50 protein-coding genes (2 of these 50 cut by a window edge) are annotated in these 57270 nt (G+C 65.8%); 31 read left to right on the top strand and 19 right to left on the bottom strand.

Annotated features, from left to right (window positions below):
* The 5 genes from FYJ68_RS02325 to FYJ68_RS02345 form a co-directional block, all read left to right on the top strand.
* Window positions 1–285 carry the 3' portion of a EutP/PduV family microcompartment system protein gene (locus FYJ68_RS02325; RefSeq protein WP_154433679.1) on the top strand. Its footprint begins 225 nt before the window's first position, so 285 of the gene's 510 nt are visible here — the last part of the coding sequence; its start codon lies beyond the left edge, outside the window; the stop codon is at window positions 283–285.
* Window positions 286–1061: 776 nt separating this feature from the next.
* Window positions 1062–3284 carry an anaerobic ribonucleoside-triphosphate reductase gene (gene nrdD / locus FYJ68_RS02330; protein WP_154433680.1) on the top strand — a complete coding sequence of 741 codons (2223 nt, stop codon included), beginning with the start codon at window positions 1062–1064 and terminating at the stop codon, window positions 3282–3284.
* Window positions 3285–3575: 291 nt separating this feature from the next.
* Window positions 3576–4379: a Cof-type HAD-IIB family hydrolase gene (locus tag FYJ68_RS02335; protein ID WP_154433681.1), complete on the top strand. Its 804-nt coding sequence runs from the start codon at window positions 3576–3578 to the stop codon at window positions 4377–4379.
* Between the two features lie 217 nt (window positions 4380–4596).
* The gene (locus tag FYJ68_RS02340; RefSeq protein ID WP_195837682.1) at window positions 4597–5181 is read left to right on the top strand and encodes a nitroreductase family protein; all 585 of its coding nucleotides are present in this window, start codon (window positions 4597–4599) and stop codon (window positions 5179–5181) included.
* Window positions 5182–5348: 167 nt separating this feature from the next.
* Window positions 5349–6125, top strand: a complete 777-nt coding sequence (locus tag FYJ68_RS02345) for a hypothetical protein (protein ID WP_154433683.1) — start codon at window positions 5349–5351, stop codon at window positions 6123–6125.
* A 169-nt stretch (window positions 6126–6294) separates the two neighbouring features.
* Here the strand turns inward: FYJ68_RS02345 and FYJ68_RS02350 are convergent, their stop codons facing one another.
* The 4 genes from FYJ68_RS02350 to FYJ68_RS02365 are packed head-to-tail and all read right to left on the bottom strand — an operon-like array spanning window position 6295 to window position 13685.
* Window positions 6295–8103 carry an acyl-CoA dehydratase activase gene (locus FYJ68_RS02350; RefSeq protein ID WP_154433684.1) on the bottom strand — a complete coding sequence of 603 codons (1809 nt, stop codon included), beginning with the start codon at window positions 8101–8103 and terminating at the stop codon, window positions 6295–6297.
* On the bottom strand, window positions 8090–9412 hold the full coding sequence (locus FYJ68_RS02355) for a 2-hydroxyacyl-CoA dehydratase subunit D (RefSeq protein WP_229771974.1): 1323 nt from the start codon (window positions 9410–9412) through the stop codon (window positions 8090–8092). The genes FYJ68_RS02350 and FYJ68_RS02355 overlap by 14 nt, the downstream gene beginning before the upstream one ends.
* The gene (locus tag FYJ68_RS02360) at window positions 9412–10725 is read right to left on the bottom strand and encodes a 2-hydroxyacyl-CoA dehydratase subunit D (RefSeq protein WP_154433686.1); all 1314 of its coding nucleotides are present in this window, start codon (window positions 10723–10725) and stop codon (window positions 9412–9414) included. The genes FYJ68_RS02355 and FYJ68_RS02360 overlap by 1 nt, the downstream gene beginning before the upstream one ends.
* A complete protein-coding gene (locus FYJ68_RS02365; protein ID WP_154433687.1) occupies window positions 10725–13685 on the bottom strand; it encodes an insulinase family protein in 2961 nt (986 codons plus the stop codon). Before FYJ68_RS02365 ends, FYJ68_RS02360 begins: the two co-directional genes overlap by 1 nt.
* Before the next feature lie 143 nt (window positions 13686–13828).
* On the opposite strand from FYJ68_RS02365, the gene FYJ68_RS02370 reads away from it, so the two are divergent.
* Complete coding sequence (locus FYJ68_RS02370) at window positions 13829–14797, top strand: DMT family transporter (RefSeq protein WP_326832166.1); 969 nt, start codon at window positions 13829–13831, stop codon at window positions 14795–14797.
* A 114-nt stretch (window positions 14798–14911) separates the two neighbouring features.
* Here FYJ68_RS02370 and FYJ68_RS02375 read toward each other — a convergent pair whose 3' ends face one another.
* Complete coding sequence (locus FYJ68_RS02375; RefSeq protein ID WP_154433689.1) at window positions 14912–15367, bottom strand: universal stress protein; 456 nt, start codon at window positions 15365–15367, stop codon at window positions 14912–14914.
* A gap of 241 nt (window positions 15368–15608) precedes the next feature.
* Between FYJ68_RS02375 and FYJ68_RS02380 the strand changes: the two genes are divergently transcribed.
* The 4 genes from FYJ68_RS02380 to FYJ68_RS02395 all read left to right on the top strand — a co-directional run bounded on the left by FYJ68_RS02380 (window position 15609) and on the right by FYJ68_RS02395 (window position 18924).
* A complete protein-coding gene (locus tag FYJ68_RS02380; protein ID WP_154433690.1) occupies window positions 15609–16544 on the top strand; it encodes an undecaprenyl-diphosphate phosphatase in 936 nt (311 codons plus the stop codon).
* 95 nt (window positions 16545–16639) lie between these two features.
* Complete coding sequence (locus FYJ68_RS02385; RefSeq protein ID WP_154433691.1) at window positions 16640–17170, top strand: low molecular weight protein-tyrosine-phosphatase; 531 nt, start codon at window positions 16640–16642, stop codon at window positions 17168–17170.
* A gap of 93 nt (window positions 17171–17263) precedes the next feature.
* Window positions 17264–17746 carry a deoxycytidylate deaminase gene (locus tag FYJ68_RS02390; protein WP_154433692.1) on the top strand — a complete coding sequence of 161 codons (483 nt, stop codon included), beginning with the start codon at window positions 17264–17266 and terminating at the stop codon, window positions 17744–17746.
* A 2-nt stretch (window positions 17747–17748) separates the two neighbouring features.
* Complete coding sequence (locus FYJ68_RS02395) at window positions 17749–18924, top strand: U32 family peptidase (protein WP_154433693.1); 1176 nt, start codon at window positions 17749–17751, stop codon at window positions 18922–18924.
* Between the two features lie 733 nt (window positions 18925–19657).
* Here FYJ68_RS02395 and FYJ68_RS02400 read toward each other — a convergent pair.
* A complete protein-coding gene (locus FYJ68_RS02400) occupies window positions 19658–20839 on the bottom strand; it encodes a cation diffusion facilitator family transporter (protein ID WP_154433694.1) in 1182 nt (393 codons plus the stop codon).
* 81 nt (window positions 20840–20920) lie between these two features.
* Complete coding sequence (locus FYJ68_RS02405) at window positions 20921–21208, bottom strand: DUF1905 domain-containing protein (protein WP_326832167.1); 288 nt, start codon at window positions 21206–21208, stop codon at window positions 20921–20923.
* Window positions 21209–21378: 170 nt separating this feature from the next.
* Here FYJ68_RS02405 and FYJ68_RS02410 point away from each other — a divergent pair, with 170 nt between their 5' ends.
* The 4 genes from FYJ68_RS02410 to FYJ68_RS02425 all read left to right on the top strand — a co-directional run bounded on the left by FYJ68_RS02410 (window position 21379) and on the right by FYJ68_RS02425 (window position 25979).
* Complete coding sequence (locus FYJ68_RS02410; RefSeq protein WP_154433695.1) at window positions 21379–23859, top strand: ATP-dependent helicase; 2481 nt, start codon at window positions 21379–21381, stop codon at window positions 23857–23859.
* Between the two features lie 3 nt (window positions 23860–23862).
* Window positions 23863–24672, top strand: coding sequence for a mechanosensitive ion channel family protein (locus tag FYJ68_RS02415; RefSeq protein WP_154433696.1), 810 nt, complete (start codon window positions 23863–23865; stop codon window positions 24670–24672).
* Between the two features lie 55 nt (window positions 24673–24727).
* A complete protein-coding gene (locus FYJ68_RS02420) occupies window positions 24728–25222 on the top strand; it encodes an S-ribosylhomocysteine lyase (RefSeq protein ID WP_326832168.1) in 495 nt (164 codons plus the stop codon).
* A gap of 61 nt (window positions 25223–25283) precedes the next feature.
* Window positions 25284–25979 carry a 5'-methylthioadenosine/adenosylhomocysteine nucleosidase gene (locus FYJ68_RS02425; RefSeq protein WP_326832169.1) on the top strand — a complete coding sequence of 232 codons (696 nt, stop codon included), beginning with the start codon at window positions 25284–25286 and terminating at the stop codon, window positions 25977–25979.
* A 15-nt stretch (window positions 25980–25994) separates the two neighbouring features.
* Here the strand turns inward: FYJ68_RS02425 and FYJ68_RS02430 are convergent, their stop codons facing one another.
* From FYJ68_RS02430 to FYJ68_RS02455, 6 genes are all read right to left on the bottom strand, one after another.
* Window positions 25995–26978 carry a C-terminal binding protein gene (locus FYJ68_RS02430; protein ID WP_154433699.1) on the bottom strand — a complete coding sequence of 328 codons (984 nt, stop codon included), beginning with the start codon at window positions 26976–26978 and terminating at the stop codon, window positions 25995–25997.
* 111 nt (window positions 26979–27089) lie between these two features.
* Window positions 27090–28373 carry an aspartate aminotransferase family protein gene (locus FYJ68_RS02435; RefSeq protein ID WP_229771948.1) on the bottom strand — a complete coding sequence of 428 codons (1284 nt, stop codon included), beginning with the start codon at window positions 28371–28373 and terminating at the stop codon, window positions 27090–27092.
* 283 nt (window positions 28374–28656) lie between these two features.
* Window positions 28657–29379: a purine-nucleoside phosphorylase gene (gene deoD / locus FYJ68_RS02440; RefSeq protein ID WP_154433700.1), complete on the bottom strand. Its 723-nt coding sequence runs from the start codon at window positions 29377–29379 to the stop codon at window positions 28657–28659.
* Between the two features lie 20 nt (window positions 29380–29399).
* Window positions 29400–30506 carry an S-methyl-5-thioribose-1-phosphate isomerase gene (mtnA, locus tag FYJ68_RS02445; protein WP_154433701.1) on the bottom strand — a complete coding sequence of 369 codons (1107 nt, stop codon included), beginning with the start codon at window positions 30504–30506 and terminating at the stop codon, window positions 29400–29402.
* Between the two features lie 28 nt (window positions 30507–30534).
* Window positions 30535–31224: a class II aldolase/adducin family protein gene (locus FYJ68_RS02450; RefSeq protein ID WP_154433702.1), complete on the bottom strand. Its 690-nt coding sequence runs from the start codon at window positions 31222–31224 to the stop codon at window positions 30535–30537.
* A gap of 67 nt (window positions 31225–31291) precedes the next feature.
* The gene (locus tag FYJ68_RS02455) at window positions 31292–32161 is read right to left on the bottom strand and encodes a DegV family protein (protein ID WP_154433703.1); all 870 of its coding nucleotides are present in this window, start codon (window positions 32159–32161) and stop codon (window positions 31292–31294) included.
* A 192-nt stretch (window positions 32162–32353) separates the two neighbouring features.
* Between FYJ68_RS02455 and nhaA the strand changes: the two genes are divergently transcribed.
* The 13 genes from nhaA (at window position 32354) to FYJ68_RS02520 (ending at window position 45756) form a co-directional block, all read left to right on the top strand.
* A complete protein-coding gene (gene nhaA / locus FYJ68_RS02460; protein ID WP_229771949.1) occupies window positions 32354–33817 on the top strand; it encodes a Na+/H+ antiporter NhaA in 1464 nt (487 codons plus the stop codon).
* Window positions 33818–33902: 85 nt separating this feature from the next.
* On the top strand, window positions 33903–34223 hold the full coding sequence (locus tag FYJ68_RS02465) for a 3-demethylubiquinone-9 3-methyltransferase (RefSeq protein ID WP_229771950.1): 321 nt from the start codon (window positions 33903–33905) through the stop codon (window positions 34221–34223).
* Window positions 34224–34356: 133 nt separating this feature from the next.
* The gene (locus tag FYJ68_RS02470) at window positions 34357–35643 is read left to right on the top strand and encodes a PLP-dependent aminotransferase family protein (RefSeq protein ID WP_154433704.1); all 1287 of its coding nucleotides are present in this window, start codon (window positions 34357–34359) and stop codon (window positions 35641–35643) included.
* A gap of 275 nt (window positions 35644–35918) precedes the next feature.
* Window positions 35919–36827, top strand: a complete 909-nt coding sequence (locus tag FYJ68_RS02475) for a tetratricopeptide repeat protein (RefSeq protein ID WP_195837684.1) — start codon at window positions 35919–35921, stop codon at window positions 36825–36827.
* 26 nt (window positions 36828–36853) lie between these two features.
* Window positions 36854–37165: an STAS domain-containing protein gene (locus tag FYJ68_RS02480; RefSeq protein ID WP_154433706.1), complete on the top strand. Its 312-nt coding sequence runs from the start codon at window positions 36854–36856 to the stop codon at window positions 37163–37165.
* A 30-nt stretch (window positions 37166–37195) separates the two neighbouring features.
* Window positions 37196–37831 (top strand): Sec-independent protein translocase subunit TatA/TatB, encoded by a 636-nt coding sequence (locus tag FYJ68_RS02485; RefSeq protein ID WP_326832170.1) that lies wholly within the window; start codon window positions 37196–37198, stop codon window positions 37829–37831.
* Window positions 37831–38634 carry a twin-arginine translocase subunit TatC gene (tatC, locus tag FYJ68_RS02490; protein WP_154433707.1) on the top strand — a complete coding sequence of 268 codons (804 nt, stop codon included), beginning with the start codon at window positions 37831–37833 and terminating at the stop codon, window positions 38632–38634. Before FYJ68_RS02485 ends, tatC begins: the two co-directional genes overlap by 1 nt.
* Window positions 38635–41247 (top strand): DNA topoisomerase I, encoded by a 2613-nt coding sequence (locus tag FYJ68_RS02495; protein ID WP_154433708.1) that lies wholly within the window; start codon window positions 38635–38637, stop codon window positions 41245–41247.
* A gap of 152 nt (window positions 41248–41399) precedes the next feature.
* Entirely contained in the window at window positions 41400–42083 is a 684-nt protein-coding gene (tmk, locus tag FYJ68_RS02500; RefSeq protein WP_154433709.1) for a dTMP kinase, read from the top strand.
* On the top strand, window positions 42076–43227 hold the full coding sequence (locus tag FYJ68_RS02505; protein WP_154433710.1) for a DNA polymerase III subunit: 1152 nt from the start codon (window positions 42076–42078) through the stop codon (window positions 43225–43227). Before tmk ends, FYJ68_RS02505 begins: the two co-directional genes overlap by 8 nt.
* On the top strand, window positions 43206–44780 hold the full coding sequence (locus FYJ68_RS02510) for a PSP1 domain-containing protein (RefSeq protein WP_154433711.1): 1575 nt from the start codon (window positions 43206–43208) through the stop codon (window positions 44778–44780). The genes FYJ68_RS02505 and FYJ68_RS02510 overlap by 22 nt, the downstream gene beginning before the upstream one ends.
* A 212-nt stretch (window positions 44781–44992) precedes the next feature.
* Window positions 44993–45259, top strand: coding sequence for a hypothetical protein (locus FYJ68_RS02515; protein WP_195837685.1), 267 nt, complete (start codon window positions 44993–44995; stop codon window positions 45257–45259).
* Between the two features lie 68 nt (window positions 45260–45327).
* The gene (locus tag FYJ68_RS02520; protein WP_154433712.1) at window positions 45328–45756 is read left to right on the top strand and encodes a 6-pyruvoyl trahydropterin synthase family protein; all 429 of its coding nucleotides are present in this window, start codon (window positions 45328–45330) and stop codon (window positions 45754–45756) included.
* 79 nt (window positions 45757–45835) lie between these two features.
* On the opposite strand, the gene FYJ68_RS02525 is transcribed toward FYJ68_RS02520, so the two are convergent.
* From FYJ68_RS02525 to FYJ68_RS02535, 3 genes are all read right to left on the bottom strand, one after another.
* Window positions 45836–46990, bottom strand: a complete 1155-nt coding sequence (locus FYJ68_RS02525; protein ID WP_154433713.1) for an NAD(P)-dependent malic enzyme — start codon at window positions 46988–46990, stop codon at window positions 45836–45838.
* 3 nt (window positions 46991–46993) lie between these two features.
* On the bottom strand, window positions 46994–48400 hold the full coding sequence (gene fumC, locus FYJ68_RS02530) for a class II fumarate hydratase (protein WP_229771951.1): 1407 nt from the start codon (window positions 48398–48400) through the stop codon (window positions 46994–46996).
* 67 nt (window positions 48401–48467) lie between these two features.
* A complete protein-coding gene (locus FYJ68_RS02535) occupies window positions 48468–49475 on the bottom strand; it encodes an alpha/beta hydrolase fold domain-containing protein (RefSeq protein ID WP_195837686.1) in 1008 nt (335 codons plus the stop codon).
* Between the two features lie 439 nt (window positions 49476–49914).
* Here FYJ68_RS02535 and FYJ68_RS02540 point away from each other — a divergent pair, with 439 nt between their 5' ends.
* The 3 genes from FYJ68_RS02540 to asnS all read left to right on the top strand — a co-directional run bounded on the left by FYJ68_RS02540 (window position 49915) and on the right by asnS (window position 52637).
* Window positions 49915–50640 carry a B3/B4 domain-containing protein gene (locus tag FYJ68_RS02540; protein ID WP_154433715.1) on the top strand — a complete coding sequence of 242 codons (726 nt, stop codon included), beginning with the start codon at window positions 49915–49917 and terminating at the stop codon, window positions 50638–50640.
* A gap of 2 nt (window positions 50641–50642) precedes the next feature.
* Window positions 50643–51131, top strand: coding sequence for a pyridoxamine 5'-phosphate oxidase family protein (locus FYJ68_RS02545; RefSeq protein ID WP_154433716.1), 489 nt, complete (start codon window positions 50643–50645; stop codon window positions 51129–51131).
* Window positions 51132–51227: 96 nt separating this feature from the next.
* The gene (asnS, locus tag FYJ68_RS02550; protein ID WP_326832171.1) at window positions 51228–52637 is read left to right on the top strand and encodes an asparagine--tRNA ligase; all 1410 of its coding nucleotides are present in this window, start codon (window positions 51228–51230) and stop codon (window positions 52635–52637) included.
* Window positions 52638–52720: 83 nt separating this feature from the next.
* Here the strand turns inward: asnS and FYJ68_RS02555 are convergent, their stop codons facing one another.
* The 3 genes from FYJ68_RS02555 to FYJ68_RS02565 form a co-directional block, all read right to left on the bottom strand.
* Complete coding sequence (locus tag FYJ68_RS02555) at window positions 52721–53032, bottom strand: PTS fructose transporter subunit IIB (protein ID WP_154433718.1); 312 nt, start codon at window positions 53030–53032, stop codon at window positions 52721–52723.
* Between the two features lie 34 nt (window positions 53033–53066).
* Window positions 53067–54185 (bottom strand): PTS fructose transporter subunit IIC, encoded by a 1119-nt coding sequence (locus tag FYJ68_RS02560; protein ID WP_154433719.1) that lies wholly within the window; start codon window positions 54183–54185, stop codon window positions 53067–53069.
* 449 nt (window positions 54186–54634) lie between these two features.
* On the bottom strand, window positions 54635–55396 hold the full coding sequence (locus FYJ68_RS02565; RefSeq protein WP_154433720.1) for a DeoR/GlpR family DNA-binding transcription regulator: 762 nt from the start codon (window positions 55394–55396) through the stop codon (window positions 54635–54637).
* A 220-nt stretch (window positions 55397–55616) separates the two neighbouring features.
* Between FYJ68_RS02565 and FYJ68_RS02570 the strand changes: the two genes are divergently transcribed.
* On the top strand, window positions 55617–57270 hold the 5' portion of the coding sequence (locus tag FYJ68_RS02570; protein ID WP_154433721.1) for a formate C-acetyltransferase/glycerol dehydratase family glycyl radical enzyme. The gene runs 647 nt beyond the window's last position; 1654 of the gene's 2301 nt are visible here — the first part of the coding sequence; it begins with the start codon at window positions 55617–55619; its stop codon lies beyond the right edge, outside the window.

The raw sequence follows: 57270 nt of genomic DNA on the forward strand, positions 1-57270 counted from the left end.
CCGTTCACGGTGTTCGCCCAAGGCTGCAACAACTTTCTCAACCGTCCCTTCATCGGCATCATCACCAAGATCAACGAACCCAACGCCAACATCCCCATGGTTCGCCAGTGGCTCGAGCTCAGCGGGTGCCAGCGCATCTTCCTCGTGGACAACGCCACGGGGGAGGGTATCCCCGAGCTCCGCGCCTACCTCGCGGAGGACATCCCACCCATCACCCTGGAGCAGGCCATGGAGCGTCAGAGGCTGGGCCTGACCGACTGGGAGACCACGCCTGCCGGCGCGTAGGGTCGGGCCCATGGCCGAGGCTTTTCTCGCCCGGTCTCGCCCATCGCCACCTGCAGATTGGGTCGCACCGCAAGGTGGGCTGCACCGCTGGCTGGGTCGCTCCACCTGCCGGGACGGGCGGTCCGCCGGGGCGTCTCGTAAGATTTTGCGCGCTTAGGCACCGGCCGGGTGGCCAGCCCTACAGCGCGTGCCTCCTGCGCTCGAGCGCGGCGTGTACCATGGCGTGCTCGGTGCGGTACGTGAGCAGCATGTAGCCCCCGTACACGACCACGAAGATCCTTGCCATCTGCCCTCCCCTCGGGAACGCCGCCCGCATGGCGGCCCTGGCCACTCATGGTAGTACGTAACCGGGCGCCCTCCTGGCGCTCCCATGGTCGCGACATGCCCCCGCCGACACTTCGCCGCTGCCATCCTCTGGCATAACCAGTTATAAATTTTCTTATCTCATCCAGTCCCTAGCACAAAACTCGTTTTGGGGGAGTCTGGTTCTTGTGGAGCTTTGGCGTTTGCCGAATTGTCGATAAGTGGGGAATAAGGTGAAATGTTGTTCTGGGTGGCAATTTGCCACCTGCGGCGATGTCGGTTATCGACAAGGTTTCAACGCTTTCGACCAGCAATCAACAATATCTTGTGCCGACTCGCGGGAAAAAACACTACGGATTGTGTCATAGTGAGGCACGTCAGATAGAGCCGACCTGTTGTCGCGAGCTGGGGGAATACCCCGGAAAGCGGCGAGTGGGCGGCGTGGGAGACCAGAACAGCGGGGGATGCACGAGATGAAGATCATCAAGCGCAACGGCTCGGAGGTCCAGTTCGACCTCTCCAAGATTAGGAACGCCATCAAGGCGGCCAATGCCGAGGTGCCCGAGGACGATCGCCTCACCGACCGCGAGGTCGAGTTTGCCACCCTCAACGTGCAGGACCTTTGCGCCGACGCCGGCCATACCGTCACGGTTGAGGAGGTCCAGGACATGGTGGAGGACCAGCTCATGGCCCTCGACCGCTTCGTCGTGGCCCGCCACTACATCATCTACCGCTACGTGCAGAACCAGAAGCGCCGCAAGAACACCACCGACGACCAGATCCTCTCGCTCATCGAGTGCAACAACGAGGAGGTCAAGCAGGAGAACTCCAACAAGAACCCAACGGTCGTCTCCGTCCAGCGCGACTACATGGCAGGTGAGGTGAGCAAGGACCTCGCCATGCGCACGCTGCTTCCCGCCGACGTGGTTGAGGCCCACCGCGAGGGCATCATCCACTTTCACGATGCGGACTACTACGCGCAGCACATGCACAACTGCGACCTCATCAACCTCGATGACATGCTGCAGAACGGCACGGTCATCTCGGGCACGCTCATCGAGAAGCCCCACAGCTTCAGCACCGCGTGCAACATTGCCACGCAGATCATCGCCCAGGTTGCCTCGTGCCAGTACGGCGGCCAGTCCATCTCGCTCACCCACCTGGCCAAGTTCGTGGACGTGAGCCGCAAGAAGATTCGCCGCCAGGTCTATGCCGAGATGGAGGTCATCGACGCCCATCCCAGCACCGACAAGATCGAGGCCATGGTGGAGAAGCGCCTGCGCGAGGAGGTCGCCCGCGGCGTCCAGACCATCCAGTACCAGGTCGTCACGCTCATGACCACCAACGGCCAGGCACCCTTCATCACCGTGTTCATGTACCTCAACGAGGCGGAGAGCGAGCAGGAGAAGCACGACCTCGCCCTCTGCATCGAGGAGATGCTCAAGCAGCGCTACCAGGGCGTCAAGAACGAGAAGGGCGTCTGGATCACCCCGGCGTTCCCCAAGCTCATCTACGTGCTCGAGCCCGACAACATCACGCCCGACGGCGAGTACTTCTACCTCACCAAGCTTGCGGCCAAGTGCACCGCCAAGCGCATGGTGCCCGACTACATCTCAGAGAAGAAGATGAAGGAGTACAAGCTCAGCAAGGGCGAGACCGAGGGCAACGGCGACTGCTACACCTGCATGGGCTGCCGCAGCTTCCTCACGCCCGACCGCTCGGGCAACGGCTATGGCAACGTGGCCAACGCCAAGAACTACGACCCGAACAAGCCCAAGTACTACGGCCGCTTTAACCAGGGGGTCGTCACCATCAACCTCCCGGACGTGGCCCTCTCCTCGGGCGGCGACATGGACAAGTTCTGGCAGATCTTCGACGAGCGCCTGGAGCTGTGCCACAAGGCCCTGCGCTGCCGCCACGACCGCCTCTGCGGCACGCTGTCGGATGCAGCTCCCATCCTGTGGCAGTACGGCGCCCTCGCACGCCTCAAGAAGGGCGAGACCATCGACAAGCTGCTCTACGGCGGCTACTCCACCATCAGCTTGGGCTATGCCGGCCTCTACGAGTGCGTCAAGTACATGACCGGTCACAGCCACACCGATGCCGAGGCCACGCCGTTCGCGCTTGCCGTGATGCAGCACATGAACGACAAGTGCTCCGAGTGGAAGGCCGCGGAGGACATCGACTACTCCATCTATGGCACCCCGCTGGAGTCCACCACGTACAAGTTCGCAAAGTGCCTGCAGAAGCGCTTTGGCATCGTGAAGGGCATCACCGACCACGGCTACATCACCAACTCGTACCACGTCAACGTGCGCGAGAAGATCGACGCCTTCACCAAGCTCAAGTTCGAGAGCCAGTTCCAGCGTCTCTCGCCCGGCGGCGCCATCAGCTACGTCGAGGTCCCCAACATGCAGGACAACCTCGAGGCGGTCGTGCGCGTGATGCAGTTCATCTACGACAACATCATGTACGCCGAGCTCAACACCAAGAGCGACTACTGCCAGGTGTGCGGCTACGACGGCGAGATTCGCATCGTGGAGGACGACGGCAAGCTGGTGTGGGAGTGCCCCAACTGCGGCAACCGCGACCAGAGCAAGATGAACGTCGCTCGTAGGACCTGCGGCTACATTGGCACCCAGTTCTGGAACCAGGGTCGCACGCAGGAGATCAAGGACCGCGTGCTGCACCTGTAGGGCACGGGGGAGAAGCGACAGACCGGAGGGGCTCGGTGCGATGGCGTCGGGCCCCTCCTCCTGCGTGAGGGCAAACCCCTGCCTGGCCAGTCCAGTGGTGCAGGAGGTGTGCACGAGTTGCCTTCACGTAGCCCCAAGATGTGTGGGTGGTGTGTCCCCCGCGTGTGCAACTCGTCCCGTTTGCGTCAGGTGGTTGCGATGTGAGAACGTTCACCCAAGCCCCTCTCCTATAATGCCCCCGCTCAACGAGCGAGGTATTGAATACGCACCCAACCCAATGGGAGAGGAAATATGCCACTCTGGAACACTCCGGGCGAGGTCAAGGCCGCGTTCTTTGACGCGGATGGAACACTCATCTCGCCCAGCACCAACCATCGGATTCCCGAATCCACGCAGGTCGCCATCTCGGAGCTGCGCAAGGAGGGCGTCAAGTGCTTCCTGGCAACGGGCCGCCCCCCGTACCAGTGCGACGAGATCCCCATCGACAACTTTGAGGGCTTCATCCTCTTCAACGGCCAGCTTGTGCTGACGCGCGACGAGATTCTGTTCAGCGAGTGCCTTGATCCCGACGATGTTGCCACGGTGGTGCAGCAGGTACATGAGGGCAAGTACCACTGCCTGTTCATGGAGCGTGGCCGCTGCTACATCGACAGCCACGACGGCCTGGTGCGCTCGGCCGAGGAGTTCGCCGGTCTCACCTACGAGGAGGGCAACATCGATCAGGCGCTCCACAACGACATCTACCAGCTCAACGTCTTTTTGGGGCCGGGCGAGACGGGCGTCCTCACCGAGGCCACCAACAGCTTCAAGGTGACCAGGTGGAGCCCCAACTTTGTGGACGTGTTCCCGCGCCACGGCGGCAAGGCCCGAGCGGTCCGTCGCGTGCTCGAGCTGTATGGCATCTCGCCCGAGGATGCCATTGCGTTTGGCGATGGCGGCAACGACCTCGAGATGTTTGGCACCGTGGGCACCTCCATCGCCATGGGCAACGGCAACCCTGAGGTCAAGGAACAGGCGGACTACGTCACGGACGACATCGCCCAGGACGGCATCTACAACGCCTGCTTCAAGCTTGGCCTGATCAAGGGCGCATAGAGTCTTGCGGGACATGGGCCCTCGTCCCTGCGAAGGCCTCGGACGTGGCTGCCGCGTGGCGACCGCATGAGGCGTATCCCCGTCCCCACCGCCCCGCGCCTACCGGGCGAGAGGGGCGGTCTGCCATCGCGGGACATCCGGGCCACGGGAGTGGGTATCTCTCCCACTTGAGGGGGCGCGGATTCCCATGGCGTGCGCCCCGGGAAGGGGAATGCCCATGACTGGCGGCGAGTTCCATGACCTGGTGCGTTCGTCTCGCACCTTCCGACGCTTTGACGAGGGGAGCCGCGTCACGCGAGAGCAGTTGCTCGGCCTGGTCGACACGGCGCGATTTGCCCCCACGGGGAACAACACACAGCTGCTGCGATTCCATGTGGTCGACGATCCCGCGACGGTCGAGCACTGCGCGGCAAGTCATGGCTGGGCCGCCCTCTTCAGGGACTGGGACGGTCCCAAGCCGGGGGAGAGGCCCACGGGCTACATTGCCGTATGCGGTCCCACCGGCGCGGGCGGCAGTGCGATCCGCAACCTGGATGCCGGCATCGCCGCGCAGACGATCATGCTCGCCGCGCGGAGCGAGGGCCTGGGTGGGTGCATCATCAAGAGCTTCAAGCCGAGCCTGGCCGACGACCTTGGCATCTCACAGCAGGGGTACGAGATCCTGGTGCTTCTCGCCATCGGCGTCCCGGCGGAGCGCGTGGTGCTGGAGGAGGTTGATTCCGGCCACGGCACGCACTACTGGCGAGACGACCAGGGCACCCACCATGTCCCCAAGCTGCCGCTGGATGACCTGCTGATTTAGCTGGGGTCGACGGGTGCCCCGCATCTCGGGTCGTCTGCGCATGCGGAACCCACTTCGGACGTGCCCAAGCTCGCTGGGTACTCCCGCTTGCGGGACCGATGCCTCGCATGACCGACATCTGGCTGAAAGTGGAGCCACGTCGCATGCCATTGCGAGGGTGATGTCCCATGGGAACCAGTCTCGAGAGCGGGTGGGCCCACTGCCACAGGCGCAGGGTCGCTGTCGCGGTCGCCATCGCCTGTCTTGTCGCCCTCGTGGCGGGTGCCGTCTACCTTCACCAGCGGGATTACTACGTCCCCGCTGGGGAGGCGCGCATCGTTCTGGTGGGGGAGGAGCACGGCAAGAAGTCCCAGTACGACGAGGAGCTGCGCGTGTGGAAGGCGCACTACTCGTCTGGGAGCCGCGACCTCTTCGTGGAGCTTCCCTACTACACCGCCCAGTACCTCAACCTGTGGATGTCCGCGAACGACGACGCAATTCTCGACCAGCTCTGGAAGGACTGGGACGGCACGGCGGCCCAGAACGCCGACTACTTCGAGCTGCTGCGATCCATCAAGCGCGAGTGCCCCCAGACCGTCTTTCACGGGACCGACGTGGGTCACCAGTACCAGACCACGGGGGAGCGCTACCTTGCCTATGCGAGCAAGAGGTATGGGGCTGCCTCGGAGGAGGTGGCCCTCGCGCGGGAGTGCGTGAACCAGGGCATCCACTACTACGAGCAGACCAACTGCGATGACGACTACCGCGAAGGCCAGATGGTCGCCAACTTCGAGCGGGCCTACGACGCCCTGGGTACCAAGGAAGTGGTCGTGGGGTTCTACGGGGCGGCCCACTCCGATCCGCGCGGCAAGAGCTTCAGCGGCCACGTGGACAGCATGGCCAACCAGCTGCGACAGCACTACGGGGACGTGGTGTCGTACCAGTTTGCGGGGGCGATCGTGTAGCGCGGCTGGGATGAGTCGACAACGACCGCTCCGCGCTTGAGCCATTGGGGCGGCCCATCCGAAGTCAAGGAAGGGGGAGGGGTGTGACTCCGTGGGCGGCCCCTGTGGGGAGGTGCCACAGGGGAGAGGCCTGCGACATCGTGGCCCCGGACCTCTCCCCTGACAGTGTCTATCCCTGCTGCAGCGACTCCAGTCCCAGCAGCGCCGCTCCGATGGCGCCGCACAGCTGGGAGTCCTCGTGGGTGGCGACCGGCGCGCCCAGCACGTTGGTCAGTGCCTGCACCACACCGGCGTTGTTGGCGACGCCGCCGGTCATGAGGTAGGGGGCCTCTCCATTCACGCGGCGCGCCAGGGTCGCGGTCTTGCGAGCCACGCTCTCGCACAGCCCGTGGATGATGTCGGGCGTGGGGGTGTCCTCGGCCACCAGCGACACCACCTCGCTCTCGGCGAACACCGTGCACATGCTCGAGATCTTGACCTCGTGCTTCCACTCCAGACCGGTGCGGCAGAAGTCCTCCAGCGACATCTCCAGCGTCCTGGCCATCATCTCCATGAAGCGGCCGGTGCCCGCCGCGCACTTGTCGTTCATCACAAAGTTGAGGACGTTGCCCCTGTCGTCCAGGTGGATGACCTTGGAGTCCTGCCCGCCGATGTCGATGATCGTGCGTGCCTCGGGCATGAGGAAGTGCGCACCCTTGGCATGGCAGGTGATCTCGGTGATCGCCGTGTCCATGTCTGGGATGTTGTCGCGCCCATAGCCGGTCGAGACCTTGAGCGCCATGTCCTCCTCGCGCAGCCCGGCCTTCTCCAGCACCTCCGCCTTGGCACGGCGGGCGCTCTCTGTCGCCTTTGCGCCGGTGGGGAGAATGACCGTGGCGACGAGGTTGCCCCTCTCGTCCATGATCGCGGCGTCCGTGGAGGTGGAGCCAGAGTCCACGCCCATCACGTACCCGCGGCCAAGGCCCTCCCTGCTGCCGGCGGCCTCCCGTGCGACATCGGCTCCGTGGAGCGTCTCGCCAAATGCCTCGAGCCTGGTGCGAAGCTGCCCCAAGCTCTGCGAGGTGCCGTCCGTCTCGATCTTGACCATGGGAAGGTCCTCCTCCTTTGTCGCCAGGGCGTACTCAAACCCGTAGTAGTCGCAGAACTTCATGGTGTGGTAGATCACGCCGCGCTGCCCCTTGCCGCCGTGCAGCTTGGCACGCTGGCTCACGTCGTCCATGCGCATGCAGGGCATCTGGTTGAGAAGCGCGCCGGCGTACCAGTCCAGGAACGTGTCCAGGGTGCCGCCCGCCCTTCCTACGCCCGCGCCCGCATCGTCGCCGCAGGCGGAGCAGTCGCCCTCCGACGCGGCGCGCGCGAGCTCCGGAGGGGGAGTCACGAGCAGGTGCCGCTCGGTGCACGTGCCGTTCTCCACCGGGTAGCCCACGCCCTCGCCCACGTTGTCCAGGAGCGCCCGCGTGGCATGGGCGCCAAGCAGGGTCACATGGTCTCCCGTGCTGCGCACGGGTGGCTCGAAGGCTGCCAGCGCCGCGCCCACGTCAAAGCTCCTGCCGCTGTACTCCGCGTAGCGATCTGCGAGGTCGGCGAGACGCGCACGGAACAGCCTTCGCTCCGCCTCGCCTCGCTTGTGGGGCAGGTCCAGCAGGTATATGAAGTCGAAGTCACCCTGCTCGCGCAGCACGTCGTAGGCACGCTTGATCACGTCGCAGCAGGTAATGAGCACCACCTCGCGCACGTCGTCGCGCAGCAGGCGCTCTATCAGGCCCTTGCCGTAGCCGCACAGGTTGGGGTGCGCCAGCCGGTCGGCCTCGTCAAACGACGAGACGTCCGCCTCGGCAAGCTCCGACCTCGCGCCAAAGCCCGCCAGCAGCTCCACGGGCGTGTACTTGCAGGCGTAGTAGACCACGTGCCCACCGTCACGACGCGCCTCGACCCGGTCGCCCGTGCTTCTCTCCACACTCACGCTATTGGGAGTCATGCACCCTCCCCTTCCTCTCTTGCAGCAGCTCCAGAAACGCCGAGAATCGCGTGGACATCTGGCCCTCCATGCAGTTGGCCCGGTCCACCGCGTCGCCGTCCAGCACCAGCGTGGGGAAGCCCGCACCCTCAAGCCGCCCTCGGATGAGCTGCGCCGCCCCCGAGGTCTCCTTGCACCCCCAGTGGCAGAACACCACGGCGCCGTCCGCGCCCGTGCGTTCCGCAAGCCTCACGAGCGTCTGGGCCCTTCTGGTGGCGGGCCCGTTGAAGCAGTTTCTCACGACCCTCTCGGCCATGGCCTCAAAGGGGTGCGTCTCGTCATACAGACGCCCCTCCGGCGGGGTCAGGCAGTCGAACATCATGTCTCCCGCCACGACCTGGGCGGTCTGGCTGCAGTCGACGAGCGAGCCTATGGACCCCAGGAAGTAGGGGGAGACATGCGCCCACACCAGCTTGGCACCGTCATACGCTGGCTGTCGGGCAAGGTCGTCCCCCATGCCGCGCGCCAGGCCCAGGGCCTCGTCGGTCCCCAGCAGCAGGTGGAGGTCGAGCATCTCCATCATGTCCAGGGTCATGGTGTTGGCCAGGTAGCGCTCCCCCCTGTGGGGAAGGGTCGCCTCGAGCGCGTCCTGCGTGGCAAGCGAGCGCGCGACCATCTGACGCAGCAGCGACTCGTCCAGGCTCCTGCCAAAGATGTCCTCTGCCTGGTGCGTCACGTCCCTCAGCTGGTCCGCCACGTAGGCGATGCCGTCGCGCGTGACGTCGTAAGGGACGTCTACGTAGGCGCTCTGGGCTCCCCACCTGCGGGCGAGCGACTTGAAGCTGAGGTTGTTGGCATCGCACGCCACGGAGGTGCTCGCGAGGAGCCTGCGTGGGCGCAGCACGCCCGACTCCGCCATCCCCATCAGGGCGCGGTGGTACGAGCAGTACGTCTCGGGGATTCCCGCCCCCTCGGCGCACCCCAGGAACGCCCCTTCGGCCTGCGCCCCGCTCACGAACGATGCTATCGCCTCTGACGTCACGGGCTTGAGACCCAGCGCGCGCAGGGACTCGGTGGGCATGAAGACGCTCGTGAGCACCGAGTTGTCGGGGTCTGCCATTGCGTCGACCATGGAGCGCATGAACAGGGCATAGCCGCGCCTGCCGGAGGGGAGGAACCTGCCGTCGGGCGCGAACTGGGACTTTCTCGCCATCAGCCGGAACCCGGCCATGAGCCAATGGCGCACCGCATCTGGGTGCGAGTCCAGCCCACGCGCGGCGACGTCGCCGTACCAGCCGATGACCGAGTCGCCCAGGGAGCGCCCCGCCATCACGCGGCCTCCCGGCGGGCGCGCAGCATCTCGAGGAACGCCGAGAAGCGCGTGGACATCTGGCCCTCCATGCAGTTCCCGCGGTCGCATCCGTCTCCGTCCAGCACCAGGGTGGGGAACCCCTGAGACTCGAGCTGCCGGCGCATGAGCTGTGCCGCCCCTGCGGTCTCCTTGCAGCCCCAGTGGACGAAGACCACGGCCCCGTCAGCCCCCGTCTGTCTCGCCAGGGAGCAGAGCCGGTCCGCGCGCCTGGTTGCGGGCCCGTTGAAGCAGTCGTCCAGCAGGCGCTCGGCCATGGCCTCGAAGGGATGGTCGGCGTCGTAGCGGGGCTCGTCCGGCCCTACCTGGTCGTAGAGCATGTCGGTCGCGATGATCTGCGCGTCTCTGCTCTGGCTGGTGGGCTCGGCGATGGAGCGGAGGAAGAACGGTGGGATGTGCCCCCACACGATCGAGACGCCGTCGAAGTCCTGCGCGTCGGCGAGGTCGCGCTCCATGTGGCGTGCCATGCGCAGCGTGTCGTCGGTTCCCAGCCACAGGTGGGTCGCCAGGGCAAGCTGCATCTCGTTACCCATGTCGCTACGCATGAAGTGGCCGCGACGCAGGGGGAGCGACCTGCGCAGCGAGGCGAGCGTCTCCTGGCTGTTGGCAACGTGCCGGCGCAGCTCCTCCTCGTCCAGGTCGGTTCCGTAGGCGCGCTCGGCGGCGTGTGCCAGGGAGCGGAGCTGGTCCGCCACGTAGGACACGGCCGCGGCGTCGTCCGCCGTGGAGTAGGGCACGTCCACGTACACGTGCGGGGTCCCCCACACGTGAGAGAGCGCCTTGAAGCTGAGGTTGTTGGCATCGCAGGGGACCGAGCAGCTGGCAAGGAGCCGCGGTGCGGGGAGCACCCCTGACGTTGCCAGGCCCATGAGCACCTTGTGGAACGAGCAGTAGGTCTCGGGCACGCCCATGCCCTCGGCCTCGCCCACAAAGCCCGTCTCGGCGTGCGCGGCGGTCACGAAGCCGCTCAGGGCCTCGGCGGTCACGGGGTGGACCCCCATCGAGAGGAACATCTCGCTGGGCAGGAAGATGCTCGTGACCACGCTCGAGCCAAAGTCGTTGAGGGCGTCGGTCACGCTCCTGAGGGCGATGCTGGCGGCATCGCGGGAGAAGGGATGGACCTTGAGCTCGGGGAGGATCGTCACCTTGGCGCGCTCCACGTTGAAGGCGACGCTGAGCGCCTGCCGCACCCCCTCGGGGGCATCGTCGATGTGCTGTGCTATGAGGTCGCCGTACCCGTCGAGGATGCGGCCACCCAGGCTCTGCTCTGCCATCAGTCCCTCTCACCCTCGTCCTGCAGGGTCACGACCTCAAAGTCCACGGCGGACGAGTCGATCGCCTCGCGCGGGCCAAAGACCACGACGTCGCGGTTGCTCGCAAGCCCCTCAACCTGTGGGGCAAGCTCGCGCAGCGAGTCCGCGGACACGTCCAGGATCTGCTCCCTCACCCGGTCGCGCCAGCCCTCGGGCCTGAGCGAAATCAGGTCGCCGTCCTGCTGGCGTGCGAGCGCCCGAGGCTTCACGGGCGAGTCGTGTGCGGCCACGCACGACACCACGTAGCCCTCCAGCTCGTCCTCGCCGCCGTCCCAGGAGCGCAGCCAGGGGCCGGCTCCCTCAAAGCGGGCGAGCGTGGGGTCGATGGCGGGGTCGCGGTACGACCAGAACGCCGGCAGCCCGTTGAGGGCGTGGCGGAAGCCGACGCCGTAGGCGCCGCCCTTCACGCGGACCTCGTTCCACAGGTAGTCGAGCGAGAGGGCGCGCGAGGCAACCTGCCAGGCGCCCACCTGGTCCTCGTCGCGCACGCCCGACATGCCCTCGGCGCAGAAGCACACGTCGGAGGGGATCACGAACGCCTCGTCGCGGGTCACCGGCTCGGGGATCAGCAGCCTCTGGGCAGCACCCTCGACCGCGGGCGAGAGGCCCAGGCTGCCGCCCGCTGCCCAGAAGCGCTCCATGTCGTCGCACGAGCAGGTCAGGCTCACCAGCACGTCGTCGCTCGTGAAGATGGCGCGCGCCAGCTCGGCGAGCCTCTTCGAGACATCCCCCTTGCGCTCGCCCCAGTCGGCGATGAGCTCCTTCACAAAGAGGTAGTAGCCCACCCCCGCGCCCAGCGAGTCCGAGACCAGCGCGGCACTCGAGTGGTGGGACGCAAGGCGTGCCGCGGCCGCCGCGTGGCCGGACGACTGAAAGTACTGCTCCAGCTCGATGCGGCGCTGCTGCAGCATGGCGAGCATGCGGTCGGTATCCGCGAACGAAGTGGTGCCCCAGACCTCCGCGGGCAGGGTCGCCAGCGCGTCCACGTTCTCGCTCAGGGAGCTTGCGCCAACCACGAGCTTGGGCACGGCGGAGCCAAGGTCGTCGTGCTCGCTGTAGGTCTCGCAGAAGAAGCTCAGGTTGCCCAGGCTCCTCTCGACCAGCGTGTCTAGCTCGGAAGCGGTGTGGTCGCGCGTGTCGAGCTTGCCCAGGAAGTCGGTCAAGAGCGCCACGTAGGGCAGGTCCTCAAAGGCGACGCGCCTAAGGTCAAAGTAGTGATACGCATACACGATGCGGTGCGTGGGGAGGTCGTGGAACACGCAGGGGAGAGGGGCGTCCACCCTGCTCGCGGGAGTCACCTCTGGGGTGTCCTCGATGTCCGAGAGGTGCAGGCGGGGGAGCGTCGCGAGGGCCTCGGGGGAGTCGGGCGCCTCCTGCTCGGAGCGCAGCGCCGCGACCTCGTCTCGTATGCCCTGAACCTGCTCCGGCCCCATCTCGTCGCGCAGCTGCGCCAGCTCGCGCGCCTCCTCGCTCGCCGCGCCGTCCGCGAGGGGCACCAGCTCCACCTCGGCGCTGTGGGACGACTCGCATACCAGGGAGCCCAGGAGACGCTCGAAGTAGCCGTTGTCCAGGCCACTCCGCATGGACGCGATGGCATCCTCGTAGCGCAGGTAGTCCACGGGCCTGCCGTCGTCGTAGAGCCAGCTCGAGAGCGCGACCATCGAGATCGCGACGCCGTCGGCATACGATCCCCAGTCGCCCTCGCGCAGGTTGAACTCCGCCTGGGCCAGTGACGCCTCAAGCCGGTCGCGACCGATGCCGTTGCGCGCGAGGTCCGCGCACGTTTGCTCCAGCAGCTCGCGGAAGCGGTTCGCCACGTCGGGCTTTGACCCTCGCAGCTGAAAGGCCACGAGCGGCTGCTGCGTGCCGTCCAGCAGGATCGCGTCAAAGTCGTCCGCCAGGCCGGAGTCCAGCATGGCGCGCTTGAGGGGTGCCTCGTTGGAACCGGCGATCGCGTCGAGCAGGATGCTCGTGGCAAGCACTCGCTCGCGGTCGGCGTAGGTGCCGATCACGTAGCCCGCGGCGACGGATGCGTTCTGGGGCGTCGTCGCCATGGTCACGCGCGAGAGGCCCGCACGCACGGCGGGCTGGAGCGGCAATGGGTTGGGTTCGCCGGCGTCGCGACGGGTGGCACCACGGAACCTCTCGTCCACAAACGTCAGCTCGCGGTCAACGTCCAGGTCGCCGTAGAGGATGGTGTAGCTGTTGGAGAGGTCGTAGTGGCGCGCATGGGTGCGCAGGAACTCCTCGTAGGTGAGCGTGGGGATGGCGCGGGGGTCGCCGCCCGACTCGTAGCGGTACGGAGTCTGGGGGAACAGCGCGCGGTACAGCGCGTGGAACAGGACGTCGTCGGGGTCGCTCATGGCGCCCTTCATCTCGTTGAGGACCACGCCGTTGTAGCTCAGGCCACCGTCGTCGGCAACCTCAAGGTGCCAGCCCTCCTGCTCGAAGATGCGCTTGCGATGGTAGATCGCGGGATGGAGCACCGCGTCAAGGTACACGTCCATCAGGTTCTCGAGGTCGGCCACGTTGGTCGACGCCACGGGGTACATGGTCTTGTCCGGGAACGTGAGCGCGTTGAGGAACGTCTGCATCGACGTCTTGAGCAGGTTGACGAAGGGCTCCTTCACGGGGAAGCGGTCGCTGCCGCACAGCACGGAGTGCTCCAGGATGTGGAACACGCCCGTGTCGTCCGCGGGTGGCGTCTTGAACGCGATTGCGAACGACTTGTTGTTGTCCGGGACGGCGATCCACATGGCGCGTGCTCCCGTCGCGGGGTGGGAGAACACGTAGGCGGTGCCGCCAAGCTCCGGGATGGGCTCGACGGCGGTGACGGTGAACCCGGCGTGCGTGGACCCAACGCCCAGGCGCGGGTCGGGCTTTGAGAACGGCGCGTTGGCGCCGGTGCTGGTATCGGTCATGTCAAGTCTCCTTCTGGCGCCGCGCCACGGGGCCGGCACCTGCGGTTAACGGGCACTAATTTACCCCTCGGCGCCGCCGCGGATAACCCGTTGGATGTTACAGTCCTATGTGCTTGCTCAAAACGTCGCAAAGGGGGCACCAAGTGGGGGAGAGGGACGTCGTCGCCCTCGAGAGGGTTGACAGGGACGACGGGGACTCCGTCTCCGGGGGAGAGACGCGTGGGCAGCAGGCTCGCAAGCCCTCCCTCATGAGGGGAGTCATCCTCACCCTCGCGGGAGGGACGCTCTGGGGCCTCAACGGCACGCTCTCCAAGGTGCTCATGGGCACCTACGGCGTTGACCCGCTCTGGCTTGCCTGCGCGCGCGAGCTCACTGCCTGCTGGCTGTTCCTTGCCGTGGCGGGCACCCACAGCCCCTCAAGGCTCAAGGGCTGCCTTCGCAGCGGCCGGGCACTGCTCGGCGTGGCGTCCGTGGGCATCTGCTCGATCCTGCTATCGCAGGTGGCCTACCTCGAGGCCATCGACTGGACCAACTCCGCCACGGCAACGGTGCTCCAGAGCCTCTCGGTGGTCATCGTGATGCTCTTTGTGTGCCTGGTGAACAGGCGCCTGCCGCGCAAGCGCGAGCTCGTGGGGGTGGCGCTGGCGTTCGCCGGCACGTACCTGGTGGCGACTGGTGGCGACCTGGGGGCGCTCAGGCTCCCGCCCATGGGGCTCGCCTGGGGCCTCACCTGCGCCATAGCGGCGACCATCCTGGCCATCCAACCCATTCGCCTCATCGAGCGCTGGGGCAACTTCACCGTCAACGGCCTGGCATTCCTGATCTCGGGCGTCGTGCTCTCGGCCTTCGTCCGCCCCTGGGCGCACATGCCGGCGCTTGACGCCATGGGCTGGACGCTCGTGGTGCTCTCCATTGTGTTCGGCACCTTTGGGGCCTACGCCCTCTACCTGCAGGGCGTCAAGGAGGTCGGGTCCATGCGCGGCGCAATGCTGGGAACCAGCGAGCCCGTCATGGCAACGGTCAGCTCGGTCGTTCTGCTCGGGGCGGTGTTCTCGCCTGGCGACCTCCTTGGCTTCGCGATGATCATCGCGATGGTGTTCCTCACGGCGTAGGGATGGCGGCGGGGCGTCCCGCCGTGGAGCCGCACACAAGAGGGCGGCGCCGACCAGGTGCCATCGCCCAGCCAGCGCCGTCCGCCACAACCCGCAGGGGACCTCTTTTCTCCGCTATCGCTTCACCACCAGCACGTCGCACTTTGCGTTGCGGGTGAGGTATGTCGAGATCGAGCCCAGCAGCGCATACTTGATGGACGAGAGACCACGTGCGCCACAGACCACGAGGTCGGGCTCGATGGCGTCGAGCATCTCCTCCTTCAGGGTCTCGCGGATGCGGCCTGCCTTCACGATGACCTCGATCTTCTTGATCTGGTTGTTCTCCTCTTCGGCCTTCTTGACCTTGTCGGCGATCGAGGCGCGGAAGCTCTTCTCCAGGTCGTTGATCAACTCGAAGGGGTAGGTCCCCGCCGTCTCGAGCGCGGTCGAGTCGATAACGTGGCCAATGTAGAGCTCTGCGTTGTTGTTTGCCGCCACGATGATGGCTCGGTCGAGCACCTTGTCCTGTTGCTCGCTGCCATCCAGGGAGACGAACACCTTGTCATACCCAAGGTCCTGATACACCGTCATGTCAAACACCTCCGGAATCGTGTGGTAGCGCCATCCGTTGCCTGCAATCTACCCGTTTGAAACCCGCCGACGGGGGAGGCATCCGCAAACGGCCCTCACGGTCGCCTCGTGGTCTGTGGGAGGGGACCGTGCCCGCGGCATTGCCGCCAACCTGCGGACTTCATGGTTTCTCGCCCTGCCGCCCCCGGGCGTAGGGGTGGCGCATCACTATTGGTAGGCTGCCTATCTGAGGAGGAGATCCTTGAATCTGATCGAATTGCTCAAGGCCGCGCTGTACGGCGTGGTGGAGGGAATCACCGAGTGGCTTCCCATTTCGTCGACGGGGCACATGCTCCTGCTCGACCAGTTCGTCAAGCTGGACGTGTCCAAGGACTTCTGGGACATGTTCCTCGTGGTGATTCAGCTGGGCGCCATCCTTGCCGTGTGCGTGCTCTTCTTCCACCAGCTCAACCCCTTCTCGCGGTCCAAAACCGCAGATGAGCGCAAGTCCACCTGGGGACTCTGGGCAAAGATTATCGTGGCGTGCCTGCCCGCGGCGGTTATCGGCATCCCGCTGGACGACTGGATGGAAGAGCACTTGGGCAGCCCGTTCGTGATCGCCGCTGCCCTCATCGTCTACGGCGTCATCTTCATCGTCATCGAGAACGTGCGCGAGCACAGGGCGCTCGAGATCGCCGAGTCGGGTACGCGACCCACAGGCCCCAAGCACCTCTCCCGTCCGAGCGTCGAGGACGACGCGAGTCTTGCCTCCCTCGCCGACGCCGAGGCACCCGTGCAGGACGTCGACTCCATCGGCTGGGGTACCGCGATCGGCATCGGCCTGTTCCAGGTTCTGAGCATGGTCCCTGGCACGTCCCGCTCTGGCTCCACCATCATCGGCGGCCTGCTCCTGGGGTGCTCCCGCACCGCTGCCGCGGAGTTCACGTTCTACCTGGCCGTCCCCGTCATGGTCGGTGCCAGTGGCCTGCGCCTGGTCAAGTACTTCATCAAGGGCAACGTCTTCAGCGCCAACGAGACGGCGATCCTGCTCACGGGCTGCATCGTGGCCTTCGTGGTCTCGCTGCTGGCCATCCGCTTCCTCATGGGCTTTGTGAAGAGGCACGACTTCAAGCCCTTCGGCTGGTACCGCATCGTCCTGGGCGTCGCGGTCATCGCATACTTCGCCCTTGTGGCATAGGCTTTGCCAAATGGTGTCGTGACGCCCGCCGGTGGGTTCCCTCCCGCCGACGGGCGCCTCTCGTCTCTGCCGCATCGACAAAAGGGAGTGCTGATATGACCAGGATCCTCTACGTGTGTCACGGAAACATCTGCCGCTCGACCATGGCCCAGTTCGTGATGGACGAGCTCGCCCGGCGCGCGGGCATGTCGGGCGAGGTGTCGTGCGACAGCGCCGCCACCAGCACGGAGGAGCTGGGTAACGACGTCCATCCCGGCACGCGGGAACAGCTCCGGTGGGTGGGGATTCCGTGTGGGCACCATCGCTCGCGCCAGATGGGGCCGCGGGACTACCGCGACTTCGACCTTATCGTGGGGATGGACGCGGACAACATGGATGGCATCACGCGTCTCCTCCTGGGCGAGACGGGCCCGGGCTGGTCGTGGCGGCCCACCACGGAGGAGCAGCGCCGCCGTGCGGACCCCGAGTGCAAGGTGTCGAGGCTGCTTGACTGGGCTGGCCTCGACCGAGACGTAGCCGACCCCTGGTACACGGGCGACTTCGTGGCGACCTACCATGACGTGCTGGCTGGCTGCCAGGCGATGCTGGACGCGATTAAGGAGGGCCGCACCTCTCCCCTGGGGTAGCATTCCGCAGAAAGCGCGACGGTGCCGATGGTGTGTCCCGGGGTCCCAAACGCTACCATGGTGGGGCATGGTACCTCGAGGATTGGTGGAGACATGCCGGGCAAGCGTTCTAACGTCATCTCGTGGGACGAGTTCTTCATGCGGGTCGCGATCGCGGCCGCGCTGCGTAGCAAGGATCCCAAGACGCAGGTTGGCGCCTGCATCGCGGACACCAACAACCGCATCCTCTCCGTGGGCTACAACGGCACCCCCTCGGGCATCAACGACGACGAGTTCCCCTGGGGCACGTCGGACGACCCGCTCTTTGACAAGCACAACTACGTGATCCACGCCGAGGCAAACGCGATTCTCAACTACCGAGGTTCGCTCAAGGACATGCAGGGCGGACGCGTGTACGTCACGCTCTTTCCCTGCCAGGAGTGCGCCAAGATGCTGGTCCAGGCGGGGATAGGCGAGGTCGTGTACCTGGACGACAAGTACGAGGGGACCACCGGCAACCTGGTGGCGCGCTCGGTGTTCGACCGCTGCGGCGTGGACTACCGGCAGATCCACCTTCGCGAGCAGGCGCTCGAGTAGGGATGGAGCTCCTCTCTCCCGCAGGCGGTCCCGAGCAGCTGGCACTCGCCATCCACTTTGGCGCCGACAGCGTGTACCTGGCGGGAAGGCGCTGGGGCATGCGGTCGCGTGCCGCCAACTTCGACGACGAAGGTCTTGCCCGGGCGGTCGCCTATGCCCATCGGCATAGCGCGCGCGTGCATGTGACGGTCAACACCGTGATGCGCGACCGTGACGTGGACGAGCTGCCTGCGTTCCTCCGTCTTCTCGATGACATCGGGGTCGACGCGGTCATAGCCGCAGACCTCGCAGCGATTTCGCTCGCGCGGGAGTTTGCGCCCCACGTCGCCATCCACGTCTCCACGCAGGCGAGCGTGATGAGCGCACGAGCCGCCGAGGAGTACGCGCGACTGGGTGCCACCAGGGTGGTCCTGGGGCGAGAGATGACCCTCTCCCAGATTGCCGAGCTGCGTCGTCGGGTCACTGACGAGCTGGAGCTCGAGTGCTTCGCCCATGGCTCGATGTGCATGGCGTACTCGGGCCGCTGCCTGCTCTCCGCGCACCTCATGGGTCCCGGGCGCTCCGCGTCGGACGGTTCCTGCGTACAGCCCTGCCGCTGGGCGTGGAGGCTGGGGGAGGAGAGGGACCCGTCCGTCTCCGCCACGCTGGAGAGCGACGGCGAGGCTAGCTACCTCCTCTCGTCCAACGACCTCTGCATGATTGACCACCTGGGCGAGCTGCGCCAGGCGGGCGTGGACTGCATCAAGCTTGAGGGGCGGAACAAGGGCGCGTACTATGCCGCGGCGGTCACCAACGCGTACCGGCACGTGCTCGACGGCGACCCGGTGCTACCCTGGCGAGACGAACTCGACCTCGTGAGCCACCGACCCTACTCCACGGGCTTCTACCTGGGCGAGCCCACGCAGAACCCCGGGCGGCAGGACTACGCGCGTGACCGTCGGCTCGTCGCGGTCGTGGAGGGGTGCGAGAGGCGCGAGGAAGGCTGGCTGGCGACCGTTCGGTGCCGAAACCGTGCGGAGGCTGGCGCGAAAGTCGACGTGCTGTCTCCGGGGGAACCCGTCCGCTCTGCCGTGCTTGGAGAGGCCCTCGTCACCAACGGACAGGCCTACGACGTGCCGCTCCCGTTCTCGGTGGAGCCCCTTGATCTGCTCTGCGCGCGAGAGGACCGTGGCGACTGAGCCGACGGTTCCCAGGGAACCGTCGGCTGAGGGGCCGGCTTCCGCTGGCTGTCAGCGTCGCGGGGAACGGCGCAGTTCGCCATTGTGCGGAAAAGAGCTCAAGGAAGGGATGCGGGCAGCCCATCCCGTGCCGCCGGGAAAACAGTTTCCCGTGATGGGTGACTATCAGGATTCAAACCATGGCAACAAACTCCCGACGTGAGTGCACATATCGGGGATTTGCTGCCAACCGCTGGCCTCTGGAATCTCGTGTGACCCAACTACCTGCATAAACTCGGTATTGGCCTGAATGCCAGGAAGGGATGATGCCGACAATGGCGCTCATATCGGGCTTCTGCCGCCATGGTACGAACCTTGATGCATGGCACGTGTGGTTTTGGAGGTCCCGGGGAAGGTGGCACTCGTTGGCCGCACGTTCCCGCTATCGGGCGCTCGTGCCTGAAATCGCGTCCCGTGTGTACACGCGGGATGGGCTTTCTGACAACGTGGAGCTGCTGATGCCCCGCCAACAGGGGGAAGGCGTTGGGGGTGACGGTTCCATGTCAATAATCTCGTGGTGCGTGTACACACAGGACGCGATTCCTGGCACGAGGGACCCCTTCCCTTCTTTGACCTTGAGGGGCCTCATGTGCTGTTGAAACGGGAATCCGTAGCTCACCTGCGTATGAGCGCCATGGGGTTCAGTCAGGTACCTGGCCCACTGTGTCCCGAGTACGCCGGTAGCACCCCAGCGCTACTTGGCGGGAGAAACGTACCCACTGTCCACGGTGATCTGGCATCGGGCCTCGGGGACGCGCTCCCTCACTGCGGCGCACACGCGCTCGCGCAGCTCGTCGTCGCTCATGCCAAGGTCGTCCGGCCTCACCACGTCCAGGGTCACCAGGTGGTCGCTGCTGTCCCTCCCGTGCTCGGTGTCCACGTCGTGGACGGAGAGGCGCGGGTCTATCTGCCGAACGCGTACGTTGAGCCAGTTCATGAGGTCGCGCCCGCCAGCATCCATCTCCACTGGGTCGCAGTGCAGCACGATCCTTAGGTTGTCCTGCTCCAGCAGGTCGCGCTCGATCTGGTCGAGCACGCGGTGGCTCTCGCGCACCGTGGTGTCGGCGTTCATCTGCACATGCGCGCTCGCAAACTGGCGACCGGGGCCGTAGTCGTGGATTAGGAGGTCGTGCGTCCCCAGCACGCCGGGGTAGCTCAGGATCTTGTCGTGGACCCTCTGCACCAGCTGCTCGTTGGGGGTGTCGCCCAGGAGGGGGTTCACGGTGTCGCCCAGCAGGCCAAAGCCACTCCACACGATGAAGGCGGCGACCGCCAGGCCCATCCAGCCGTCCAGGTCCAGGGGCGTGGTGGCAGAGACGATCGCGGCAACCAGGACCGCGGAGCTGGTTATCACGTCGTTGCGCGAGTCTACCGCCGTGGCCTCGAGCGTGACGCTGTCAATGTGGCGCGCGAGCGTGCGGTTGAAGTGCGCCATCCACAGCTTCACCCCGATGGAGAGGAGCAGCGCCAAGACGGTCGCCACGCCAAACTCTGCCGGGCTGGGGCTCATGATGCGCTCGATGCTGGAGCGTCCCAGCTCCACGCCCACCAGGATGATCATGACCGAGACGAGCATGCCCGCCAGGTACTCGTAGCGCCCGTGGCCGTAGGGGTGACCCTGGTCGGCGGGTCGGCTCGCGAGCTTGAAGCCGACGAGGCTTACGATGTTGCTCGAGGCATCGGAGAGGTTGTTCACGGCATCCGCCACGATCGAGACCGATCCCGAGAGCACGCCCACAAGGCCCTTGGCGGCACAGAGTACCAAGTTGAGCACGATGCAGGTCATGCTCGAGAGAAGCCCGTAGCTTGCGCGCACGCGGGGGTTGCCCACGTCGTCGGAATCCCTCACGAACGTCCTCACCAGCCAGGAGACCATGGTCTTCTCTCCTTCCCCGAGCCCAGACGGCGAGTGTAGCGCTTTTCCCGTCCTCGCTGGAGCCGTGCGCCTCGAGTGATGCTACTCCCGCTCCCTGACGCGCAGATGGACGCTGTCGCCGGGCTTCTTCCCAAGCTTCTCGCGAATCGACTTGAGCATCCCGATGATGTAGCAGACGCTTCCGTCCTCGTTCCTCACGCCCATGTTCACGATGCTGCCGTCATAAGGGATGCCGTCGAACTCCACGTGCACCTTCACTCGTCCTCGGCCGAACTCGTCGCGGATGTTCCAGGGAAACGGGACGTAGGCCCCGCCCTTGTCCGGAACGTCCCGGATGACTGCGTCGTACTCGTAGGCGCGCTCGTTCACGACTGCCTCCCAGCCCCGTTAGCTGCCCCAAGATTCCACCATCATAGGGGAGGGGTGCCCGTGCTCCGCCCATCGCACTCCGCTCATCGTCTGGAGTCCTCGCGGGAGGGGCGCCTTCGTCCGCGGTCACGGCTAGACTCTTCACGGACAAACCAAGACAGAGGAGACGCATGCCCAGCACATTCCAGACCACGCTCTTTCCGTCGCCCGTGCCGTCCGACAGTAGCGCGGACAACCTCGCGCCGGCGCCCCACGTCGACCTGAGCGGTCTCAACCCCGCCCAGCGCAAGGCGGCGGAGTGCACGCACGGGCCCCTTCTGGTGCTCGCGGGTGCGGGTTCGGGAAAGACGCGCGTGCTGACCTACCGAATCGCCCACATGATCCAGGACGAGGGGGTCCGCCCCTGGCAGGTCCTGGCAATCACCTTCACCAACAAGGCGGCGGCAGAGATGCGCGAGCGCCTGGGCAAGCTGCTTCCCGGTGGTACCAGGGGTATGTGGGTCTGCACCTTCCACGCCATGTGCGTGCGCATGCTGCGGGAGGACGCCGACCTGCTGGGTTACACCTCCAACTTTACGATCTACGACGACGACGACTCAAAGCGTCTGGTCAAGTCCATCATGGCGGACCTCGACATCGACCCCAAGACCAGCCCGGTCCAGACCATCCGTGCGCTCATCAGCAAGGCCAAGAACGCCATGGTGTACCCGGACCAGATGCTCGACCAGGCAAAGTCGCCCGCCGAACGTGCCGCGGCACGCGTGTACGACGTCCTCCAGAGGAGGCTCGCCCGCGCCAACGCCATGGACTTCGACGACCTGCTGGTCAAGACCTACGAGCTCCTCTCCAAGAACCCCCAGGTGCTGGACAACTACCAGGAGCGCTTTCGCCAGATCAGCGTGGACGAGTACCAGGACACCAACGGCGTGCAGTACGCCCTCACCAACCTGCTCGCGCACAAGTACCAGAACCTCATGGTCGTGGGCGACGACGACCAGTCCATCTACAGCTGGCGAGGCGCCGACATCACCAACATCCTGAGCTTTCGCAAGGACTATCCCGGCGCCACGGTGGTCAAGCTCGAGCAGAACTACCGCTCGACCGGGCACATCCTCAACGCCGCGAACGCCGTCGTGCGCCACAACTCGCGGCGCGAGGAGAAGCGCCTGTTCACCGACCGTGGCGACGGGGAGAAGATCGAGGTGTTCCAGGCCTCGGACGAGCGCGACGAGGGGCGCTGGATCGGCTCCGAGATCGAGAAGCTGCACGATGCTGGCACCAGCTACGACGACGTCGCCGTGTTCTATCGCACCAACGCCCAGTCGCGCATCCTCGAGGACATGTTCCTGCGCGCCGGCGTCCCGTACAAGATCGTGGGCGGTACGCGCTTCTTCGACCGTGCCGAGATTCGCGACGTGATGGCGTACCTCAAGCTCGTGGTCAACCCCAACGACGACGTGAGCGCACTCCGCGTTGTCAACACCCCGCGTCGCGGCATCGGCAGCACGTCCATCGGCAAGATCCAGGCGTACGCCGCGAGCCACGGCCTCTCGTTCTTCTCCGCCGCCGAGGCGTGCGTGGCGGAGGATGGGCTCCTCTCGCCCAAGGCACGCACCTCGCTCGCGTCGTTCACCAACACCATCGAGACCGCACGCCACTACGACGGAGAACTCGACCAGGTGGTCCAGATGATCGTGGAGCACGCCGGCCTGATCAAGGCGTACGAGGCGGAGCAGAGCGTTGAGGCGGACGGTAGGATCGAGAACATCAAGGAATTCTTTGGCGTGGCCCAGGAGTTCGACGAGAGTCACGACGACGCGGTCGAGACGCTCGAGAGCCTCCAGCAGCTGAGGGCCGCCGGGGCCCTCGACGCCTCCGGGGAGACGCCAGCAGACGCCCAGACTGCCGCGACGGTCCCGACGGGTGACGCCCTCCCGCCCACCGCGTCCGCCAAGCTCCCCGCGTTCATGGAGTGGCTCGCCCTCAGGAGCGACCTCGACTCCCTGGCGGGGCAGTCCAGCGCCATCACGATGATGACCGTGCACTCCGCCAAGGGCCTGGAGTTCCCCGTGGTCTTCGTCGCCGGCATGGAGGAGGGAATCTTCCCCCACCGCGGCCACGAGGACGACCCCTCGGGGATAGAGGAGGAGAGGCGCCTGGCCTACGTCGCCATCACCCGCGCCGAGCGCAGGCTCTACCTCACCTATGCCACCACGCGCCACATGTTCGGCAGCGTCTCGAGCAACCCCAGGAGCCGCTTCCTCAACGAGATCCCCGCGGAGGACGTCCACGCCATCGGGGTGGGCAGCTCCGGCTTCAGCGGCGTGGGCTGGGAGAAGCGCGGCGACCGCCATGGCACGTACGGCTCCGGTCGTGGCAGCCAGGTATACGGCGGGCACGTGTTTGGCTCCCGCACGCGCTCCACGGGAGGGTCGCCCTCCGCGCGTCCCACCGCCCCCGTCCCCATCAAGCGCGACCGCGCCAAGGCTGCCGAGACCTTCGCACCAGGCGATCGCGTCTCCCATAAGACCTTTGGTCCGGGCGTGGTGCGGGCTGCCTCGGGCGACACGATCGAGGTGTTCTTCACGCGCACCGGCAAGACCAAGAAGCTCATGAAGGGCTTTGCCCCCATCGTCAAGGTTGAGGGGTAGCCTGTGGAGGCGCAGTCGGTCGACAAGGTGGTGGACGTCGCGGGAGAGCTCCTGGGCAAGGGGATCTTCCTCGCCGTTGTCATCGTCGTCGCCTACCTGGTGCAGCGCGTCCTCGTCCGTATGCTCCGTCGCGCGTTCAAGAGCGCCGACCTCCCTAACGTCTCGCTCTGGGTCAACCTGCTGAAGGTCCTCATCTGGGTGTTCGCCCTGCTCGTGGTGCTCGAGCCCGTGTTTGGGATCAAGCCCACCGCCGTGGTCGCCGCCCTGGGTGTGACCTCTGTTGCCGTCTCCCTTGGCATGCAGGAGACCATCTCCAACGTGGTTGCCGGCTTCGCGCTCACGGCCAATCACGTCATCCGACAGGGCGACGTGATCAGCGTGGGAGACGTCACGGGCACGATTACCTCGCTCACCCTCCGTCAGACGGTCATCCACACCTTTGGCGGCGACGACGTGGTCATTCCCAACTCGGTGCTCAACTCCACGTCGCTCACGCGCCTCTCCGACGCCAGTGCCTGCCTCACGGTGGTGCCCATCATGGTCAAGCCCAACGCCGACCAGGCGGTCGTGGTGGCGGACATCCGCCGCAAGGTGGGAGAGGCGCTTTCCGACTCGCTCCGTCCCGACCTCGGCTGCCAGGCGTTCTACGCCCAGGTCGACGGCCTGGGGGTGCGCGTCAACATCCGCCTGTTCCTGCAGTCGGGCGTGTTCCCCTCGGTCGCCGCGGACAAGGCGCTTCGCGCCATCGCGGGCTCCCCCTGGCTCGTTGGGGTCCCGGGGGACGCGACCGACGGGGACGAAGGCCGCAGGTGAACGCGCCGGCGGACGCTATCATGGTTCGGTCAAACCCTATGAGAGGAGCCTCCAAGTGGAGAAGATAGCAAGCTTCACGGTCGACCACCTGCGTCTTGAGCCCGGCGTCTACGTCTCGCGCGTGGACTCCTGGCAGGGCGTGGACGTCACGACCTTTGACCTGCGCCTCACGGCGCCCAACCGCGAGCCGGTCATGGACACCGCCGCGGTCCACGCCATCGAGCACCTGGGCGCCACCTTCCTGCGCAACGACCCCGAGTGGGCCTCCCGCACCGTGTACTTTGGCCCCATGGGATGCCGCACGGGCTTCTACCTTGTCCTCTTTGGCAAGCTCGAGCCCAAGGACGTCATCCCCCTGGTTCGCTCGCTGTTCTCCTTTGTCGCCGGGTTTGAGGGAGAGGTGCCCGGCGCCCGGCCCGAGGACTGCGGCAACTGGCATGACAGCGACCTGCCCATGGCGCGCTGGTGGGCCACGCGCTACCTGCGCAACACGCTGGACGGTATCGACGAGGCTCACACCATCTACCCCACGCGCGGGGGAGAGGAGTAGGGTCCGTCTCGCCCAAGGAGGCACCAACGGCACAAACGGCATCACGGCTGATGGGAGACATGTGAAGATCGGAATCATCGGGGCAATGGAGGTCGAGGTCAGGCACCTCGTGAGCCATGTGGAGGGCGACCGCGTCACCACGATGGCGGGCATGGAGTTCCACGAGGGAACCCTCCTGGGCAAGGACGTGGTCGTGGTTCGCTGCGGCGTGGGCAAGGTCAACGCCGCCGTGTGCGCCACCATTCTGTGCGACACCTTCAACGTCACCCATGTCATCAACACCGGCGTGGCGGGGTCGCTCGACGCCTCGCTCGACATCGGCGACATCCTCGTCTCGACCGACGCCGTGCACCACGACATGGACGTGACCAACCTTGGCTACGCCTACGGCGAGGTGCCGGGCATGGGCGTCATAGCGTTCCCGGCCGACCCCACGCTCCGCGCGGCGGCCGTTAAGGCGGTCCGCACGTCAGACCTGGGCGTCAACGTGGTGGAGGGGCGCGTTGCCTCGGGTGACCAGTTCGTGTGCCGGCAGGACCAGAAGGACCGCATCGCCCAGACCTTCCAGGCAAGCTGCTGCGAGATGGAGGGCGCTTCCATCGCCCACGCCTGCTACCTGGCGAACGTCCCCTTTGTGGTCGTCCGTGCCATCTCCGACAAGGCGGACGGCTCCTCCAGCGTGGAGTACCCCACCTTCGAGCGCAAGGCGGCGCACGACTGTGCCCGCATCGTCCGCGCCATGGTGAGCGCGCTCTAGCCGTGGCCTCGCTCCCTACGCGGGAACGGCAAGCTCGTTCACGGCGTCTGTCGGGCGCCTCCCGTCGAGTGCCTCCAGGACGTTGTGCAGCGCCCTGGAGCGCATCTCGCGATACGAGTCCGAGCTGTGGTAGGCGGCGTGGGGTGTGACGATGCAGTTGTCCAGGCCGATGAGGGGGCTCCTCCCGTGGGCCTCGTCGCGGATCACGTCCACGGCGGCCGCCCGTATGGTGCCGTCGCGGAGCGCGGCAGCCAGGTCCTCCTCCACCACGCACCCGCCGCGGGCGGTGTTCACCAGGAACGCGTCGGGCTTCATGAGCGAGAGGGTCCGCTCGCACACCAGGTCCTCGGTCTGGGGGACCAATGGGCAGTGCAGGCTTATCACGTTGCTCGTCTCAAACAGCTCCTCCACCGTCGGGACCTTGACGCAGCCGTAGCGCGCCAGGCAGTCCTCGTCCTTGGTGGGGGCCCACACGGCGACCTCCATGCCGATGGCTTGGAGCATGGGCGCAAGGGCCTGGGGTATCGACCCAAAGAACACCAGCCCGGCCCGCTTCCCCTGGGGGCGAGGTGGCTCGTAGCCCTGCATGTCGTCCCAGGTGCCGGCCCTCACTTGGCGGTCAAACCAGGTGATCTTCTTGTACAGGTCCACGATCAGGCCAAGGGTGTGGAGCGCCACGTCGTAGGTGCAGTACCCGGGGACGTTGCTCACCCACACGCCCTCCTGCGAGGCGGCGGCAACGTCCACAAAGTCGTAACCAATGGCCATGATGCCCACGGCCCTGAGCGACGGGGTCGCCCGCAGCGTCGCGGCATCGACCCTTCCCCACTCCAGAACCAGGGCGTCTGCCCCGTCCAGCTCGCCCGGGAGGGGAATCCCATTCCCGTCTGCCTGGGCGTCGTACAGTTCCACCCCGTCGACGCCCCACTCCCGGAGAAGCGATCGGTCAAAGTCGAGTGGCCTCGAGCTTCCCAGGTAGGCAATCCTGTGCGTGGTCATTGCCGGGTCCCCCTTTCAGGGCGTGGGATGGGCGAGAGGTGCGTCGGCCTCCCGTCCGTGCCCATTCCGGACGGGAGGCCGTGCCCTGCGGGCACCAGGGACGCGCGCGGGCTAGTAACCCAGCTCGGTCATGGAGCGATCGAGGATGTCGACGCCCTCGTCCAGCACGTCAGTGGTCACGTTGAGGGCGGTGGCAAAGCGCATGCCGTTGCCGTGGACGCCGCAGTTGAGCGTGATCATGTGGTGCTCCAGCGCCTTGGCCTTGATGGCCTGCCACAGCTCGGGGGCGGGAGTCCCGTCCTCGTGGTCAAACTCGATGGCACGCATCAGGCCGATGCCGCGGACGTCGCCCACCACGGGGTGGTCGGCGGCAAGCTCCTTGAGCTTCTTGCCCAGGTAGTCGCCCATCTTGTTCACGTTGGAGAGGATGTCCTGGCGCTCGAACTCGTCCAGGACGGCAAGCGCCGCCGCGGCTGCCACCGGGTTGCCGCCAAAGGTGCCGCCATGCATGCCCGGGTGCCAGCGGCTCATGATCTCGTGGGTGCTCACGACGGCGCTCATGGGCATGCCGCCGGCGATCGCCTTGCCCAGGTTCATGATGTCGGGGGTCACGCCAAAGTTCTGCCCCGCCCACATCTTGCCGGTGCGCCCGTAGCCGCTCTGGATCTCGTCGAAGATCAGCAGGATGCCATGCTCGTCGCACATCTTGCGGACGCCCTGCACAAAGCTCGCGGGGGGCACGAAGTAGCCGCCCTCGCCCTGGACGGGCTCCATGATGATCGCGGCGACCTCCTCGGGCGAGACCAGGTAGTCAAAGATCTGCTGCAGGTCGCTCAGGCAGTACTCAGAGCGCTGCTCCTCGTCAAAGCCCTTGGGACACAGGTCCTTCTGGGGGTAGGTGGCAAAGTAGACGCCGCCCATGCAGGGCTGGTACGAGTGGCGGTATTTGGCGGCAGAGCCGGTCACCGACATGGCACCCCAGGTGCGCCCGTGGAACGAGCCGCGAAAGGCGATGATGCACGGGCGACCGGTGTAGGCGCGGGCGAGCTTGAGGGACCCGTCCGTTGCCTCGGCGCCTCCGTTGGAGAAGAACGTGCATCCCAGGTCGCCTGGGGCGATCTCTGCCAGCCGCTCCGCCAGCGTGAGGGTGGTGGGGAAGTTGACCATGTTGAAGCTGCCGTTGATGAGCTTCTCCACCTGTTCGTGGATGGCCGCCTTCACGGCCGGGTTGTTGTGCCCGAGCGCATTCACCGCAATTCCCTGGACAAAATCCAGGTACCGGTCGCCGTTGACATCGTACAGGTAGCTTCCCTCGCCACGCTCGATGACCAGGTCGGTGGTCTTTGCGAGTGCGGGGGAGAGGTACCGCTCGTAGTCCTCGTAGCGCATGGGCATGATGGCTTCCTCTCGTCGGGTCCTGACCTCGTCCGTACCTCCGTGCGAACGTCTCTAAGGTAGGAAGCCATCGTTGCCCTGAGGTTGCGCCTTCAATTCGCACGTGATGCCCTCGCGTTGCATGTGAGTTAGTGAAATGTGCACGATCATGTTTCACATGTGCGGTGCCGAGGGAGCGCATGCATAGACAGGGGGTGACGGCAAAACCTCCGTACACCCCCGTGGTTGACCCTATGTCTTGTTTCGTTGGCCCTCGAGCGCCGTCCCCGATGAGCTTGGCCTCCTAGGCGTAGGGGAGCGCCGTCTCGAGCGAGACCTCCATCATGTTGGTGAAGCTCCTCTCACGCTCGTCTGCGGAGAGGGACTCGCCGGTAAAGAACGTATCGGAAACCGAGAGGATCGAGATCGCCTTCTTGTGGCTGGCCTGGGCCTCGATGTAGAGCCCCGCCGTCTCCATCTCGACGCACAGGAGTCCGAGGTCGCGGTAGCGCTGGGGCGCGTCCTCGCGGGGGTTGTAGAACACGTCGGAGCTCACGACCTGGCCCACCTGGTAGCCGTACCCCAGTGCCTCGCAGGACCTCACTGCGTCCCGGAGCATGTCCCAGCTCGCCGTGGGGGCAAGCTTCACGGGGGAGTCGTACAGGCTCGCGATGGACGAGTTGGTTGCGGCGCTCTGGGCGATCACGATGTCACCTGCGTGCAGGTCGTCTTGCAGCCCACCCGTGGTGCCCACGCGGATTATCGCGTCCACGCCCACCTGGGTGTAGAGCTCGTGCGCGTACAGGCACATGGAGGGGATGCCCATGCCCGAGCCCATCACGCTCACACGCCTGCCCTTGTAGGTGCCCGTATAGCCAAGCATGTTACGAACGTCGTTGAAGAGTATGGGGTCTTCCAGGTAGTGCTCGGCGATGAACTTGGCGCGCAGCGGGTCGCCGGGCATGAGGACGACCTTGGCGACGTCCTCCTTGTTGCAGCGGATGCAGGCAGAGACCGACTCGAACATGGGGATTCCCTTCTCCTTGGCTACTCAAACAGTGCGGCGAGGCTCTGGTCGTACGGCGGACGGCAGATGCCCCTCTCGGTCACGATGGCGGTTATGAGGTCGTGGTCCGTCACGTCGAAGGCGGGGTTGTAGCACCTCACCTCGGGCAGGGCCTTGGGCTCGGCGTACCACATGGTCTTGATTTCGTCCGGGTCGCGCTCCTCGATCTTGATGTCGTCGCCGGTGGGGCAGCTGCGGTCGATCGTGGACGTTGGGCCCAGCACGTAGAACGGGATGCCGTAGTGGTGGGCCAGGATTGCGACGCCCGAGGTGCCGATCTTGTTGGCCACGTCGCCGTTCATGGCCACGCGGTCGCAGCCGACCATGCAAGCCTGGACCCAGCCGTTCCTCATCACGATGGAGGCCATGTTGTCGCAGATGAGCGTGACGTCGATGCCGGCGCGTTGCAGCTCGTAGCTCGTGAGGCGCGCCCCTTGCAGCAGGGGCCTGGTCTCGTCGGCAAAGACGTGGACCTCTTTGCCGTGGTCGTGCGCGTAGAAGAGGGGCCCCTGACCGGTGCCGTAGCCCAGGCATGCGAGTGGGCCGGCGTTGCAGTGGGTCAGGACCCCATCGCCATCCGAGAGTAGGCTCGCGCCCAGGCGACTGATCTCCTCGGACATCGCCAGGTCCTCGCGGTGGATGGCGACGGCCTCGTCGCGAAGCGCCTCGACAACGGCGTGCGGGTCCTCCCCGGAATGGGCGAGCGTCACCCCGTGCATCCTGCCGAGTGCCCACGAGAGGTTGACCGCCGTGGGGCGAGACGAGTTGAGGTAGTCGCGCTGGCGGCCCATCGCGGCGGCGAAGGCGTCGTACGAGGTTTCGCGGTCGGCCTCCTGCCGCGCGAGCACGTAGTAGCAGTAGCCCGCGCAGACGCCGATTGCGGGTGCGCCGCGGACCTTGAGCCTCAGGATCGCGTCGTACATGTCCTGCGCATCCGAGAGCTCTACATATTCCAGCCGGTTGGGGAGGAGCGTCTGGTCGATGATGACCACCGCGCTCCCGTCCGGCTTGAGCTCCACGGCATCCACGTTGGTGACGCCGTCGGATGACCCCCTCAGCTGCGACTCGGGCGTCTCTCCACCTGCCATGCCTGCCTCCATCGTGTTGTCTTCCCTCCTAGGACCTGCCCTCGCTCCCGCTGGCGTCGTTCCTCGCCGAGGCTCGTCTGCGGTAGAAGTCGTGCATCCCCTGCAGGCGGCTGACCTGGTCTGGGTCAAGCTCCACGCCGCCTCCCAGGTCGTGAACCACCTTGTAGACCTTTGCGCTGTGCTCGATGGTCTCCATGAGGTCGAACGCCTTCCAGACGCCCCCACCCCAGGCGACCGCGCCGTGGTTGGCGAGGAGCACGCCATTGTAATCGTGGACGAAGGGGAGGATGCTCCGGGGCACCTCATCGGTGGAGAGCATCGCAAAGTCCGTGACGGGAATCCTCCCAAAGTTGAGGATTAGCTCGGGGAGGTAGGGCTCCGACAGTTCGCGCCGGCAGATGGCGAAGGCAGTCGCAAAGACGGGGTGGGCGTGCACCACCGCCCGCACGTCGGGCCGCTCGCGGTACACGGCAAGGTGCATCTTGACCTCCGACGAGGGGAATCGCCCCGACTCGTCATCGGGCAGGACGTTCCCGTCCAGGTCGCAGCGTACGAGCATGTCGGGCGTCATGCGGCCCTTGCTCACCCCCGAGGGGGTCACGACAACTTCGTTCGCCCCGACCCTCACAGAGACGTTCCCGTCGTTCGACGCGACGTAGCCGCGGTCGTACAGGAGCCTTCCCACCTTGCAGATGTCATCGCGCACGTCCTCGTGCATGGTTCCTCCCAATGAAAAAGACGAAGGGCGCCGGGGAGGTTGATCCCCTGACGCCCCGCTAACACGGCTATCCCACCTCGACCGCCTGCGCTCCCATGCCAACCAGGTCGGGGCCAGTGTGCACGAGCAGGTCGGGCGAGATGCCCGACCTCTGCACCTCGACGAGGCCGGGAATCGCGGCACGCAGCCTCTCCTCCAGGCGGTCGAACAGCTCCGAGGTGTTGGACGAGCAGCATATGCCCACCCGCGAGCGGGCAAACTGGTTGGCCTGCTGAGAGCAGAGCGAGACCATCGTGTCGAGCGCCTTGTTCCAGCCGCGCGCCTTGCGCGCGACCACGTAGTACCCGGCGTCATCGCACATCAGGACCGGCTTGATGTTGAGGGCGTTGCCCAGTCGGTACACGGTGCCGTTGATGCGCCCGCCGCGGTAGAGGTACTCAAGCGACTTAACCGCAAAGAACACGCTCGTCTCGCGCGCGCAGCGACGTAGGCGCGAATCCAACAGGGAGAAGGGCACGCCGGATTCCACCAGCTCCACGGCGCGCTGGACCACCATGCCCGCCATCAGGCCAATTGACTTGGAATCGACGACGGTGACGGGGAAGTCCTCCATCTGGCCTGCGACCAGGCGGCAGGTCTGGTTGGTGGCGGAGAGGCCGGCGGAGATGGTCACTATGACCGCTGCCACGTACCCGTCTGCCCTGGCGCCCTCAAGCGCCGAGAGCACCTGCTGGGGAGAGGGGAGGGAGGTCTTGGGAATCTCCTGCCCAAAGCGACGGATGACCTCGTCGCTCGTGATGTCGACGCCACTCTGGAACGAGCTGCCGTCCGAGTAGTTGATGCGGAGCGGCACCACGCGCACGTCGTGCTCGCTTGCAAAGGTGCTTGGAACATCCGTGCCCGAGTCGGTGATGATTGCAATGCGCTGCTCGTTCATTGCGCCCTCTCGCTTTCCGCCTTGTGGGTGAGAACATTCTGTCTCTCTTATGGTGGACTATATGCCCATTCGAGGCCCCCTCGCCCAAAGCGGATACCATATCATTCGTTGCTTTCACATCTTGCCCCCGCGGACGTGTGCCTACCTGCGGCGCCCCGCGTGGTGCGATGTCCGAAAGGAGGCCGATTAGGCATGTCCGACCTGTCTGAGATGACCCCCGAGCGGCGCGAGAGGGTGCTTCGAAAGCGCTCGGCGATAATTGGTGAGCCGGCGGTTGTGAGGAGGATGTCGCGCAGGACCTCCCTCCAAAAGGTGACCTCCAACGGCACCATCGCCGCAGCGGTGATGGTCGCGGCGGCGCTCCTTGCCGTCATCGTCGCCAACTCACCGGCATACGAGGCCGTCGAGCACGTGCTCCAGGCGCCACTCTCCATCACCCTCGGGGGTCTCGTCGCGTCGATGAGCGTCGAGGCGTTCGTGAACGACTTCCTGATGTCGATCTTCTTCCTCCTCGTGGGGATCGAGCTCAAGTACGAGATGACCGTGGGTCAGCTCAGGAAGCCGCGCCAGGCGGCGCTCCCCATGCTCGCCGCGGTGGGTGGCGTCGCGTTCCCCGCGATCATCTATCTGCTGTTCAACCACGCCACCGCCCCGCACGGGTGGGCGATTCCCATCGCAACCGACATCGCCTTCGCACTGGGCGTCATGTCGCTTCTGGGCGACCGCGTGGCTCCCGAGACCAAGGTCTTCTTCCAGACGCTCGCCATCGCCGACGACATCCTGGCCATCGTGGTCCTGGCCCTCTTCTACGGGCAGACGCCCGACATCGCTTGGTGCGCAGCCACGCTGCTGGTCGTGCTCGTCCTCGCCGGCCTCAACCGCAGGAAGGTGTACTCTGCCAGGCCGTACCTGCTCGTTGGCCTGGTGCTGTGGGTCTGCATGTACAACTCGGGCATCCACGCGACCCTCGCGGGCGTCATCCTCGCCTTCTTCCTCCCTGCGCGCTCCGACGTCAGGCTGGGGCGCCTGCGTGCGTGGCTCGGGGTGCAGGCGAGGCTGCTCGACGACACCTACGACGACGAGTCCCACGTGCTGGGCCAACACGACTTCACCGCCGCGGCCGAGAGGATCGAGGGCATCATGCACCACGTGACCCCGCCGCTCGAGCGCGTCGAGCGCTCCATCTCGGTCCCCGTCAACTTCGTGATTCTCCCGCTCTTCGCCTTCGTCAACGCCCAGGTGCGCCTGGTGGGGGTCGACCCCATGGCGATCGTCTCCGACCCGGTGACGCAGGGTGCGTTCCTCGGTGCCGTGCTCGGCAAGCCGGTGGGCATCATCCTCGTGACCTGGCTGCTCGTGAGGGTCGGCTTCGCCAAGCTGCCCAGGCACGTCACCTGGGACCAGGTCATCGCCGTCGGCATCATGGGCGGCATGGGCTTCACCATGTCGATTCTCATCGCGGGGCTCGCCTTCAGCTCCCCCCAGGAGGTCATGGCGGCAAAGTGCGCCATCCTCGCCGGCTCGTTCTGTGCCGGTGCCCTGGGCGTTGCCTACGTACACCTGGACGGCCACTTCCGCTCAAAGAAGCCCGGGGGAGAGAAGGGCGGCGACGCCGCCGCGGCTGCTCCCGCTGGCAGTGACGGAGCGGGGGAGTGAGCCCGGTCCTCTCCCGCGAACGCAGCTCTCGTGGAGCCGACGGTCGCGCCGCGGCTCCCGCCCGGCTGCTGGTACCATTACCCGCATGACGAGCTATGACTACAACCCCTTCGCGTACGAGCCCCTTGGGCGCAAGGCCCCCGTCACGGGCAGCTACACGCCAGCGCCCGAGTTCGGCGAGCTGCAGCGTCTCGTGGACGAGGTGTTCGAGGCGTCCGCCGCAGGCGGCACCGTCGCCAAGCTCGACCTTGTGATGCGGGCCGAGATCGACGACATGGCGGCCGACCTCCAGGAGGTCATCGACCTCCTGCCCGGCGGGCGCTACGACCGTCATCGGCTCTGCGACCAGATGAACTCGATTATCACGGCGCATGGGTGGGGCTACCTCTACGGCACCGTGGAGTAGCTTGCCAAGGGTCTCGTATCGGCCGGGGCGCCTACGCGGGTGACGGCCCGTGTACGTATCCCGCTCCGGGGGCTCCTCGCATCGGGCACACACTATACTTGCGGATGATGCCGACCCGACGGAGGAGGACCCCATGCCCAACGCATACCAGTCCATGTCAACCGAGTCCCTGGACGAGGAGATCAAGCACCTCGAGACCGAGGTCGCCCACCTGAGGGACCAGCACCTCAAGCTCGACATGGCCCGTGGCAAGCCCTCCCCGCAGCAGACCGCCCTCTCAAAGCCCATGCTCGACGTGCTGGACTCCTCCACGCCGCTCGTCGACGGCGATGCGATCGTGGACAACTACGGGACCCCGGAGGGGCTTCCCTCCGCGCGGCGCCTGGCGGGGCAGATCCTGGGCGTCGACCCCAAGAACGTGGTGGTGTCGGGCTCCTCGAGCCTCAACCTCATGCACGACCTCGTCGCCCACGCCTTCATCAACGGCGTCGCCGGCGCCGAGCCCTTCTACAGGCAGGGCGAGGTCAAGTGGCTCTGCCCCGCACCAGGCTACGACCGCCACTTCAAGGTGACCGAGTCGATGGGCATCAAGAACGTCCCCATCCCCATGTGCGAGGACGGGCCCGACATGGACACGGTGTGCGAGCTCGTTGAGGGCGATCCCACGGTCAAGGGCATCTGGTGCGTGCCCAAGTACGCCAACCCCACGGGCATTACCTACTCCGACGAGGTCGTCCGCGCGTTCGCCTCGCTCAAGCCCGCCGCCCCCGACTTCCGCATCTACTGGGACAACGCCTACGTGGTCCACTGCTTCGGCGGGACGGACGACCAGCTCCTCGACATCTTCCAGGCGGTGCGCGAGGCGGGCAACCGCAACCTCGTGTACGAGTTTGGCTCCACTGCCAAGGTGACCTTCCCCAGTTCGGGCATCGCGTTCGTGGCGGCGAGCGACGACGACATCAGCGAGGTTCGCAAGGCGTTCTCGGTGGAGCGCGTGAGCTCCGAGAAGATGAGCCAGCTAGCGCACGCCCTCTACCTCCGCGACCTCGACGGGGTCCGCGCGCACATGCGCAAGCACGCCGCCATCGTCGCGCCCCGCTTCGCCCTGGTGCAGAGCAAGCTCGGCGAGGGACTCGGCAGCCTGGGGGTCGCCACCTGGTCCAACCCGCACGGCGGCTACTTCGTGAGTTTCGAGGGGCCCAAGGGGTCCGCCAAGAGGATCGTCGCGCTGATGGCAGACCTTGGGGTCAAGCTCACCCCCGCCGGCGCCACGTGGCCGTATGGAAAGGACCCCAACGACTCCAACATCCGCATCGCGCCCACGTATCCGTCGCTCGAGGACCTCGGACAGGCGCTGGACGTCTTCGTGGTCGCGGTAAAGCTCGTGAGCGCCAAGATCGCCCGCGAGGAGCGGGGCTAGCGTTTGCCTTGGGGGCGGGGCCGATGGGTCTCGCCCCCTCCCTTCTCGGGGAAGAGAGGTGCGAATATGGCGCCCGGCCGCCTTGCCATGGGCGTGCGAGGATGCCGCGAGCGTACCTATATATAGCTGCCAGATGGCGGCATCCACACTTGGGATGGCTTGCGAGTGTGGATGTGACATGCTTGACAGGTTTGGTTTGTAGAATGTAGCTTTGCGTTCGTTGCAAGGGCGTCACGCCCTCGCCGGGCGGCACGATGAATCGAAGGGATGGGCGGATGTCGGGAAACAAGGGAACTTCGGGAAAGCGCCTCGCCCGGGCAAAGGTTGCCTCGGGGTCAAACGACAAGGGCGCATCCGACAAGGCCGCCAAGGGCACGGCAAGGCGCGACGGGGGCAAGAAGCCCGGCAAGCGCGGCAAGGGCACCCAGATCGCCATCGTTGTCTTCGGCATCGTGATGGCACTCTCCATGATGCTCCCGTCCCTCTCCGCCATCTTCGCCGGCAGCTCGTCGTCCAGCTCGCAGTCGAGCCAGAAGGCTGACTCAGCATCCACCACGGACTCGTCCGACTCCTCCTCGTCCACCACGTCGAGCATGGCAAGCGTTGACGCAAAGTACTCCTCGACGGTGTCAGAGCTCGAGGCGAAGCTCAAGGAGAAGCCCAAGAGCCTCGCGACCCTGCTCAACCTGGGTAACGACTACATGGCCTGGGCCTACTCCGCAAGCACGTACGCCACGGACGACACGTCCAAGCAGCACGTGAACGACCTCTACCAGAAGGCGATGGGGTACTACGACCAGTACCTCGCCCTCAACGACTCCAGTGCGGTGCGGGTCAACCGTGCGCTCTGCCAGTACTACTCCGGTGACGCGGACGGCGCCAAGTCCGCCCTCCTCGAGCTCACCCAGAGCGACTCCACCTATGGTCCGGCATGGGCCAACCTCGGTCTCATGTACGAGTCCTCCGGAGATACCGCCAACGCAAAGTCCGCCTACCAGAAGGCGGAGGAGGCGGACGCCAACGACGAGTACGGCGCCAAGTCCTTTGCCGAGCAGCGCCTCTCGGTCATCGCGAGCCAGGAGGCGGAGGCGAGCGACTCGTCTTCCTCCTCGACCACGACCTCCGGCTCGACCACCCAGGGCCTGTCCGAGACGCTCGCTAACTCCAGCGGAACCAACCTCTAGGACAACAAGAAACGGAGCATCATCCCATGAGCCTCGAAATCACATCAAGCAAGAACGGGTCCAAGACCCTCGTGAAGGTCGTCGGGGAGGTCGACGTGTCCAATGCCCCCCAGCTCCGTCAGGAGCTTGAGGCGGCACTCGGCGAGGCGACCCCGCAGGTCGCCGTGGACTTCTCAGAGGTGCCCTACATCGACTCCACGGGGATTGGCGTGCTGGTGGGTGCCGCCCACCGCGCCAAGGAGGCGGGCGGGAGCCTGACCCTGAGCAACCCGCAGAAGAACGTCGCCCGCGTGCTCTCGCTCCTGGGCGTTGACAAGGAACTGGTGGCGGGGGAGTAGTCCCCCTCCTGCGGCACTGGAGGTGCGCGCGTGTTTGGCATTGGCGAGACAGAGCTGTTCCTGATCGTGCTCTTCGGCTTTCTGCTCTTTGGGCCTGACAAGCTCCCCGGCATGGGCAGGACCATCGGCAAGGCGCTGAGGCAGTTCAGGCAGGCCCAAGAGGGCTTCACCGAGGTCGTTCAGAGCGAGGTAATGGACCCGCTGAGCAACGCGGTGAGCGAGGGTATGGGGGACGACCCCAAGAGCAAGGACGCGGCAGCCAAGCGCGCCGCCGCCATGGACGAGGACTCCGACCTCGAGTCCGCCGACGGCGCCCCCACGGACCGCAAGCGCGAGACCTTTGCGCAGCGCAAGGCACGCCTCGAGGCGGAGAAGGCCAAGCGTGAGGCCAATGCGGCACCGAAGACACAGCAGGACGCAGCAGCGCAGGCGTCGGGCGCAGACTCCGACGATGACGCGCCGGAGCAGGAGGCGCCTGCTACCGAGCCGCAGCCAAAGGAGGAGCCCAAGGTCGCGAGCGCGGCATCCCTCTATGCGATGAGGCCCAAGCGCCACGAGGCGGAGGCCAAGGCAGATGCCGGTGCCAACGCTGACGCCGACGAGCAGGCCGCGACGCAGGACGACACCGAGCCCTCTGCTGACGGCGCATCCAAGGAGGAGGACTAATGCCCGTAGGACCAGCACGCATGCCGCTGATGGATCACCTTGGCGAACTCAGACGGCGTCTCACCATCATCGTCGTGTCCGTTCTCATCACCGCGATCGTGGTGTACGAGGCGACGCCGACGCTGATCCAGATCCTGATGGATCCCATCCGCTCCGTCATGCCGGCGGGCTCCAAGCTCACCGTCCTCTCGGTCCTCGGCGGCTTCACCATCCGCTTCAAGGTGGCGTTCTTCGTGGGCGTGATTATCTGCACGCCCATCATCATCTGGGAGATCATGGCCTTCTTCCTCCCCGCTCTCAAGCCCAACGAGCGCAAGTGGGTCGTCCCCACGGTTGCGGCGATGGTCATCCTGTTCGCCCTCGGCATGGTCTTCTGCTACTTCGTGGCCCTGCCCGCGGCAATCGGGTGGATGGTGCAGCAGTCGGTTGACTTCGCCAACGTCATCGCCGACGCGGAGGACTATCTCAACATCATCATGCTGCTCGAGATTGGCTTTGGCATTGCCTTCCAGATTCCCCTCGTGATCTTCTACCTCTCAGTCCTCCACCTGGTCCCCTACAAGACCTTCCGCGCCCAGTGGCGCTACATCTACGTGGGCCTCATGGTGCTCTCGGCAGTGGTCACGCCCGATGCCTCGCCCGTCACCATGCTGCTCATGTTCACCGCCCTCGTGCTGCTGTACGAGATAGCTCTGGCGGTGGCCCGCTACGTCCTCGTCGCACGCGACGGCAAGGAGTCCCTCAAGTGGACGAGGGAGGACTACGAGGAGCACGAGCTCCAGAAAGACGAAGAGGACGACTAGTTGAAGCTTGTTGTAACCGAGAAGAACGACGCGGCACAGCAGATAGCGCGGCTCCTCTCCACCTCGGGCAAGCCCAAGGCGGACAAGGTGTACGACACGCCTGTGTACCGGTTCTCGCATGACGGCGAGGAGTGGGTGACCATCGGCCTGCGCGGCCACATCATGGCCCCCGACTTCCCGCCCGAGCTCAAGTACGACCGCAAGGAAGGGTGGTACGGCCTCACCACAGAGGGGGAGCACCTGCCCGCGCGCCTTCCCGACGACCTCGCCAAGCCGCCCTACGAGACCAAGCGCAAGCCCTTCCTCAAGGACGGCATCGACATCAAGGGGTGGAAGGTCCCGAGCCTTCCGTACCTCGTGTGGGCGCCCATCGAGAAGCTGCCGGCGGAGAAGGGCATTATCCGCGCGCTCAAGAACCTCGCCAAGAAGGCGGACTCCATCGTCATCGGCACGGACTTCGACCGCGAGGGCGAGCTCATCGGCTCGGACGCCCTGAGGCAGATGCGCCAGGTGGCGCCCGACACGCCTGTCTCGCGCGCCCGCTACTCCGCCTTCACCAAGGCCGAGATCGACCATGCCTTCCAGAACCTCGTGGAGCTTGACCAGGACCTGGCAGATGCGGGCGAGAGTCGCCAGTACATCGACCTCATCTGGGGCGCGGTTCTCACGCGCTACCTCACCATGGCCCGCTTTGGCGGCTTTGGCAACGTGCGCAGTGCCGGTCGCGTCCAGACCCCCACGCTCGCGCTGGTGGTGCAGAAGGAGCGTGAGCGCCAGGCGTTCGTTCCCGAGGACTACTGGGTGCTGTGGGGCATGCTCGCCCCTAAGGGCTCGGCATCGGAGGACGACTCCTTCAAGGCGACTCACGCAACCGCTCGCTTCAAGGACAAGGCAGCGGCGGACGCTGCGTTCGCGCGCGTGAGGGATGCGAGCGAGGCCAGGGTCCTCTCCGTCGAGAAGAGACGCCGCACCACCAACCCGCCCGCCCCGTTCAACACTACGACCATGCAGACCGCCGCGGCGGCGGAGGGGATCAGCCCCGCCCGCGCCATGAGGCTCGCCGAGTCGCTCTACATGGACGGCCTCATCAGCTACCCGCGCGTGGACAACACCGTCTATCCCAAGTCGCTCGACCTCAAGGCCTGTGTGCGCACGCTCTCCGAGGTGCCCCAGTACCGGCCCACCTGCCAGGCGCTCCTCTCCGGGGGGCCGCTCCACGCCACGCGCGGCAAGCAGGAGACCACCGACCACCCGCCCATCTACCCCACGGCGGCGGCAGACCCCGGAAGCCTCCAACCCGCCGAGTGGAAGCTGTACAACCTCATCGCGCGCAGGTTTCTCGCCACCCTTGGCGACCCCTGCGTGACCGAGGGGACCAAGCTCACCTTCGACGTGGAGGGCGAGCGCTTTACCAGCTCCGGCACCGTGGTGGTTGAGCCTGGGTTCCGCGCCATCTACCCCTACGGGCAGCGCAAGGACGAGCAGCTTCCCATGCTCTCGGAGGGCGACGTGTGCGACGTTCGCAAGATGACGCTCGACGCCAAGCAGACCGAGCCCCCCGCCCGCTACAGCCAGGGCCGCCTGATCCAGGAGATGGAGAAGTGCGGCCTGGGCACCAAGTCAACCCGCGCCTCGATCATCCAGCGCCTGTACGACGTGAAGTACCTCAAGAACGACCCGGTGGAGCCCAGCCAGCTGGGCATGGCGGTCATCGACGCCCTCACCGAGTACGCGCCTCGCATCACCAGCCCGAGCATGACCTCCGAGCTCGAGGACGACATGACCAAGGTCGCCGAGGGGGCCGATACCCAGGAGGACGTGGTCACGCACTCCCGCGCGCTGCTCTCCGGCGTGATGGGTGCCCTGATCGAGCACAAGGACGACCTGGGGAACGCCATCGCCGACGCCGTGACGGCAGACGCCAAGGTGGGCGTGTGCCCCAAGTGCGGCAGGGACCTTGTCATGAAGACCTCTGCCAAGACGCGCGGGAGCTTCATCGGCTGCATGGGCTGGCCCGACTGCGACGTGACCTATCCCGTCCCGTCCAAGGTCAAGGTCGAGCCCATCGAGGGCGAGGCGGGCGTGTGCCCGGTGTGCGGCGCCCCGCGCATCAAGTGCAAGCCGTTCCGCTCAAAGGCGTACGAGATCTGCGTGAACCCGGCCTGCCCCACCAACCGGGAGCCCGACATCGTGGTGGGCACCTGTGCTGTCTGCGAGGCTGACGGGCGCCACGGGGACCTGGTCGCCCACAAGAGCGAGAAGACAGGTAGGCGCTTCATCCGCTGCACCAACTACGACGTGTGCGGAGTGAGCTACCCGCTGCCCCAGCGCGGCGAGCTGCACGCCACGGGCGAGACCTGCCCCGACTGCGGGGCGCCCATCGTGGAGGTCGTGACCGCCAGGGGCCCCTGGCGCATCTGCGTCAACATGAACTGTCCCGGCAAGGAGAAGAAGGCCGCCTCCCGGGCCGGGAGGGGCCGTGGCACCTCCGCGTCCGCGAAGGCGTCGGGCGCCAAGCGCGGCACGAGGGCCAAGTCGACCAAGTCCGCCAAGACCAAGTCCGCGGGCGGCAAGTCGTCCAAGGCCAAGTCCCCAGCCAAGGGGGAATCGTAGGGACACGTGCCGCGCGATGCCAACGCCTCCGCTGCCGAGTGCGGCGGGGGCGTTTCTCTCCCCATCCCCGGCGTGCGTCCGCGACCACGGGCGCGCCACACCAACCTGCTAGAGTAAGCTGTCCCAAACCGTCAGCACACCATGGAGCCGCCATGCCAAGCACCAGCACCGCACCAGGCACGTCGCATGAGCGCGGCGCGTTCGTGACGCTCGAGGGGATCGACGGCTGCGGCAAGTCGACGCAAGCCACGATCCTGGCGGCCAGGCTGCAGTCTGAGGGCAGGGAGGTCGTGCGGCTTCGAGAGCCCGGTGGCACGGTCATAGGCGAGAAGGTGCGTGCGGTCCTCCTTGACCCCGCCAACGCCGGCATGTGCGACCGCGCCGAGCTTCTTCTGTACGAGGCATCGCGTGCCCAGCTGGTGTGCGAGGCCATCATCCCCGCGCTGGAGCGTGGCGCCGTGGTGGTGTGCGACCGGTTCCACGACTCCACGTTCGCCTACCAGGCGGGGGGCCGCGGGCTTTCGGAGGGCCTGGTGGACGAGGCGAACCGCCTGGGCACCTGCGGCGTGACGCCCGACGTCACGATCGTGCTGGACCTGGATCCCCAGGTCGCCTTCGCGCGCGCCACCAGGGGAGGGGCCGATCGCCTGGAGGCGGAGGGCCTAGCCTTCCAAGAGCGCGTGCGCGCGGGCTACGCCAGGCTCGCCCGGCGCGAGCCCGACCGCGTCCGCATGGTGGACGGCGCGGGGGACGTATCGCTCGTCTCATCCCGCGTCGACACCTGCCTGGGCGAGGCGCTCCCGTGGTTGGGCGGCGGGGTGGTCGAGCATGGCTAGCGTCGACGGCGTGCCGCTGCCCTCGGCGCTCGCGTGCCTGTCCCAGCAGCCTCGCGTCCAGGAGTTTTTGGGCGACGCCGTGAGGGAGGGCCGTGTCTCGCACGCCTACCTCTTCGTGGGCGCCCCGGGATCCGGCATGGACGAGGCCGCGCGGGCCCTGGCGCAGTGCATCGTGTGCCCCAACGGGGGAGACGGGACCTGCGACGAGTGCATTCGCGTCTCGCACGGGACGCATCCCGACGTCCACGTGTACGAGCCGGGGAGCGTGACTGGCTACCTGGTGTCGCAGGTGAGGGAGCTCATAGCCGACGTGAGCCTGGCGCCCGTGCGTGCCCCCGGCAAGGTCTACGTGATCCGCGAGGCCGCCCTTCTACGGGGTGCCGCCGCCAACGCGCTCCTCAAGACCATCGAGGAGCCGCCGGAGGGCGTCTACTTCATCCTCATTGCCCGCACCGCCGCGGCGTTGCTGCCCACCATCGTGAGCCGCTGCCAGCAGGTGCCCTTTCGCATCGTGAGCCCGGACGCCGCCCAGCGTGCGGTGGAGGCCAAGAGCGGGATCGGCGGGACCGACGCGCGCGTCGCCTTGAGCGTGGCGGGTACGCCCGACCGCGCTGCCGAGTTCCTGGCCTCGTCCGGGCGCAGGGAGGTACGCCGTCTGGTGGTGCAGACGCTGGGGGAGCTCGCCAACGACGACTCCTGGGACGTTCTCGTGGCGGCACGCCAGATCGTCGAGGCGGTCAAGGCGCCGCTCGCGGACGTGCGGAGCGCCCAGGAGGCCGCCCTGGGCCAGGAAGGAGACTACCTGCCCGCGAAGGCGCTCAAGCAGCTGGAGGACGCAAACAGGCGCGAGCTCACCGCCCGGGAGCGTTCGGGTATGATGGAGGCGCTGTCGGCCGCGGAGTCCCTGCTCAGAGACGTCCTCCTGCGCTGTGAGGGCATCCCCGAGGGCATCGTCAACGAGGACGCGGCAGACGTGGTCGACCGCCTTGCCTCCTCCACCCCAACGGAGGGCGTGGTGCGCGCCCTTGAGGCCGTGCGCTCGGCGGCGGACGACCTCGCCCACAACGTAACACCCCAGCTGGCCATCGAGGCCATGCTTCTCTCTGTCAAGGAGGCACTCGCATGCCCACCGTCATACCGGTGAAGTTTAAGTATGCCGCCCGAGACCTGTGGTTCAACCCCCGCGAGACCGGGGCGCAGGAGGGCGACCACGTGATCTGCTCGACCGAGCGCGGGGCCGAGATCGGACTTGCCACCATGGACGCCCGCGAGGTCAGCAGCAACGAGCTGCGCGACATGATTGGCGAATCCAAGCTCCAGCCCGTGGTGCGCATCTGCACCGAGAGCGACCTCGACCGCGCCGAGGAGCTCGCACAGCGGGGCGAAGACGCCCTTCCCGTGTTCCGGCGCCTGGTGCACGAGTCGGGCCTCGACATGAAGCCTGTGGGCGTGGAGTACCTGTTTGGCGGCGAGAAGGTCGTGTGCTACTTCAGCGCCGAGGAGCGCGTGGACTTTCGCCAGCTGGTCCGCGATCTGTCGCACGAGCTGCACGAGCGCATCGACATGCGGCAGATCGGCGTGCGCGAGGAGGCCGCGATCGTGGGCGGCTTTGGCCACTGCGGCCAGGAGCTATGCTGCGCGCGCTTTGGCCACCAGTTTGAGCCCGTCTCCATCCGCATGGCCAAGGAGCAGGACCTCCCGCTCAACTCCAACAAGATCAGCGGCGCCTGCGGCAGGCTCATGTGCTGCCTGCGCTACGAGTTCGAGGCCTATCGCGACTTCAAGCAGCGCGCGCCCAAGCGCAACGCGGTGATCGACACGCCGCTGGGCAAGGCCAAGATCGTGGAGTACGACACGCCCAAGGAGCAGCTCTGCCTGCGCATCGAGAACGGCAAGACCGTTCGCATCCCGCTTGCCGACATGACCACCTCCGAGGCCGCGGTCAAGAAGAGCGAGGAGCTCCACTGCCCCTGCCGCCCCGACACCGTCACGCGCGATGCCCTGGACAGGCTCCAGTCGCCCGACGTGCAGATGGCTCTCGCCGAGCTCGACCGCAAGAACGGGGTCACTCCCGCCGAGTCCTTTGAGGCGGAGGACATCTTCGTGGAGACCAGGCGCAAGCGTCGCCGCCGGGGGGGAGAGGGGCAGGATGCCTCCGGCCAGAGGCAGCGTCCCGAGGGCTCCACGCGCCGTCGCGGTGGCCAGTCCGAGCCCGGCGAGGCGGAGGCCAAGGGTGGTACCCGCCAGGATGGGGAGCCGTCCGCGCGCCGTCGCCGCAAGAAGGTATCCGCGTCCACTCCCGCCACCGAGGGCGTGCCCGAGGCCACGCATCGCAGGAGGCGCCACCACAGCGCCTCGGGCGAGGGCGCTCCCGCGCAGGGGGGAGACGCACGCTCCCAGCAGCCCCAGCAGCGCAAGGAGGGGCGTGACGGCTCGCAGAAGCCCAAGGGCATGCAGCCCAGCCGTCGCCGCCGGCACCCCGGCGACCGCGGCGGCCAGCAGGCCCAGCAGGGGTCGGCGAGTGGCCAGCAGCAGCGCCAGGGCAGGCAGAAGCCCGCGCAGGGTGGCGGCAAGCCGCAGCCCACGGGCGAGGCGGGAGACGCCCAGCAGAGGCGTCGCCGGCGTCACCGCGGGGGTCATGGCCACGGCAAGGGCGGCGACGCCCCGTCCGCCGGCGGTGACAGCTCCGCGTCTTAGGGCACCACAGGGGGACCTCGTCCGGGCAACGGGCGGGGTCCCTCTCCCATGCGTGACGTACTCGCCCGTCGCACGCCCCATTTTTTGTCCACACCCCACCCCATACTGAAACACGTGTTCGATGGGAAGGGAACGCGATGGAGATGCCACGTGCGACGCCGCACGCACGGGGGCCGCGGGGAGTGGGACCCGGGCCCGGCGGGGGAGAGACCGTGCCGCGCAGGAGGCTCTATGTGGAGGTGGAGTCCAGGACCGATGCCGAGGGACGCATCACACCGCTCGTGGTGGTGTGGCGTGATGGGGTGCGGTACCACATAGACCGGGTGACAGAGGCGCGCAAGGCGTACTCGCCGCGCACGTGCTCGGCGGGGCTCAGGTACTCGGTCTGCGTGGGCGGGACGCAGACCTACCTGTTCTACGAGGGGCCTCGCTGGTTCGTGGAGGCCAAGGTCCCGCCCGCCTCGCCGGACGCCCTGTGAAAGAATGGCTCTCGTATGGATGAGGGCCGTGCGGCGCGGGGACCCGCGGCCGCGGGAGGGGAGGACCCATGGGATACGGACTCAAGACGGAGGCGAGCTTTGACGGGGCTCACTTCCTCACCGACTACTACGGCAAGTGCGAGAACCTGCACGGGCACCGCTGGCGCGTGGTTGCCTACCTTCGACAGGATGGCCTTAGGGACGAGGGTACCATGCGCGACATGGTGCTCGACTTCGGCGTCTTCAAGAGGGCGGTGCGCGAGGAGGTGGGCGCGCTGGACCACACCTTCCTGGTGGAGGAGGGCTCGCTCAAGCCGGGCACCCTCAGGGCCCTCACGGAGGACGAGGGGTTCAGGCTCACCATGCTGCCCTTCCGCACCACGGCCGAGAACCTTGCCCGCTACTTCGCCGAGCGTCTGCTGGCGCGCGACCTGCCGGTGAGCCAGGTGGACGTGTACGAGACGCCGCTCAACTGCGCCAGCTACTTCGTGGAGTAAGGAGAGGGCGCCACCCGTCCGGAGGGGACGGATGGCGCCCGTGAGGTTTGCCGCTGGGTGCGGTTGCCTGCTGCCGGCGCTAGTCTGCCACGTGCTCCGCGACGGCCTTGGCCACGACGTCTGCCACGCCCTTGTCCAGCGCGGACGGGATGATGTTCTTGGGGTCAAGCTCGTCCTCGGGAATCAGGCTGGCGATCGCCTTTGCTGCGGCGACCTCCATCTCCTCGGTGATCTCCTTTGCGCGTGCCTTGAGCGCCCCCTTGAAGATGCCGGGAAACACCAGCACGTTGTTGATTTGGTTGGGGAAGTCGGAGCGGCCGGTGCCCACGACCTCCGCACCGGCGGCGAGCGCCTCGTCGGGCATGATCTCGGGCACGGGGTTGGCCATGGGGAACACGATGGGACGGTTCATGCTCGCGACCATCTCGCGCGAGACCAGGTTGCCGCGCGAGACGCCCACGAAGGCGTCTGCGCCGCGCAGGGCGTCCGCAAGTGTACCGTGCTCGTGGTTGGCGTTGGTGATGTGGCTGATGGCCTCCTGGCCGGCGTTGAGGCCCTCGTCGCCCTCGCAGATGATGCCGTTGACGTCGCACATGACCACGTTGCCAAAGCCCATGTGCGAGAGCAGCGTGCCGATGGCGCAGCCGGCGGCACCGGCGCCGTTGATCACGATCTTGACGGAGCCCATCTGCTTGCCGGTGACCTTGAGCGCGTTGATCATGGCGGCGGCGACCACGATTGCGGTGCCATGCTGGTCGTCGTGGAAGACGGGGATGTCGCAGACCTCCTTGAGCCTGCGCTCGATCTCGAAGCAGCGGGGGGCTGCGATGTCCTCCAGGTTGATGCCGCCAAAGCTCTTGCTGATCAGCTGCACGGTGCGCACGAACTCGTCGGTGTCGTGGGTGTCCACGCAGATGGGGAAGGCGTCGACGTCGCCAAACTCCTTGAACAGCGCGCACTTGCCCTCCATCACGGGCATGCCGGCGGCGGGGCCGATGTCGCCCAGGCCAAGGATGGCGGTGCCGTCCGTGATCACGGCCACCAGGTTGCCGCGGCGCGTGAGCTCCCAGCTCTTCTGGTAGTCCGCCTGGATTTGGCGGCAGGGCTCCGCGACGCCTGGGGTGTACATCAGAGAGAGGTCGTCGCGCGTCTCAACGTGCTTGCGTGACACCACCTCGATCTTTCCATGCAGCTGCTCGTGGAGCTCCAGGCTCCTCCTGCTGGTCTCGTCCATGTGCTAGATCATCCCCTCTGGCTTAAACACCCTGTCAAACTCTTCCCCGGAAAGGAATCCGAGCGAGACGCACGCCTCGCGCAGGCTGGTGCCCTCCGCATAGGCCTTGTGGGCCACCTTGGCGGCGTTCTCGTATCCAATATACGGGTTGAGGCACGTCACGAGCATGAGGGAGTCGTGCAGGTTGCGGTGCATGCGCTCGCGGTTTGCCTTAATGCCCGACGCGCAGTGCACGTCGAAGGACCTCATGGCATCCGAGAGGAGCGTCACGCTCTGCAGGTAGTCGTACGCGATGACCGGCATGAAAACGTTGAGCTCGAAGTTGCCCTGCGACGCGGCGAAGCCGATGGTCGCGTCATTGCCCATAACCTGCACGGCAACCATCGTGACCGCCTCGCACTGCGTGGGGTTGACCTTGCCGGGCATGATGGAGCTCCCCGGCTCGTTGGCGGGGATGGAGATCTCCCCCAGGCCCAGGCGCGGGCCGCTCGCGAGCCAGCGCACGTCGTTTGCGATCTTCATCATGTTGGCGGCCAGCGCCCGCACGGCGCCGTGGCTGAAGGCGATGGCGTCCTTGCCCGTGAGCGCGCGGAACTTGTTGGGGTCGGTCACGAACTCCTGCCCCGTGAGGGCGGAGAGCTTGGCGGCGACCAGCGCGTCAAAGCCCTTGGGGGCGTTGAGGCCGGTGCCCACCGCGGTGCCGCCCAGCGCCAGGCGCCGGAGCGGGGGCAGGCTCGCCTCGAGCTCCTCGACGCCCGCCTCTACCAGTCCGCGCCAGCCGCTTATCTCCTGGCTGAAGGCGATGGGCACGGCGTCCTGCAGGTGCGTGCGCCCGCTCTTCACCACGCCCTCGTTCTCCTCCTCAAGGCGGCGGAAGGTGGAGACCAGCTCTTGTGCGGCGGGTTCCAGCTTCTCGGTCACGGCGAGCACGGCAGCCACGTTCATGGCGGTGGGGAAGGTGTCGTTGCTGCTCTGGCTCCGGTTGACGGAGTCGTTGGGGTGGAGCGGCTTCGAGAGTGCGATGCCCCGCTCGGCGGCGATCTGGTTGCCCCTGTTGGCGATGACCTCGTTGAGGTTCATGTTGCTCTGGGTGCCGGAGCCGGTCTGCCACACCTTCAGGGGGAAGGCGTCGTCGTGCCTGCCGTCCAGGATCTCGTCGCACGCGAGGCAGATGGCCTCCCCCGCGCCCGGCTCGAGCACGCCCAGCTCCACGTTCGCCTGCGCGGCGGCCTTTTTGAGAAGCGCGAACGCGCGGATGATCAGGGGCGGCATGGTCTCGGTCCCAATGCGGAAGTTCTGGTACGAGCGCTGCGTCTGCGCCCCCCACAGCGCCTGGGCGGGGACCCTCACCTCCCCCATGGAGTCGTGCTCCACGCGCCAGTTTTCCATCGCGTCTCCAGCGTCGCCCATGGGGCTCCCTCCTTCTGGCCCGGACCCGGCGGATGCGGGGCTCGGGCATGGCCGTGGTCCCTCTCGCCTAGTCGGTCGAGATGGCTGTGGATATCTGCTCGATGGCCCTCTGCCCCTCGGGGATGGGGTAGAGGGGGTAGTTCGCGTTGAGCCCACTGCCCACGACGAGCTCGGTGTGGATTCCCGTGGCGCGGACGCGCTGGGCAAACAGCACGGCGTCGGGGTGGAAGACCTCCCTGGTGCCGGTGTACACGTACACGTTGCGCAGCATGCGCACCTGGCCGTTGATGGGGCTCACCATGGGGTCGTGGACGTCTGTGCCCTTTGCCCAGGTGTGGGCGATCTTGCGCAGGCCGGCGAGGGAGTACATGGGGTCAACGGCTTGGTACGCGTTGAGGTCGGGGTTGTGCAGGCTCGCGTCGACCCAGGGCGAGATGAGGATGAGGCGTGCGGGCTGGGGCAGGCCAAGCTCCGGGAGCCGCTGGCAGAAGCCTGCCGCGATGCCGCCGCCCGCCGTGTCACCCATGATGGTCACGCCGCCCTCGCCGTACTTGGACAGGAGGTCGCGGTAGACCGCCTCGATCTTGTCGTACGCCTCGGCGTAGGTGTGCACGGGGGCGAGCGGGTACAGGGGGACTCTGACCTCGGCCCTGGTCCGTCGAGCCACCGAGTCGAGGAACTTCCAGTGGTAGATGGTCGGCTGGTTCACGTAGGCGGTCCCGTGGATGTAGAGCACGGCGCGGTCGTTGATGGCGCGGCGGTTGAGGACGAAGGTCTGCATCCCCTGGAAGGTGGTGTCCTCCACGCTCACCTTGAAGCTCATGAGGGGAGAGACGCTGTAGTGGGTCTCGTTGGTCTCCGCATGCTTGAGGATGTAGTTGTCCCAGGCCACGGGGTCACCCATCTTGTCCTTGTCGGCGGTCACGCGGTTGTAGATCTCTGACGCGGTGGCGATGTTGGAGCGGTGGAAGAGGAGGTGCGACACGGCGGTGTATCCCGCAAACGCCAGCGTTGGGGTCGCCGTCGCCACGGCAATCGCCCTCAGTGCCCTGTCGCTCAGTCTCCTCTTGTCCATACTCAAGACCTCCGCATCGTGGGCGCCCGTCGCGCCCGTTTCCCCTCCGCACAATTCTAGGGAACTGGCAGGCGCGTGCCAGGGACCCATTCTCGCGTAGTGGCAAATATCGGGGGAGCGTCGCATTTGCCGCGGGCCCGATGGGGCGGGTGTACCGTTGCCCGGCTGAGGGCGTCTCCCACGCGTGTCGCCGTATGCGGCAATTGGGGCGCGACGGCCGATTTCATCCGAGGGGCATTCCGCCGGCATGGGCCCTAGCTGCGGCGGTCTCCCGCGCGTCTCGTCTCCTTATTCATTCTCAAATGAATAAATTCGATATAAGTACAAGTGAATAGAAGGAAAAATGAGAGAAATTTGCCAATAAAATTCCGATTTGACGTAAGAACATGCGAGACAAGATGTTACCATCGTCGCAACGAAGTATGACTAGGGAGGACGCATGAAGAAGTTTGTGGTGGAGGACTCGTTCTGGGAGCTGTTCCCTGACGTGGAGATAGGCGTGCTGTGCGTGGACGGGGTGCTTCCAACGGACCAGATCTCGCCGGAGAACGCGGCCAAGGCCGCCTCGTTCCTGGACCACGCCAACGCCAGCGCGGAGAGGTGGCTCACCAGCACCACCATCAGCAAGAACGAGGTCGTGGCAGTGTGGCGCGACGCATACAAGAAGTTCAAGACCAAGGGTGGTGCGCGCTGTTCGGTGGAGAACCTCCTCAAGCGCGTGCTCAAGGGCAATCCCGTGGGCCACATCGTTCCGTCCGTCGACGTCTCCAACGCGATCTCGCTCAAGTACGCGCTTCCCATCGGTGCCGAGAACATCGACGCCATACAGGGTACGTTCCGACTTGCCCAGACCGAGGGAGGGGACCGCTTCCTGCCCATCGGCGAGGAGGAGAGCGACCCCACGCTCCCGGGCGAGGTGGCCTACCTCGACGACGCGGGTGCCGTGTGCCGCTGCTGGAACTGGCGAGACGGTCAGCGCACCGAGGTGAGCGACGCCACACCGCACGTGATGTTCATCATGGAGTGCGTTGACCCCTCTCGCTCCGCCGACCTGCACGCGGCGATTGACGAGCTGGCCGAGAAGTGCCAGCAGCTGCTGGGTGCGACGGTCACCAACAGGGAGTTCGTGACGCGGGAGCATCCCGAGGCAACGTTGGAGGCGTAGCGATGGAGTTTCCCATGCGCCGGGCGGACCGCGCCCTGGGGGAGGACGAGGCCCTGCGGCTGGTCGCGGAGTCGTCGCACGCGGTCCTCTCGACCGTGGACGCCGACGGCGAGCCCTACGGCGTCCCCATCAGCTTTGCGCTTGAGGGCAGGTCGATGTACCTGCACGGTGCCGCGGCAGCGGGGCACCGCCTTGCCAACGTGGGAGGCTCCTGCCGCGCCTGCCTCACGGTCGTCTCTGCTGACGAGGTGGTGCCGGCGCAGTTCACCACGCACTACTCCTCCGCAATCGCCTTTGGCACGCTGAGGCCCGCCCGCGACGACGCCGAGAAGCGGGAGGGCCTGCGCGCCCTCGTGCGCAAGTACGCGCCCGACCATATGGAGGCGGGGGAGAGGTACATAGACGCTGCGATCGACCAGACATCGGTTCTGGTGATGGAGGTCGACCGCGTGACGGGCAAGTCCAATGCGCCCGGCAGGCGGCGGGACTGAGGGGCCAGCGGTCCAGGGTTCGCCCGTAACGTGGGACGTGCGATAAGATTGGTCGGTCAATGCATGCCACCACCCCACGAGGGAAGGGATCATACCGTGAACCGCACCAAGATCGCCGCGCTCTACGCGGACAAGGACCAGCTGGACGGAGCGAGCGTCACCGTCGCCGGCTGGGTCCGCTCCATCAGGGACATGAAGAACTTTGGCTTCGTCACGCTCAATGACGGCAGCTGCTTCAGGGGCCTCCAGGTGGTCCTCAACCGCGAGGCGCTCGGCGACGAGGCCTACGACCAGGCCGTGTCGCAGAGCGTGGGCGCCGCGCTGGTGATTGACGGCACGCTCGCGCTGACCCCCGACCGCCCGCAGCCCATCGAGCTCCAGGCGGCGCACGTGAGCGTGGAGGGCCCGTCGGCGCCCGACTATCCCATGCAGAAGAAGCGCCAGTCGCGCGAGTTCCTGCGCACCCAGCAGCACCTGCGTAGCCGCACCAACCTGTTCCGCGCGGTGTTCCGCGTCCGCAGCGTGGCAGCCTACGCCATCCACAAGTTCTTCCAGGAGCGCGGCTTCGTGTACGTGAACACGCCCATCATCACCGCAAGCGACGCCGAAGGTGCCGGCGAGATGTTCCGCGTGACCACGCTTGACCTGGCGAACGTGCCCAGGCTCGAGGACGGCTCGGTCGACTGGAGCAAGGACTTCTTTGGCAAGCCCACCAACCTCACCGTGTCGGGCCAGCTGCAGGCAGAGAACTTTGCCATGAGCTTTGGCGACGTCTACACCTTTGGTCCCACCTTCCGCGCCGAGGACTCCAACACCCGCCGTCATGCCGCCGAGTTCTGGATGATCGAGCCCGAGATGGCCTTCTGTGACCTCGAGCAGGACATGGACGTGGCAGAGGAGATGCTCAAGTACGCCATCACGTACGTGATGGACCATTGCCCCGACGAGATGGACTTCTTCAACAAGTGGGTGGACAAGGGGCTCAAGGAGCGGCTGACGCACGTTGCGACCAGCGATTTCGCGCGCGTGAGCTACGACGACGCCATCAAGATCCTGGAGGAGGCCCAGGATGGCGGGACCAAGTTCGAGTATCCCGTGAGCTGGGGCCTTGACCTGCAGACCGAGCACGAGCGCTACCTCACGGAGCACCACTTCAACAAGCCCACGTTCGTGACGGACTACCCCAAGGAGATCAAGGCCTTCTACATGAGGCTCAACGACGACGGCAGGACCGTCGCCGCAGCCGACTGCCTGGTCCCCGGCATCGGCGAGATCATCGGCGGCTCCCAGCGCGAGGAGAGGCTCGACATCCTCGAGTCGCGCATCCACGAGCTGGGCATGGACCCGGAGCAGTACCGCTACTACTGCGACCTGCGCCGCTACGGTGGCTGCCGCCACGCGGGATTTGGCCTGGGCTTCGAGCGCTTCGTGATGTACGTCACGGGCATCGACAACATCCGCGACGTGCTCCCGCATCCCCGCACCGTGGGCAACGCGGACTTCTAGTCTCGCGCGCCAGAGCACAGCTAACGGCCCCGGTAGCCTGGTCGTCCCAGGCCACCGGGGCCGCATCGTTTCTCGCCCTGCCCCTATTTCCCCAGCTTGTCCTTGAGCTTGGCGATGATGGCGTCAGCTCCCTTGATGTACTGGTTTGCCTTGAGACGAACCTTTGGCAGTCCCTCAAAGCGCTCTTCGTTCTTTATCGGCATGTCGGTCGTGAGAAGAACCGCGTCTGCTCCGATCAGGTCCTGCTCGCCGATCACGTTCTCGATGCCAATTGATCCCTGGGTCTCGACCTTGCACTCGACGTGCGCCTTCTCCGCGGCGGCGGAGATTGCCTCTGCTGCCATGTACGTGTGCGCGACGCCAGACGGGCAGGCGGTTACAGCGAGAATCTTCATTGTGGGTTCCCTTCTCCTGAAATGATGGGCTTGGCTACATCTCGAGGTCGAAGTCGATCTCCTCCGCCTCAGCTTCACGCTCCGCTTCGGCGCGCTCGGGGACGTAATCCTTCTTGAACAGCGCGAACATCGTCAGGTAGAAGGCGATGCCGATAACGAGAGACAGCAGGTACGTGAGCACAGAGGTGACGGGGAGCACGACCAGCCCGCCCCATGCGGCGTTGCAGTACACACCGAGGGCTCCCGCTACCGCACCGGTGAATGCTCCGGACACGATGTTGATGGGAATCATGTGCGCGGGATCCTCGGCAGTGTAGGAGATGGCTGCCTCGGAGATGCCGCACACACCCATCGCGATTGCCCCGATGCCGGCGTCGCGATCCTCGTCAGAGAACTTCTTGCGAAGGACGAAAGAGCCGATTCCGCATGCGAAGGAAGGAAGGCAAATTGCGACGGCGATTGGTCCGAAGAAGGTGCAGTTCCCGCCCGAGAGGACCTCGGTACCCACGACCGCGACGCCCGTGGAGTAGGCGACCTTGTTGATGGGACCACCGAGGTCTGTGCAGATCATGGCACCACAGATTGCTCCGACGATGATTGCGCTCGAACCCGTCATGCCCGTGAGCCAGGTAGTGAGGGTAGAAAGGAGCCATGCACACGGACCACCCACGACGTAGAGGGTGATGACGCCGACGATGAGGGTCGAGACGATGGGGATGATGAGAATCGACTTGAGAGACTCCATGCTCTTGGGAAGCCTTATCCGCTTGAGGAGCTGGGCGCAGGTCCCCGCAAGAAGGCCTGCGATGATGCCGCCGATGAATCCCGAGCCAACGTTCACCGCAAGCTGACCACAGATGATTCCGGGCGCGATTCCCGGCCTGTCGGCGATGGAAAACGCAATGAACGCCGTGAGTACGGGGACCATGAGCCCCAGTCCCACCCCACCTATCTGGGAGAGGGCGCTTACTACCACGTTGCTGGCCTCCACCGACCCCGACGTCGTGACGGAGCTCATCGACATCATCGTCGCCAGTGCGTACAGGATGCCTCCGCTCACGACCACGGGAATCATGTACGAGACGCCGCCCATCAAATGGGTGCGCGTTTCTTTGAAGATTCCCCTGAGCTCCTCCGAGATTGTCATCTGCATGCCTTTCTCTCTGGTCCGTCACTCATAGAGCCATGCACCACTCGACGAGCAGCACAATTTCCCCCTAGGGGCACCGCGCGGTAGCCAGGCGCCTGCGGAGCCCTCGTACTTCAGACGACGGGAGACGTTCGCGAGAATCTTGAGGTGCGGCTCTCCCGTGCCCTCGGTCACGTTCGTCGGTCTCTCCTGCGCCTTGCATGCGTCGCTTGGCTACACGGGACAACCGATTACTGATAATTACTAGTTCACATCGTGAAAATTACTGTTTATTCCTGAACTCGAATTGATTGGGAATCCTAAGGGCGAATTGTCGTGAAGTCAAGCAATTGCGGGCAAATTGCTTATCGGTTTCTCGTGATTGGTAGTGTTTTTGAGGATAAGCGGAAAAAACCCATCCCTTCAAAGAGGAATGAGCTTGTCGAGTCCCACGGGGTTGCCCGATGAGTGTCCTAGATCACCTGGATGCCCAGGCGCCTCACGCGTTCGCGATGCTCCCCGTCCCCATCGTCGGTTATCAAGCCCGTGAAGTCCGTGAGCTTGGCATAGCGGTAGTTTCCGCGGGCGTTGAACTTGTGCGAGTCTGCAACGACGTAGCTTCGCTCGCTGCTCTCGAGGACGGTCTGCTTGATTGCGCCATCCTCGCTGTCAAAGGTCGAGACGCGGTCGTCCGCGACCGACACCTCGAGTGTGCCCATGAAGGCGAGGTCTGGCCTCACGCGGCTGAGAGCTTGTGCACAGGTGGCACCCACGAGTCCGTTGAGCTCGAGGTTCATGCGTCCACCGGGGCACTGGACCTCGACGTTTGTTCCCTCCGCCGCCCGCCTGACTATGTCGAGCATGTTCGAGACGACGATGCAGCGGAGGTCGCTCTTGGCGATGAGGTCCGCGAGGAACAGGTTGGTGGTGGAAATGTCCAGGAACACGGTCATGTCGTTCTCGATGAGGCCAAAGGCCTTGCGGGCGACCTGCTGCTTCTGTTCGCGGTACTCGTCCACGCGCGAGAGGACCACGTGAGACGTCTCCTGGGCAAGGGGGACCGCGCCTCCGTACACCCGATGGAGCTGGCCATCAGAATCGAGTTGCTGAAGATCCTTGCGTATGGAGTCCTCACTCACCCCGAATCTCTTCGCGAGGTCCGCGGTCGTCACGCGTCCGTCGCTTGCAACGAGCTCAAGAATCTTCTCGTGCCTCTCGTTTCTGAACATTGACATGTGACACCTCGTGAACTGACGTGGGATGAGTGTACCCAAGAGCGGATTCTGCCAATAAGAATAGCTGGCGTCGAGCTACCCCCAATGTGGAGACCTGATTTATGCTTGCAAACAATAACAAACGATATATATTGGTAAGCAACGGGAATACAGAGGCGCAATGGCGAGAACTCGAACAACAGACAGGCTCCGTTGGAGAAACGTCAGGGGTGGAGGCAACATGCTCACCGAACGTACCAAGCACATCAAGGAGAGTCTCTTCTCCCATCCACGCCGCGTGGACCTCGAGCGCGCGACGCTTCTCATGGAGAGCTATCGGCAGACCGATGGCGAGCCGGTGATACTACGTCGGGCGAAGGCGTTGCGCCATGTCTTGGAGTGTCATCGCATCGTGCTTGATGACTACGACCTTCTGGTGGGAAACCGTACTGCGACCCCACGCGCGGGCGTCGTCTCTCCCGAAATGAGCCCGTACTGGATCCTGGACGAGCTGGACGACTTTCCTACGAGGCCGCAGGACACGTTCGAGATGTCCGAGGGGGACAAGCGGTTCTATCGCGAGGTCCTCTATCCCTTCTGGAAGGGACGCTCCCTCAACGATTGGTACAACGAGCACTGCCCCAAAGAGGTCAAGGCGGCGGAGGGGGATAAGGTCTTCGCTGTTGCCCAGACCGACAAGGGGCAGGGTCACATCATCCCAGACTACGAGATGGCCCTGAGTCGCGGGCTTGGCGACATCCTGGAGGAGTGCCAGGCCAGGGCGAATGCCCATCCTCAGAACGACTTCTATCGCGCGGCAGTCATTTGCATCTCGTCGACCATTGCCTACGTCAGGCGTTATGAGTCGGTGGTGAGGGAGCGGGCTTCGCAGGGGGACGTTGCCCCAGCGCGGAGGGACGAGCTACTTCGAATGGCCGAAGTCCTTTCTCACGTCGCCACGGAGCCGGCGCGGGACCTGCATGACGCGCTCCAGCTCGTCTGGCTGCTGTCTCTCGCGCTGCAGCATGAGTCCAATGCGAGCTCCATCTCGCTGGGGAGAATGGATCAGTACCTCTGGCCCTACTATCAAGCCTCGGTTGGCGAGGGGGTCACGGATGCGCAGATTCGCGAACTTCTGCAGTGCTTCTACCTCAAGTGCAACACGGTCGTGTTCCTTCGCTCCACGGCGAGCGCGGAGTTCTTTGGGGGCTTTCCCACGGGATACAACCTGGTGGTGGGCGGGGTCAACGAGAGGGGGGAGGATGCGAGCAACCAGCTGAGCTACCTGATGCTCGACCTCCAGAGCGACACCCGCCTGCCCCAGCCAAACCTGTCCCTGCGCATTCATCGGGACACTCCGCGGGGGCTGCTCGAGCAGGCATGCAGAATCATCCGACTTGGAGATGGCGTTCCTCAGTGCTTCAACGATGAGGTGAACGTCGAGGCGTTCACGCGCCGCGGTGTCAGCATCGAGGATGCCCGCGACTACGCGGTGGTCGGTTGCGTCGAGCTCTCCGTACCGGGGCGCATGTACGGGCTGCATGACATCTCGATGTTCAACATCCTCAAGTGCTTCGAGATCTGCCTGCGGGAGCATCCCGAGGGATTTGACGACTTCCAGGCGCTGGAGGCTGCCATCCAGGGGGTCATGTCCCGCTACGTGGCCCTCATGGTGAGGGGGTGCAACGCCTGTGACCTTGCGCATCGTGCGGTGGCACCCACGCCCCTCCTCTCGGTCTTCGTACACGACTCGCTCGAGAAGGGTGCGGACATCACGTCCGGAGGGGCGCGGTATAACCCCTCGGGCGTCCAGGGGGTGGGGACTGCCAACCTCGCTGACTCCCTCGAGGTCATGAAGCATGCGGTGTTCGAGGAGAAGGCGATCTCCTATCCGG

The organism is Olsenella porci (genome assembly GCF_009695875.1).
GTDB classification, from domain to species: Bacteria; Actinomycetota; Coriobacteriia; order Coriobacteriales; family Atopobiaceae; genus Olsenella_H; species Olsenella_H porci.

Excerpts from the sequence above, each read along its gene's own strand:
- nrdD (WP_154433680.1), top strand. The coding sequence starts at position 1,062 with ATGAAGATCATCAAGCGCAACGGCTCGGAGGTCCAGTTCGACCTCTCC.
- FYJ68_RS02335 (WP_154433681.1), top strand. The coding sequence starts at position 3,576 with ATGCCACTCTGGAACACTCCGGGCGAGGTCAAGGCCGCGTTCTTTGAC.
- FYJ68_RS02340 (WP_195837682.1), top strand. The coding sequence starts at position 4,597 with ATGACTGGCGGCGAGTTCCATGACCTGGTGCGTTCGTCTCGCACCTTC.
- FYJ68_RS02345 (WP_154433683.1), top strand. The coding sequence starts at position 5,349 with ATGGGAACCAGTCTCGAGAGCGGGTGGGCCCACTGCCACAGGCGCAGG.
- FYJ68_RS02350 (WP_154433684.1), bottom strand. The coding sequence starts at position 8,103 with ATGACTCCCAATAGCGTGAGTGTGGAGAGAAGCACGGGCGACCGGGTC.
- FYJ68_RS02355 (WP_229771974.1), bottom strand. The coding sequence starts at position 9,412 with ATGGCGGGGCGCTCCCTGGGCGACTCGGTCATCGGCTGGTACGGCGAC.
- FYJ68_RS02360 (WP_154433686.1), bottom strand. The coding sequence starts at position 10,725 with ATGGCAGAGCAGAGCCTGGGTGGCCGCATCCTCGACGGGTACGGCGAC.
- FYJ68_RS02365 (WP_154433687.1), bottom strand. The coding sequence starts at position 13,685 with ATGACCGATACCAGCACCGGCGCCAACGCGCCGTTCTCAAAGCCCGAC.
- FYJ68_RS02375 (WP_154433689.1), bottom strand. The coding sequence starts at position 15,367 with ATGACGGTGTATCAGGACCTTGGGTATGACAAGGTGTTCGTCTCCCTG.
- FYJ68_RS02385 (WP_154433691.1), top strand. The coding sequence starts at position 16,640 with ATGACCAGGATCCTCTACGTGTGTCACGGAAACATCTGCCGCTCGACC.
- FYJ68_RS02390 (WP_154433692.1), top strand. The coding sequence starts at position 17,264 with ATGCCGGGCAAGCGTTCTAACGTCATCTCGTGGGACGAGTTCTTCATG.
- FYJ68_RS02395 (WP_154433693.1), top strand. The coding sequence starts at position 17,749 with ATGGAGCTCCTCTCTCCCGCAGGCGGTCCCGAGCAGCTGGCACTCGCC.
- FYJ68_RS02400 (WP_154433694.1), bottom strand. The coding sequence starts at position 20,839 with ATGGTCTCCTGGCTGGTGAGGACGTTCGTGAGGGATTCCGACGACGTG.
- FYJ68_RS02410 (WP_154433695.1), top strand. The coding sequence starts at position 21,379 with ATGCCCAGCACATTCCAGACCACGCTCTTTCCGTCGCCCGTGCCGTCC.
- FYJ68_RS02430 (WP_154433699.1), bottom strand. The coding sequence starts at position 26,978 with ATGACCACGCACAGGATTGCCTACCTGGGAAGCTCGAGGCCACTCGAC.
- FYJ68_RS02435 (WP_229771948.1), bottom strand. The coding sequence starts at position 28,373 with ATGCCCATGCGCTACGAGGACTACGAGCGGTACCTCTCCCCCGCACTC.
- deoD (WP_154433700.1), bottom strand. The coding sequence starts at position 29,379 with ATGTTCGAGTCGGTCTCTGCCTGCATCCGCTGCAACAAGGAGGACGTC.
- mtnA (WP_154433701.1), bottom strand. The coding sequence starts at position 30,506 with ATGGCAGGTGGAGAGACGCCCGAGTCGCAGCTGAGGGGGTCATCCGAC.
- FYJ68_RS02450 (WP_154433702.1), bottom strand. The coding sequence starts at position 31,224 with ATGCACGAGGACGTGCGCGATGACATCTGCAAGGTGGGAAGGCTCCTG.
- FYJ68_RS02455 (WP_154433703.1), bottom strand. The coding sequence starts at position 32,161 with ATGAACGAGCAGCGCATTGCAATCATCACCGACTCGGGCACGGATGTT.
- nhaA (WP_229771949.1), top strand. The coding sequence starts at position 32,354 with ATGTCCGACCTGTCTGAGATGACCCCCGAGCGGCGCGAGAGGGTGCTT.
- FYJ68_RS02465 (WP_229771950.1), top strand. The coding sequence starts at position 33,903 with ATGACGAGCTATGACTACAACCCCTTCGCGTACGAGCCCCTTGGGCGC.
- FYJ68_RS02470 (WP_154433704.1), top strand. The coding sequence starts at position 34,357 with ATGCCCAACGCATACCAGTCCATGTCAACCGAGTCCCTGGACGAGGAG.
- FYJ68_RS02475 (WP_195837684.1), top strand. The coding sequence starts at position 35,919 with ATGTCGGGAAACAAGGGAACTTCGGGAAAGCGCCTCGCCCGGGCAAAG.
- FYJ68_RS02480 (WP_154433706.1), top strand. The coding sequence starts at position 36,854 with ATGAGCCTCGAAATCACATCAAGCAAGAACGGGTCCAAGACCCTCGTG.
- tatC (WP_154433707.1), top strand. The coding sequence starts at position 37,831 with ATGCCCGTAGGACCAGCACGCATGCCGCTGATGGATCACCTTGGCGAA.
- tmk (WP_154433709.1), top strand. The coding sequence starts at position 41,400 with ATGCCAAGCACCAGCACCGCACCAGGCACGTCGCATGAGCGCGGCGCG.
- FYJ68_RS02505 (WP_154433710.1), top strand. The coding sequence starts at position 42,076 with ATGGCTAGCGTCGACGGCGTGCCGCTGCCCTCGGCGCTCGCGTGCCTG.
- FYJ68_RS02510 (WP_154433711.1), top strand. The coding sequence starts at position 43,206 with ATGCCCACCGTCATACCGGTGAAGTTTAAGTATGCCGCCCGAGACCTG.
- FYJ68_RS02520 (WP_154433712.1), top strand. The coding sequence starts at position 45,328 with ATGGGATACGGACTCAAGACGGAGGCGAGCTTTGACGGGGCTCACTTC.
- FYJ68_RS02525 (WP_154433713.1), bottom strand. The coding sequence starts at position 46,990 with ATGGACGAGACCAGCAGGAGGAGCCTGGAGCTCCACGAGCAGCTGCAT.
- fumC (WP_229771951.1), bottom strand. The coding sequence starts at position 48,400 with ATGGGCGACGCTGGAGACGCGATGGAAAACTGGCGCGTGGAGCACGAC.
- FYJ68_RS02535 (WP_195837686.1), bottom strand. The coding sequence starts at position 49,475 with ATGGACAAGAGGAGACTGAGCGACAGGGCACTGAGGGCGATTGCCGTG.
- FYJ68_RS02540 (WP_154433715.1), top strand. The coding sequence starts at position 49,915 with ATGAAGAAGTTTGTGGTGGAGGACTCGTTCTGGGAGCTGTTCCCTGAC.
- FYJ68_RS02545 (WP_154433716.1), top strand. The coding sequence starts at position 50,643 with ATGGAGTTTCCCATGCGCCGGGCGGACCGCGCCCTGGGGGAGGACGAG.
- FYJ68_RS02555 (WP_154433718.1), bottom strand. The coding sequence starts at position 53,032 with ATGAAGATTCTCGCTGTAACCGCCTGCCCGTCTGGCGTCGCGCACACG.
- FYJ68_RS02560 (WP_154433719.1), bottom strand. The coding sequence starts at position 54,185 with ATGCAGATGACAATCTCGGAGGAGCTCAGGGGAATCTTCAAAGAAACG.
- FYJ68_RS02565 (WP_154433720.1), bottom strand. The coding sequence starts at position 55,396 with ATGTCAATGTTCAGAAACGAGAGGCACGAGAAGATTCTTGAGCTCGTT.